Genomic DNA, 41342 nt, shown 5'->3' on the forward strand with positions numbered 1-41342 from the left:
CATGATTACCCTGAAACTCAATGGCCAAGACCATTCACTCGATGTCACCGAAGACATGCCGCTGTTGTGGGCGATTCGTGATGTCGCCGGTTACAACGGCACCAAATTCGGTTGCGGCATGGGCCTTTGCGGCGCTTGCACCATTCATATCGATGGTTTGCCGGCGCGCAGTTGCATCACGCCGATCGGCTCGGTAGTCGGCCAGAACGTCACCACTATCGACAACCTGCACGCCGACCCTGTCGGGCAAGTCGTCCAGCAAGCCTGGCTCGACAGCGCCGTGGCCCAGTGCGGTTTTTGTCAGGGCGGGCAGATCATGTCGGCCACCGCTTTGCTCAAAACCAATCCAAACCCGAGCGACGAGCAGATCGAAGAGGCCATGGTCGGCAACATTTGCCGCTGCGGCACCTATAACCGGATCAAAACCGCGATTCGCCAGGCTTCCACCCACCTGAAGGAGGCCAAGGCATGAGTCGCCTGCCGAATGATTTCGCCCTGAGCAATCTCAGTCGCCGTGGCTTCCTTAAAGGCGCAACCGCCACCGGAGCATTGGTGCTGGCGGCGAGTTGGGGGTGGCAGGATGCGTTGGCCGAAGACAAGCCGAAGCAGTTCGGTGCCGATGGCATGCCCAACGGCTGGATCGACGATCCGAAGGTCTACGTCAGCATCGCCACCGACGGCACGGTGACTGTTGTGTGTAACCGTTCCGAGATGGGCCAGGGCGTACGCACCAGCCTGACCATGGTTGTCGCCGACGAACTGGAAGCTGATTGGGCGCACGTCAAAGTGCAGCAGGCGCCGGGCGATGAAGTGCGTTTCGGCAATCAGGACACTGATGGTTCGCGCAGCATGCGTCACTGGTACGAGCCGATGCGTCGTTGCGGCGCGGCAGCCCGTACGATGCTTGAGCAAGCGGCGGCTGCGCAGTGGAAAGTGCCGGTGGGCGAATGCCATGCGCAATTGCATAAAGTCATTCACAAGCCGTCCGGGCGTGAGCTGGGTTATGGCGAGCTCGCCGCTGCGGCCAGTGCGTTGGCGGTACCGGCGCGCGACAGTCTGCGCCTCAAGCAGCCGTCAGAATTTCGCTACATCGGCAAGGAAGGCACCAAAGCCATCGACGGTGACGACATCGTCAAAGGCCGCGCGGTATACGGCGCAGACGTGCATTTCGACGGCATGCTGTACGCGACCATCGCCCGTCCGGCGGTGTACGGCGGCAAGGTCAAATCCGTGGATGACAGCGCGGCGCTGAAAGTGCCCGGCGTGATAAAAGTCATGCAGATCGAAGGCCGTCCACTGCCTTCGGAGTTTCAACCGTTGGGCGGTGTTGCCGTGGTTGCCAGCAACACCTGGGCGGCAATCAAGGGCCGCGAGGCGCTGAAGATCGAGTGGGACGATGGCCCGAACGCCAGTTACGACTCGATCGCTTATCGCAAGGAACTGGAAGCCGCGTCGCTGAAGCCCGGCAAAGTGGTGCGCAACACCGGCGATATCGACAAGGCGCTGAGCAGTGCTGCCAGCAGCCTGGAAGCTTCTTATTATTTGCCGCATCTGGCGCAGGCGCCGATGGAGCCGATGGTGGCCATCGCCCGTTTCAACGACGGCATTTGCGAGGCATGGGCGCCGAGCCAGGCACCGCAGGTGACGCGTGAACGCATCGCTGAGCGACTGGGGCTGCCATTCGATAACGTCACCGTCAATGTGACGCTGCTGGGTGGCGGTTTCGGGCGCAAATCGAAACCGGACTTCGTCATTGAAGCGGCGATTCTCGCCAAGGAGTTTCCTGGCAAGGCCGTGCGGGTGCAGTGGACGCGCGAGGACGACGTGCACAACTCGTATTTCCATACCGTGTCCGCCGAATACCTGAAGGCGGGCGTGGGCAAGGACGGCATGCCCTCCGGCTGGTTGCATCGCACCGTGGCGCCGAGCATCACCGCGCTGTTTGCGCCGGGCATGAACCACGAAGCCGCGTTCGAACTGGGCATGGGCTTCACCAACATGGCCTACGCCATTCCCAATGTGCGTCTGGAAAACCCGGAAGCGAGGGTGCACACACGGGTCGGCTGGTATCGCTCGGTGTCGAACATTCCTCATGGTTTCGCGATCCAGAGTTTCGTCGATGAACTGGCGCACAAGGCCGGTGTGGATCCGCTCAAATATCAGATCAAGCTGCTTGGCCCGGACCGGCAGATCGATCCACGCACCTTGAGCGAAGAGTGGAACTACGGCGAATCCCCTGAGCGTTATCCGATCGACACCGGTCGTATGCGCGCCGTGCTGGAAACCGCGGCCAAGGCAGCCGGTTGGGGTCGTCAACTGCCAAAGGGTCGTGGCCTGGGGCTGGCGGTGCATTACAGCTTCGTCACTTACGTGGCGGCGGTGATCGAAGTCGAGGTCAAGGACGATGGCACGCTGATCGTGCACAAGGCTGACATCGCCGTGGATTGCGGGCCGCAGATCAATCCTGAACGCATTCGCTCGCAGTTTGAGGGCGCATGCGTGATGGGCCTGGGCAACGCCGTGCTGGGTGAAATCAGTTTCAAGGACGGCAAGGTTCAGCAGGACAATTTCCATATGTACGAAGTGGCGCGCATGTCGCTGGCGCCGAAGGAAGTTGCCGTGCATCTGGTCACGCCACCGGGCGATGTGCCGTTGGGCGGCGTCGGTGAGCCGGGCGTACCGCCGATTGCGCCGGCACTGTGCAATGCGATCTTCGCCGCTACCGGCAAACGCATCCGCAACCTGCCGGTGCGTTATCAGTTGCAGGGCTGGCAGAAGGCAGAGGCCTGATGGACAGCGTGGATCTGAATGTCCTGCGCAGCGTGCTCGAATGGCGCCGCGCCGGCCAGCGGGTGGTGCTGTTCAGTGTGGTGCAGACCTGGGGCACCGCGCCTCGGTCGCCCGGCGCCATGCTCGCCTTGCGTGAGGATGGCGTGGTAATTGGCTCGGTGTCCGGCGGCTGCGTCGAGGATGACTTGATCGCCCGGCTGCACGACGGGCGCATTGCCACTGACGGGCCACCGGTGCAACTGATCACCTATGGCGTCACGCGTGAAGAGGCGGCGCGGTTCGGCTTGCCGTGTGGCGGCACGTTGCGCCTGACAGAAGAGCGGGTCGGCGACCCGGCGTGGGTCGCCGAACTGCTTGCGCGATGTGAAGCCCACGAGATCGTTGCCCGTGAGTTGAACATTGAAACGGGTGAAGTGGTGTTGACGCCCGCGAGCAAATCCGACGCGCTGGCGTTCGATGGCAAGACCCTGCGCGCGATTTACGGCCCGCGCTGGCGTCTGCTGTTGATCGGCGCCGGTCAGTTGTCGCGGTATGTGGCGGACATGGCGCGACTGCTGGATTTCGAGGTGCTGATCTGCGATCCGCGCACCGAGTTCGTCTACGGCTGGGAAGAACAGCATGGTCGTTTCGTTCCGGGTATGCCGGATGATGCGGTGCTGAACATCCAGACCGACGAGCGCACGGCGATTGTCGCGCTGACCCACGATCCGCGGCTGGACGACATGGCGTTGCTCACCGCGCTCGATTCGCCGGCCTTTTATGTCGGAGCACTGGGTTCGAGGGTCAACAGTCAGAAACGCCGGGAGAATCTCGCTCAGCTAGGCTTGTCAGTAGACGCGATCAAGCGTTTGCACGGGCCGATCGGTCTGCACATTGGCAGTCACTCGCCGGCGGAAATTGCCTTGTCCTTGCTCGCGGAGATCGTGGCGATCAAGAACGGGGTGGAGTTGAAACAAAAGAAGTCAGTGGAGGGCGCATGAGTCATTCCATCGCAGTGATCGTGTTGGCAGCAGGCGAGGGCAGCCGCTTTCGCCACGTGGCGGGCGCGGACAAGGACAAGTTGCTGGCCGATTGCGCTGGTCGTGATGGCGCCGTGCGTTCGGTGATCGAGCACGTGCTGGTGAACCTGCCGGCCAGTCTCGACAAGCGCGTGCTGGTGACGACTGAAGCGCGACCGCAGGCGATGCGCATGGCGCAGGCTTATGGCTGTGAAGTGGTCTCGATCGAGTCGACCGGCATGGGCGACAGCATTGCCGCAGGCGTGGCGGCGTGTCCGGATGTTGATGGCTGGCTGATCGTGCTGGGAGATATGCCGTTTATCTTGCCGTCGAGTATCGAGCGGGTGGTGGCGGCGATGGTGGACGATGCGGTGAGTGTGCCGGTGCAGGATGGCGAGTTTGGGCATCCTGTGGGGTTTGGACGTTCGTTTGGCTCGGGATTGCTGGCGTTGAGCGGTGATCGCGGAGCCCGGCCCTTGTTCAAGCAGGGAAGGGTGGTGGAAGTGTTGGTGGATGATCCAGGGGTGTTGTGGGATATCGACGTTCCTGAAGCTCTGGTATTCAAGTAACAGCAAAGTCAAAAGATCGCATAAAAAAGCCCCGCCTGATTGCTCAGGCGGGGCTTTTTAGTGGCTTACGGAATCAGACGAGTGGTTTAGGCTCGTGTTCTTTTTCCTGGGCCTCTTCGTGTTGCTGTGCTGCGTCCTGAACGGAGCGTGGCGCTTCAGCGATCACCGATTCAACCGTAGCTTCTTCGGCAGTCGGGGCAGAAGCTGCCTCAACCACTTCAGCAACCACTGGCTCGGCAACAACCGGAGCAGAAGCTGCTGCCAGCTCGGCTTCCTTCGCCAGACGCTCTTCTTCACGCTTGCGACGACGCACTTCACGCGGGTCGTTCGGCGCGCGGCCGCTTGGCGTCAGCGCGCTGACCGGAGCAGTTTCAACCACTGGGGCTGGTGCTTCGGCAATCACTGGAGCCTCGACGACTGGGGCTTCAACGATTGGCGCTGGAGCCGGTTCGGCAACCTTGGCTTCTTCAACCACTGGCGCTTCGTATGCAGGCGCTGGTGTTTCAGCGGCGGCAGGCTCAGCTACCCAGTTGAATGCAGTCTGCTCTTCGCGAACTTCACGCACGGTTTCGGTCACGGTTTCAGCGACGGTTTCGACAACCGGCTCTGCAGCGACGACTGGCGCCTCGACGACTACCGCAGGTTCGGCGGCAGGTTCAGCAAACGCTTCAAACTGAGCCTGGGTTTCGCGAACCGGTGCTACTTCAACTTCCGGAGCTGCTGTCACTTCCACTGGAGTGGTGGCTTCAACAACCGGTGCTTCTACTGGAGCAGTTTCCAGAGTAGCCGCGGTGGCGCGTTCGGCTTGCTCGTGAGCTTGTGCTTCAGCCGGAGCGCTGATCACGCTGCCGGCAACCGCGGTAGTCACGGCCAGGCCAGCGGCCAGATCGGCAGTGCTTGGGCCTTCAGCGTTTTCGTCGGACTCGGACTCTTCCGAACCTTCGATCACGTTGCCATTGGCATCACGCTGACGCTCACGACGGTTGCTGCGACGACGCTGACCGCGGGAGCGACGACGTGGGCGATCGCCTTCGGCGCTCTCCGAACCGTCTTCCGGCAGTTGCTCTTCGTTACTGATGACTTCTTCTTCATCGGCAACGGCAGCAGCGGCCTGCTCGGCGCGCGGTTGACGTTCTTCACGAGGTGGACGCGGTGCGCGCTCTTCACGTGGCTGGCGGGCCGGACGCTCTTCAGCGGTCACGGCAGCGGCTGCGGCTACAGCTGGAGCGGCATCCAGTGGCTCGCGCAGTTCACGAACACGTTCTTCACGCTCGCCACGTGGCTTGCGATCTTCACGTGGAGCGCGTGGTGCACGCTCTTCACGCGGGGCGCGTGGTGCGCGTTCTTCGCGGGCGGCTGGCGCTTCGGTGCGGGCTTCACGAGGCTCGCGAACTTCACGGGCTTCACGAGGCTGACGCTCTTCACGCGGCTCACGTGGGGCGCGCTCTTCACGCGGTGCACGTTCTTCGCGCGGCTTGCGTTCTTCATCGCGGCGACCGTTACGGTTGCGGCTCTGCTGGCGACCGTTGCGACGCTCTTCGTTACGGGCCGGGCGTTCGGTGGCCGGTTTTTCAACCACCACCGGAGCGGCTGGCTCTTCCTTGGTAGCGAACAGGCTGACCAGCGACTTCACCAGACCTTTGAACAGGCTTGGTTCTGGTATGGCCGCTGGAGCAGGCGCTGGTGCGGCAGGTGCTGCGACTTCGGTCGGAACCGGAGCGTTGGCGCGAGCCGGAGCAGTCTTGACCGCGGCTTCCTGGCGAACCAGGGTGCGGGTCGCAGCGGCTGGCTGGACTTCTTCGACTTCGGCAGCGGCCGCAGCGATTTCGTAGCTGGACTGGTTGGTCGCGGCTTCCGGGCTGTCATCACGCAGACGCTGAACTTCGAAGTGCGGCGTTTCGAGGTGATCGTTCGGCAGAATGATGATGCGGGCACGGGTGCGCAGTTCGATCTTGGTGATCGAGTTGCGTTTTTCGTTGAGCAGGAACGCAGCAACCGGGATCGGCACCTGGGCGCGGACTTCGGCGGTGCGGTCTTTCAGTGCTTCTTCTTCGATCAGGCGCAGGATCGCCAGCGACAGCGATTCAACGTCGCGGATGATGCCGGTGCCGTTGCAACGCGGGCAAACGATGCCGCTGCTTTCGCCCAGCGATGGACGCAGGCGCTGACGGGACATTTCCAGCAGGCCGAAGCGCGAGATACGGCCGATCTGCACGCGAGCGCGGTCGGCTTCCAGGCATTCGCGGACTTTCTCTTCCACGGCGCGCTGGTTCTTGGCTGGGGTCATGTCGATGAAGTCGATGACGATCAGGCCGCCGATGTCGCGCAGGCGCAACTGACGGGCGATTTCTTCAGCCGCTTCAAGGTTGGTCTGCAGGGCGGTTTCTTCGATGTCGCTGCCTTTGGTGGCGCGGGCCGAGTTGATGTCGATGGACACCAGGGCTTCGGTCGGATCGATAACGATGGAGCCGCCGGAAGGCAGTTCGACGACGCGCTGGAAAGCGGTCTCGATCTGGCTTTCGATCTGGAAACGGTTGAACAGCGGAACGCTGTCTTCGTACAGCTTGATCTTGCTGGCGTACTGCGGCATCACCTGGCGGATGAAGGTCAGGGCTTCGTCCTGGGCTTCAACGCTGTCGATCAGCACTTCGCCGATGTCCTGGCGCAAGTAATCGCGGATGGCGCGGATGATCACGTTGCTTTCCTGGTAGATCAGGAATGGCGCGGCGCGATCCAGCGAGGCTTCTTTGATGGCGGTCCAGAGTTGCAGCAGGTAATCGAGGTCCCACTGCATTTCTTCGCTGCTGCGGCCAAGGCCTGCAGTGCGCACGATCAGGCCCATGTCGGCTGGAGCAACCAGACCGTTCAGCGCTTCACGCAGTTCGTTGCGCTCTTCGCCTTCGATGCGACGGGAAATACCGCCGGCACGCGGGTTGTTCGGCATCAGTACGAGGTAACGACCGGCCAGGCTGATGAAGGTGGTCAGGGCTGCGCCCTTGTTGCCACGTTCTTCTTTCTCGACCTGAACGATGACTTCCTGGCCTTCGCTCAGGACGTCCTTGATGTTGACGCGGCCTTCAGGGGCTTTCTTGAAGTATTCGCGGGAGATTTCTTTGAGGGGCAGGAAGCCGTGGCGCTCAGAGCCGAAGTCGACAAAGGCAGCCTCAAGGCTTGGTTCGATGCGAGTGATCTTGCCTTTATAGATATTGGCTTTTTTCTGCTCGCGTGCACCGGATTCGATGTCCAGGTCGTAGAGGCGTTGACCATCTACCAGTGCAACACGCAACTCTTCGGGTTGAGTTGCGTTAATCAGCATTCTTTTCATGTAGTACCGTCGGTTTCCGGGCTGCCGGAAACGGCGTTCGGCACACACGACTTCTCACGGTCGGTGTCAGGTGCGTCGGGAGTGGTTGGCCATTCCCGTGTCTAGCGATTGCGGCCAATTGGGCCGAGACCGCGACGTACGCGTCCTGCTTGCTGTGGCTACTTAAGCACTCAGTCAGGAGGAGGAATCAACCAGCGGCTGTGGACGAGATGAAGCGTCTTGATAAAGCCTAATGCTACACAGTCCAGCGGTTGTGCATCTCCACCCTACACGTATCCCTGATAATTCGGGTGCTGCCGCGCGCAGAATCCGCAACGGGTTGGCATTTACCGTGAGCTCCGAAAGGGGAGGTCACGCATCATGGCTAATTTAGGCGTTGTTTCCGAAGCCTTCGCTCGGGGTCATTCACAGCTGACTGCACTTTGTGAACTGGCCTTGAATGTTTGCCTGCCAGGCGAGTAAAAACTCTGCTCGGCGGTGTGATTCAGGCCTTATGTCACCTGCGCTTGTTACAACTGCAAACTCCACCGTTACGTAGCGAAAGCCCCGTAGGACGGCCTCGCGTCCTGGTGAATTGCGTTGGTCAGGGCCGGTTTTTGACCGTGGTGCCGCTGTCCAGGCCGCTTTTGGCGGCGTTCGCGACTATAGCAGCAATGATTAAGTGCTTCAAATCCATAAAAATTGTTATCATCCGCGCCATGACAACTACTGCCCCTTCGACTCCAGGCGTTCAACTGCTTGAAGTCTCGCCGGAGTATGCCGGCCAACGAATCGACAATTTTCTCCTCGCCAGGCTCAAAGGTGTGCCCAAGACCTTGATTTACCGCATTTTGCGCAAAGGCGAAGTGCGTGTGAACAAAGGTCGGATCAAACCCGAATACAAGCTGCAGGCCGGTGATGTCGTGCGCGTGCCGCCCGTTCGCGTGCCTGAGCGTGACGAGCCGGTGCCTCTGGCCCAGGGCCTGTTGCAGCGCCTGGAAGCCTCGATTGTCTTCGAAGACAAAGCCCTGATCGTGATCAACAAGCCTGCGGGCATTGCGGTTCACGGTGGCAGCGGCTTGAACTTCGGTGTGATCGAAGCCTTTCGTCAGTTGCGTCCGGATACCAAAGAGCTGGAGCTGGTTCACCGTCTCGACCGCGACACTTCCGGCCTGCTGATGATTGCCAAGAAGCGCAGCATGCTCCGTCATTTACACGAGCAGTTGCGCGGTGATGGCATCGACAAGCGCTACATGGCGCTTGTGCGCGGCAATTGGGCGACCTCGATCAAGAAAATCAGCGCACCATTGCTCAAGAGCAACTTGCGTTCCGGCGAGCGCATGGTTGAAGTCAATGACGAGGGCAAAGAAGCCCTGACCCTGTTCAAGGTGCTGCGCCGCTTTGGCGACTTCGCGACCATGGTCGAAGCCAAGCCTGTGACCGGTCGTACTCACCAGATTCGCGTTCACACCCTGCACGCCGGGCATTGCATTGCTGGCGACAGCAAGTATGGCGACGAGGGTTTCACCAAGGAAATCCGCGATCTGGGCGGCAAGCGTCTGTTCCTGCATGCTTACATGCTGACCGTGCCGCTGCCGGATGGCGGCAAGCTGAACTTGCAGGCGCCGGTCGATGAAATGTGGGCCAAGACCGTGGAGCGATTGAGTGCGCCCATCTGATTACAAACTGCTGATTTTCGATTGGGACGGCACGCTGGCCGATTCCATTCATCGGATCGTCGAGGCCATGCATTCGGCGTCCGGGCGCTCCGGTTTCGAATTGCGTGATGATTTTTCCGTCAAAGGCATCATCGGTCTTGGCTTGCCCGAGGCGATCCGCACCTTGTATCCCGAAATCAGCGACGCCGAAATGACCTTGTTTCGTGAGTATTACGCTGATCACTACATTGCGGCAGAGGCTGTGCCTTCGCCGCTGTTTGAGGGGGTCGTTGAATCGATGACGTCCTTTCGTGAGCAGGGTTATCACCTGGCTGTTGCGACCGGCAAGAATCGGCGCGGACTGGATCGGGTGCTCAAGGCTAATGGCTGGGAAGAGTATTTCGACATTACCCGCGCGGCCGATGAAACTGCGAGCAAGCCGCACCCTCTGATGCTGGAGCAGATACTTGCTCATTGCGGTGTGCGTGCCGAACAGGCGCTGATGGTCGGGGATTCATCCTTCGATCTGCTGATGGCGCGTAACGCGGGGATAGATTCGGTAGCGGTCAGTTATGGCGCGCAATCGATCGAATCGTTGCAACAGTTCGAGCCGCGTCTGTCGATAGACCGTTTTTCCGAATTGCATGCCTGGCTGGCGCAGCAGGCTTAATACGTTTTTGCTGGGGTGGATGGCATGACCGACGAATGGAAAGCACCGGCCAAGGCAAGTGCCGACGACGGTGACGAGAAGAGCTGGAAGCTGCTGGAAAAGACCCTTCTGGCGGGTGTGCAGGAACAGCGTCGTTCGCGGCGCTGGGGGATTTTCTTCAAGCTGCTGACATTTGTTTACCTGTTTGTCGCGTTGATCCTGTTCACGCCGCTGATGGACATGGAAAAAAGCGCGACTCGCGGCGAGAACTACACTGCGCTGATCGACGTCACCGGCGTGATCGCCGACAAAGAGCCGGCCAGTGCCGACAACATTGTCGGCAGCCTGCGCGCTGCGTTCGAGGACAAGAAGGTCAAGGGTGTCATCCTGCGGATCAACAGTCCGGGTGGCAGTCCTGTGCAGTCTGGTTATGTGTATGACGAGATCAAGCGTCTGCGTGGCTTGCACCCCGAGATCAAGCTGTATGCGGTGATTTCCGATCTCGGAGCGTCTGGTGCGTATTACATCGCCAGTGCTGCGGATCAGATCTACGCCGACAAGGCGAGTCTGGTGGGTTCCATTGGTGTGACGGCGGCCGGTTACGGCTTTGTCGGCACCATGGAGAAGCTGGGAGTCGAGCGTCGCACGTACACGTCTGGCGAGCACAAATCCTTCCTTGATCCGTTCCAGCCGCAGAAGCCTGAAGAAACGGCGTTCTGGCAAAGTGTGCTGGACACCACGCACAAGCAGTTCATCAACAGCGTCAAGCAGGGTCGTGGCGATCGCCTGAAGGACAAAGAGCATCCGGAGCTGTTCTCCGGGCTGGTCTGGTCTGGCGAGCAGGCTCTGCCGCTGGGCTTGATCGATGGTCTGGGCAGTGCCAGTTCGGTGGCGCGTGATGTGGTCGGCGAGAAAGAGTTGGTGGACTTTACCGTTCAGGAATCGCCGTTTGACCGCTTCTCGAAGAAACTTGGCGCCAGTGTGGCCGAGCAGTTGGCGATGTGGATGGGTTTCCACGGGCCATCGTTGCGTTAATTGGTTGTGGCGATCAAAAGATCGCAGTCTGCGGCAGCGCCTGCAGGTTCGATGTTCATTCGCATTGTTTGCGATGACGCGAACCCTGTAAGAGCTGTCGCTGGCTGCGATCTTTTGCTTTAAGGAATCTGTACGCCTTCAAGTAGCAGCATGTCGATCAGGCGAATCAGCGGCAGGCCGATCAGGCTGGTAGCGTCAGGGCCTTCGGTGGACTGGAACAGGCTCACGCCCAGCCCTTCAGCCTTGAAGCTGCCCGCGCAGTCGTAAGGCTGCTCGATGTGCAAGTAACGCTCGACCCGTGCCTGATCGAGCTGGCGCATGTGTACGGTGAACGGTACGCAGTCGACCTGGCATTGCCCTGTCTGGCTATTAAGCAGCGCAAGGCCGGTGAGAAAAGTCACGCTGGCGCCGCTGGCGGCCATCAGTTGCTCGCGGGCCTTGTCGAAGGTGTGCGGCTTGCCGATGATCCGGTCGCCGAGGACGGCCACCTGGTCGGAGCCAATAATCAGATGAGTGGGGTGGCTGTCGGCCAATGCTCGGGCCTTCTGTTCGGCGAGGCGTTTGACCAGCTCGATTGCCGGTTCGCCAGGACGGTGGCTTTCATCGATATCCGGCGAGCTGCAGACGAACGGCAGGTGCAGGCGGGAGAGCAATTCCCGGCGATAAGTCGAGCTTGAAGCAAGTAATAAAGGCAGCATTTGCGTCTCCTGAGGCAGATGTGAATTCTAGCGGAGGCACGCAAGTGACGGACAGGGCACAATTTCCTTTGACATGGGTGGGGGCATCCCTATAATGCTGCGCCTATGTTGAATGACCCGATTCCACCTCACGTTGACCCGCGCAAATTGGCTGATCGTGGCACCACCATCCAAGGTGAGCTGCTACTGGCCGATTTGAAGAGACTCTGCGACCCGCTTTCCGACACTGTCGGTACGGTGCAGGCGAAATTCGTTTTTGAACGAGATGAACGTAAATCTGTGGTAATCCACAGCTTTATCGACACCGAGGTCAAAATGGTTTGCCAGCGTTGTCTTGAGCTGGTCACCCTGCCGATCCACAGCGAATGCAGTTACGCTGTGGTTAAGGAGGGTGCGAATACCCAGTCGTTACCGAAAGGTTATGACGTGCTGGAACTGGGCGAAGATCCATTGGATCTGCAGTCACTGGTCGAGGAGGAGCTTTTGCTTGCCTTGCCTATCGTGCCTGCTCATCATCCGGAAGAATGCCAGCAGCCGGCGGGGTCAGATGAGCCCGAACCGAGCGAGGACGAGGTAACGCGGTCCAACCCGTTCAGTGTATTGGCGCAGTTAAAGCGTGACCCAAACGTTTAGGAGTTAATCAATTATGGCTGTTCAGCAGAACAAAAAATCCCGCTCTGCCCGTGACATGCGTCGTTCGCACGACGCCCTGACGGCGAGCACTCTGTCTGTAGAAAAAACCACTGGTGAAATTCACCTGCGTCACCACGTATCGCCAGAAGGCGTATACCGTGGCCGTAAAGTGATCGACAAGGGCGCTGACGAGTAATCACTTGTCTGCTCAAGTCATCGCGATTGACGCAATGGGCGGGGACTTCGGTCCCCGCAGCATTGTTCAGGCCAGCCTTGCTTGCCTGTCTGCTACACCCTCGCTGCACCTGACCCTCGTCGGTCAACCCTCCCTTCTTGAAGAATTGATCAACGGCCAATCGGCTGCCGATCGCGCGCGCCTGACGATTGTGGCGGCCAGCGAAGTCATCACCATGGACGAAAAACCGACTCAGGCCCTGCGTGGCAAGCCGGACTCGTCGATGCGTGTTGCCCTTGAACTGGTGCGTGATGGCAAGGCTCAAGCCTGTGTCAGTGCCGGCAATACCGGAGCATTGATGGCGCTGTCGCGCTATGTGCTGAAGACCTTGCCGGGTATCGACCGTCCCGCGATGGTTGCCGCCATTCCGACACAGAAAGGTTATTGCCAGTTGCTTGATCTTGGCGCCAACGTCGATTGCAGTGCGGAGCATCTGTTGCAGTTTGCGGTGATGGGTTCGGTGGCGGCGCAGACGCTGGGTATTGCTCGCCCTCGGGTGGCGTTGCTGAACATCGGCACCGAAGACATCAAGGGTAATCAGCAGGTCAAGTTGGCGGCAACGCTGTTGCAGGCGGCCAGAGGCATCAACTACATCGGTTTCGTCGAAGGTGACGGCCTGTATCGCGGTGAGGCGGATGTGGTGGTGTGCGACGGGTTTGTCGGCAACATTCTGCTCAAGTCCAGCGAAGGCCTGGCGACTATGATTGCTGCGCGCATTGAGGCGCTGTTCAAAAAGAACATGGCTTCGCGCGCAATCGGTGCCTTGGCGCTGCCATTGATGAAACGCTTGCAGGCAGATCTGGCACCGGCGCGACACAATGGCGCAAGCTTCCTCGGCTTGCAGGGCATTGTGGTGAAAAGCCACGGTTCGGCGGGAGTTCAGGGCTTTCAGAGTGCGATTCAGCGTGCGCTGATCGAGATTCAGGAGAACCTGCCCGAGCGCCTTCACGGGCGTCTGGAGGATTTGTTGTCTTAGGCGTTTTCGTCGGACAATGCTTAAATGTGACCGCCCGGTTCAAAGGGCCATCCAACTGTCAGTTTCTTGCGTCCCCCAGTGGGGCGTCATTTTCCGACGACAAGATCATTAGGGGCTTGTTACATGTCTGCTTCCCTCGCATTCGTCTTTCCAGGACAAGGTTCGCAGTCCCTCGGCATGCTGGCCGAGCTGGGCGCGCAACATCCACTGATCCTCGAAACTTTCCAAGAAGCCTCCGCTGCGCTGGGCTATGACCTGTGGGCACTGACCCAGCAGGGGCCGGAAGAGCTGCTTAATCAAACCGACAAAACCCAACCGGCCATTCTGACCGCATCGATCGCCTTGTGGCGTCTGTGGCTGGCTGAGGGTGGTGCGCGTCCGGCATTTGTTGCCGGTCACAGCCTGGGTGAATACAGCGCGCTGGTGGCTGCCGGCAGCCTGAGTCTGGCTGATGCGGTAAAGCTCGTTGAGCGCCGTGGCCAGCTGATGCAGGAAGCGGTTCCGGCCGGGCAGGGCGGCATGGCCGCTATTCTGGGTCTGGAAGACGCTGACGTGCTGGCGGCCTGTGCTGAAGCGGCGCAGGGCGAAGTGGTCAGTGCCGTCAACTTCAACTCCCCGGGTCAGGTTGTAGTGGCCGGTGCCAAGGCTGCCGTCGAGCGCGCCATTGAAGGCTGCAAGGCGCGTGGCGCCAAGCGTGCCATGCCGCTGCCGGTGAGCGTGCCGTCGCACTGCGAGCTGATGCGTCCGGCTGCCGAGCGCTTTGCCGAGTCCATAGCCGCCATTAACTGGCAGGCGCCGCAGATCCCGGTGGTACAGAACGTCAGCGCACAAGTGCCGGCCGATCTGGAAACCCTCAAGCGTGATCTGCTCGAACAACTCTACAAGCCAGTACGCTGGGTCGAGTCCGTACAGACACTGGCCGCCAAGGGCGCGACCAATCTGGTCGAATGTGGCCCGGGCAAAGTACTGGCTGGTCTGAACAAACGTTGCGCCGAAGGCGTTTCGACTTCCAACCTCAATACCCCAGACGCTTTCGCTGCCGCTCGTGCAGCGCAGGCCTGAATCAGGAGAAACTTGCATGAGTCTGCAAGGTAAAGTTGCACTGGTCACCGGTGCAAGCCGCGGTATCGGCCAGGCTATCGCACTGGAACTGGGCCGTCAGGGCGCCATCGTTGTGGGTACCGCAACCTCCGCCAAGGGCGCTGAGGCGATTGCCGCCACGCTCAAAGAGCACGGCATTCAGGGTACCGGTCTGGAACTCAACGTCACCAGCGACGAATCCGTCAGCAAGGTGATCGCGACCATTCAGGAGCAGTTCGGTGCACCGGCGATTTTGGTTAATAATGCCGGCATCACCCGCGATAACCTGATGATGCGCATGAAAGATGACGAATGGTACGACGTGATCGATACCAACCTGAACAGTCTGTATCGCCTGTCCAAGGGCGTTCTGCGCGGCATGACCAAAGCCCGTTGGGGTCGAATTATCAGTATTGGCTCGGTGGTGGGTGCCATGGGCAACGCAGGCCAAGTAAACTATGCAGCCGCCAAGGCCGGTCTGGAAGGTTTCAGCCGTGCAATGGCGCGTGAAGTCGGTTCGCGTTCGATTACGGTCAACTCGGTAACCCCAGGGTTTATCGACACCGATATGACCCGCGAACTGCCTGAAGCACAGCGTGAAGCCTTGCAGACGCAGATTCCGCTGGGTCGTCTGGGACAAGCTCAAGAGATCGCGTCTGTGGTCGCTTTTCTTGCATCCGACGGTGCGGCATACGTTACTGGGGCTACAATCCCGGTGAACGGTGGGATGTACATGTAAGTAAAATGTGACGGATTGCTTCAAAAAAATGTCATACGAGCTGTCTAAAATCCGTTATAAAGCTGCAATCTATTTATAGGCAGAGGGCCGCAGGGTTTGAGGAGTGAAGCTTTCAGTTGAAAAACTGAAAAGTCTTTCTATACACTTACCCACTGGCCAGCTGCCTGAATTTGTCCATTAGGAGTGAAAACAAGGTATGAGCACCATCGAAGAGCGCGTCAAGAAAATCGTTGCCGAGCAACTGGGTGTTAAAGAAGAAGAAGTGGTTAACACCGCTTCCTTCGTAGAAGACCTGGGTGCCGACTCCCTTGACACCGTTGAGCTGGTGATGGCTCTGGAAGAGGAATTCGAGACCGAAATCCCTGACGAAGAAGCTGAGAAGATCACTACTGTACAAGCTGCAATCGATTACGTTACAAACCACCAGGCTTAATAGCTTGTAATCGTTGCTTGCTGTCATGGAAAAACCGCACTGCCATCACGGCGTGCGGTTTTTTCTTTAGGCCTGATGCAAAGTCGTCATTTGAAAAAGGAGAGTGCTGTGTCGCGTAGACGCGTCGTAGTCACCGGTATGGGTATGTTGTCGCCACTGGGCACGGATGTGCCAAGCAGTTGGCAGGGCATTCTGGCTGGCCGCAGTGGCATTGGTCTGATCGAACACACCGACCTTTCTGCCTATTCCACCCGCTTTGGCGGCTCGGTAAAGGGCTTCAATGTCGAGGAATACCTGTCGGTCAAGGAAGCGCGCAAGCTCGACCTGTTCATCCAGTACGGTCTCGCGGCTGGCTTTCAAGCCGTACGCAACGCTGGCCTGGAAGTCACTGACGCCAACCGTGAACGCATTGGCGTGGCCATGGGTTCGGGCATCGGCGGTCTGACCAATATCGAAGAAACCAGCCGCACTTTGCATGAGACGGGCCCGCGTCGAATCTCGCCATTCTTCGTGCCAGGCTCGATCATCAATATGATTTCCGGTTTCCTGTCCATCCATCTGGGCGCACAGGGACCTAACTACGCCATTGCTACAGCGTGTACCACCGGTACGCACTGCATCGGCATGGCGGCGCGCAACATCATGTACGACGAAGCCGACGTGATGATTGCCGGCGGTGCCGAAATGGCCGCATGCGGTCTGGGCATGGGCGGCTTCGGCGCGTCCCGTGCGCTGTCGACCCGCAACGACGAGCCAACTCGCGCCAGCCGTCCCTGGGACAAGGGTCGCGATGGTTTCGTACTGTCCGACGGTGCAGGTGCACTGGTGCTCGAAGAACTCGAACACGCCAAGGCGCGCGGCGCGACCATCTACGCCGAGCTGATCGGTTTTGGCACCAGTGGCGATGCGTTCCACATGACTTCGCCACCTGCCGACGGCGCGGGTGCAGCTCGCTGCATCACCAACGCCTTGCGCGACGCGAAGATCAACGCCGATCAAGTGCAATACATCAATGCCCACGGCACCTCGACCCCGGCCGGCGACCTTGCCGAGGCCAACGCGATCAGGTCGGTGTTCGGTGAGCACGCCTATAAACTGGCGGTCAGCTCCACCAAGTCCATGACGGGCCACCTGCTGGGTGCGGCCGGAGCGGTCGAGGCGATCTTCAGCATCCTGGCGATCAACAGCCAGGTGGCGCCGCCAACCATCAACCTTGATGAGCCGGACGAAGGCTGTGATCTCGATTTCGTGCCGCACACCGCGCGCAACATGGACATCGATGTCGTGCTGTCGAACTCCTTCGGCTTTGGCGGCACCAACGGTACCTTGGCGTTCCGTCGGTTCGCAGGCTGATGGACAGCTGGGTCGACGGTCAACCGGCTGACACTCTGTCGCTGAAAGACCGCGGCCTGGCTTACGGCGATGGTCTGTTCGAGACCATTGCCGTGCATGATGGCCAGCCGGTATTGCTTGATCGACACATGACGCGGCTGGCCGATGGCTGCTCGCGTCTGGCTATCACTGCCGATATCGAACTGATTCGCAACGAACTGCTGAGCTACGCAGCCGCGATGGGCGAGGGTGTGCTTAAGCTCATCCTCACCCGTGGCGACGGTTTGCGCGGTTACGCGCCTGACCCTGCGGCGCCGGGTCGACGCATTCTGCAAGGCAATCCGCCGGCGGCTTATCCTGCTGCGCATGCCGAACATGGCATCCGCCTGTTTCCGTGCACTACGCGTCTGTCCAGGCAGCCATTGCTTGCCGGGCTCAAACACCTCAATCGACTGGAACAAGTACTCGCCCGTGCCGAATGGCAAGACAGCGAGCACGCTGAAGGCTTGATGCTTGATCAGGCCGGTCGAGTGATCGAAGGGGTGTTCAGCAACGTGTTTCTGGTGCGCGATGGTGTGTTGATCACGCCCGATCTGAAACGCTGCGGTGTCGCCGGTGTGATGCGTGCGGAAATATTGTTTCAGGCCGAGTCATTGGCCATCCCCACCCAAACCGTCGATATCGGCCTGGAACAGCTGCAATGGGCCGATGAAGTGTTTGTCTGCAACAGCGTATATGGCGTCTGGCCGGTACGCGCCTACGCCGCACTGAGCTGGCCGGTTGGCCCGCTCACCCGTAAACTGCAAGCCATTGCCCGCGCCCTACTGGATGCCTGATTTGTGAGACGTAAATTATTGCTGCTGCTGGAAACCGGACTGGTTCTGGCGGGGCTGCTGTTGGGCGCCAGCGCCTGGAAGATTCACTCCGCGCTGGAACAGCCCCTGAACATCACGCAGGAAGAACTGCTGGATGTGCCGAAAGGCTCTACACCGACCCGTACCATCCTTGGGCTCGAAAGTGATGGCGTCATCAAAGACGCTTTCTGGCTACGGGTCTATTGGCGTTTCAATCTTGCTGGCACGCCGATCCACACTGGCGAATACCGCATGCAGCCCGGGATGACCGTCAACGGTCTGATCGATTCGTGGAAGCGTGGCGACGTGGTTCAGTACAGCCTGACGCTGGTTGAGGGCTGGAATTTCCACCAGGTGCGTGCTGCGCTGGCGAAAGATGAAAAAATCGAGCAGACCATCAATGGTTTGAGCGACAGCGACGTGATGGCGAAGATTGGCCACAAAGGCCTGTTCCCGGAAGGCCGTTTCTTCCCCGATACCTATCGTTTCGTGCGCGGCGTGTCCGATACGGAGCTGCTGAAAAAGGCTTTTGAGCGTCTCGATGAAGTGCTGGCCAAAGAGTGGGAAAAACGCGCTGCCGATGCACCGTACAAAGAACCTTATCAAGCGCTGATCATGGCGTCCCTGGTCGAGAAGGAAACCGGTGTACCGCAGGAACGCGGCGAGATTGCCGGGGTTTTTGTGCGCCGGATGGCGCTGGGCATGCAGCTGCAGACCGATCCGACAGTGATTTATGGTTTGGGCGATCGCTACACCGGCAAGTTGACCCGCGCTCACCTCAGGGAACCGACGCCGTATAACACTTACGTGATTCCCGGCTTGCCGCCGACGCCGATTGCGATGGTCGGGCGTGAAGCCATTCACGCGGCGCTGAACCCGGTGGGAGGCACCAGCCTTTACTTTGTTGCCCGTGGCGACGGTAGCCATGTGTTTTCCGACGATCTCGATGCGCATAACAATGCGGTGCGTGAATTTCAGCTCAAGCGCCGTGCCGATTACCGCTCCAGCCCGGCCCCGGCAACTACGCCGGAAGCGGCACCGGCCGCCGAGGAGTCGATTCCTGCGGCATCGCCGAATACTGCGCCCGAGTCGCTGCCGCAGGTTCCGACCGAGGAATCCGTGCCGACTCCTGACGCCGACGCACCACAAAACACGCAATGACTTTTATTAAGGACTGCCCGTGACTGGCTTGTTTATCACCCTGGAAGGCCCGGAAGGCGCCGGTAAGAGCACCAATCGCGAATACCTCGCCGAGCGTTTGCGCGCCGCCGGTGTCGAGGTCGTGCTGACCCGCGAGCCGGGTGGCACGCCACTGGCAGAGCGGATTCGCGATGTGCTGCTGGCTCCGGCCGACGAAGTCATGAACCCGGATACCGAACTGCTGCTGGTGTTCGCTGCGCGTGCTCAACATCTGGCCGAGGTGATTCGCCCGGCACTGGCCCGCGGTGCGGTGGTGCTGTGTGATCGCTTCACCGATTCGACGTATGCCTATCAGGGAGGCGGTCGCGGTTTGTCGCTGGAGCGTATCGCGACCCTGGAGGCTTTCGTGCAGGGTGATCTGCGCCCGGACCTGACGCTGATTTTCGACCTGCCGGTAGAAATCGGCCTGGCCCGTGCCAGCGCTCGCGGTCGCCTCGATCGTTTCGAACTGGAAGGCCGGGCATTTTTCGAGGCGGTGCGCAGTGCATTCCTCAAGCGTGCCGAAGCCGATCCTGCGCGCTATGTGCGCATCGATGCCGGTCAGCCGTTGGTCAAGGTTCAGCAATCGCTGGATACCCTGATTCCGAACTTGCTGGAGCTGAGCCGTGGCTGAGGCCTATCCATGGCAGGACAGCCTCTGGCAGCAACTGGCCGGACGTAGCCAGCATGCTCACGCTTACCTGCTGCATGGGCCGGCCGGGATCGGCAAACGCGCACTGGCCGAGCGGTTGATGGCCAGTCTGTTGTGCAAGCACCCGACGCCGGAGGCTTGCGGTGAATGCAAATCCTGCCTGCTGCTCAAGGCCGGCAGCCACCCGGACAATTACATTCTCGAACCGGAAGAAGCCGACAAGGCGATCAAGGTCGATCAGGTGCGCGATCTGGTCAGTTTCGTGGTGCAGACCGCGCAACTGGGCGGGCGCAAGGTGGTGCTGATCGAGCCCACGGAATCGATGAATATCAACGCCGCCAACGCCTTGCTCAAGAGCCTTGAAGAGCCTTCCGGCAATACGGTGTTGTTGCTGGTCAGCCACCAGCCGAGCCGTTTGTTGCCGACGGTCAAGAGTCGCTGTGTGCAACAGGCCTGCCCGCTGCCGGGTGAAGCGATGAGCCTGCAATGGCTGGCTCAGGCCCTTCCGGAGTGTTCCGAAGCGGAGCGTGTCGAACTGCTGACGCTGGCCGCCGGTTCGCCGTTGATGGCGGTCACTCTTCAGTCCCAAGGCGTACGCGAACAGCGCGCACAAGTGGTCGAAGGGGTGAAGAAGTTGCTCAAGCAGCAGCAATCGCCGACGCAATTGGCCGAAGAATGGAAAAACATTCCGATGTTGCGCCTGTTTGACTGGTTCTGTGACTGGTCGAGCCTGATCCTGCGTTATCAACTGACTGAGGATGAAGCCGGCCTCGGCCTGAACGACATGCGCAAAGTGGTGCAGTACCTGGCGCAGAAAAGCGCTCAAGGCAAAGTGCTCGATATTCAGGACTGGATCCTCGCTCAGCGGCAGAAAGTGTTGAGCAAGGCCAATCTCAATCCGGCGCTGTTGCTGGAAGCGCTGTTGGTGCAATGGGCGGGACTGCCAGGCCAGCGGTGATCCCCGCAAAAACGATGGTGTGCGCCTAGACTCTGAACATCAGCAGTGGAGGTCAACATGAATGAACCCGTCAGCCCGGGGCCGCGCAACGGCATTTTGTCCCTGACCATCAAAGACAAGTCGGTGCTTTACGCCGCTTACATGCCGTTCATCAAGAATGGTGGCCTGTTCATCCCGACCAACAAGAGCTACAAGCTGGGCGACGAGGTGTTCATGCTATTGAACTTGATGGATGAACCGGAAAAGATCCCGGTTGCCGGCAAAGTCACCTGGATTACGCCCAAAGGCGCACAAGGCAATCGCGCAGCCGGTGTCGGCGTGCAGTTCAACGACGGCGACAACACCGCGCGCAGTCGCATCGAAACCCATCTGGCCGGAGCCCTCAAGTCCGACCGTCCCACTCATACGATGTAAGTAGCCGTATTTTTATGCTCGTAGATTCCCATTGTCACCTTGATCGCCTCGACCTCACCGCCCATGACGGCTCGCTGGATGCCGCACTCGATGCGGCCCGCGAGCGCGGGGTAGGGCATTTTCTGTGCATCGGCGTGAGCGCCGACAACGCCGCTGACGTCAAAGCCCTCGCCGAGCGTTACGACGATGTCGATTGCTCGGTCGGCGTGCATCCTCTCGATGTGCAACCGGAAGCCGCCCCCGCGCTGGACTGGTTGCTGCACGAGCTCAATCACCCGAAAGTGGTGGCGATCGGTGAAACCGGTCTGGATTACCACTACGAGCCGGAAGCCGCCGAACTGCAGCAGGCGTCGTTCCGCCTGCACCTGCAAGCGGCGCAGCACACCGGCAAACCAGTGATCATCCACACCCGCGGCGCCCGCGCCGACACCCTCGAACTGCTGCGTGAAGCCGCGCTGCCACAGGCCGGGGTGCTGCATTGCTTCACTGAAGACTGGGACATGGCCAAGGCTGCGCTGGACATGGGTTATTACATTTCCCTGTCAGGCATCGTCACGTTCCGCAATGCCGATGCCCTGCGTGATGTCGCGAGCAAAGTCCCGGCGGATCGTCTGCTGGTTGAAACCGATTCACCGTACCTGGCGCCGATCCCTTATCGCGGCAAGCCGAACCTGCCGCAATACGTGCGTGAGGTGGCAGAGTTCCTGGCGATGCTGCGTGGTGAGAATTACGAGCGTTTTGCCGAGCAGACGAGCGAAAACTTCAAGCGGCTGTTTCCGCTGGCTCATGTGAAAGCCTGAATCGCAGGCAAAAAAAACCCGGGTTCTGGGGGGTGAATCCGGGTTAAGACCATTAGGAGTAAAACAAAGGCACGCGGTCCGTTGGTACCTTTATCGGCACGGCACTTGGGGGAGATGCCGTCCGACAGTTGAAGTATTGATCAGTCTGGCGTGCAGTCCAGCTGGCGGGGCGTGGTTTTTAAACAAATTTGGAATACGTTCGCTTCAGTTGAGTTCTCATTGCGCTCAAAACGTTCTCAAAACGAACAAGAAACACAGATATGGTCGGATGATCCGTGCATTTTTGCGCAAGTTAGGCATAATACGCGGCTTCGAATTTTGACCCTTCAGACCTTTTTCTTATGCACAAAGAACCTCGTAAGGTCCGTGAGTTTCGCCGCCGCGAGCAAGAAATTCTCGATACCGCGCTCAAGCTGTTCCTCGACCAAGGTGAAGACAGTGTCACCGTCGAGATGATTGCTGATGCCGTAGGTATCGGCAAAGGCACGATCTATAAACATTTCAAGTCCAAGGCCGAGATCTATCTGCGCCTGATGCTCGATTACGAGCGCGATTTGAACGAGCTGCTGCATTCGGCCGATGTCGACAAGGACAAGGAAGCACTGTCCCGTGCCTACTTCGAATTCCGTATGCGTGATCCGCAGCGCTACCGTCTGTTCGATCGTCTCGAAGAGAAGGTGGTCAAGGGCAACCAGGTGCCGGAAATGGTCGAGGAGCTGCACAAGATCCGTGCCTCGAACTTCGAACGCCTGACCCTGTTGATCAAGGGTCGCATCAGCGAAGGCAAGCTCGAAGACGTTCCGCCGTATTTCCACTACTGCGCGTCCTGGGCATTGGTGCACGGCGCTGTCGCGCTGTATCACTCGCCGTTCTGGAGCAATGTGCTGGAAGATCAGGAAGGTTTCTTCCAGTTCCTGATGGACATCGGCGTGCGCATGGGCAACAAGCGCAAGCGCGACCCCGAAACACCGAGCAGCTGAGCCATTCAGCTGCCTTATTGCGCAATGATTTCGTTACATGGCGCAGTACCGCAGGAATATACTCAGGCATAGGGCTTGCTAAAACTTGATTTGTGAGTCAAGTTTTAGCTGCTCGATTTCCTTTCGCCGGAGTAATCATGATCGTTGACCGTCAAGGCAGGCGTTTTCGCAATTTGCGGATCAGCCTGACTTCAGCCTGCAATTACGCTTGTACCTACTGCGTGCCCAACGGCAAGCGGTTGGTGGCTGCGCAGGATGAGCTGTCGGCCGACGCCATGGCGCGCGGCGTGGCGTATCTGATTGAAGCCGCTGGCATTGAGCGTTTGCGCATTACCGGTGGCGAGCCGCTGGTCAGCCCCAAACTTGAATCGTTCATGACCTCCGTCGGCAAGATGGGGCTGGAAGACATCAGTCTGACCACCAACGGTCAACTCCTCGCCAAGAAACTTCCGCTGCTGGTGGATGCCGGTCTGCGCCGGATCAACGTTTCTCTCGATACCCTCGACGCCGACGCGTTCCGCAGCATTGCCCGCGGCGGCGATCTGGCCACCGTGCTCGACGGCATGGACAAGGCCGCAGCGGCGGGGATGAAAATCAAGGTCAACATGGTGCCGTTGCGTGGCCAGAATCTTGATCAGGTCATGCCGTTGCTCGACTACTGCCTGGAGCGCGGGTATGAGCTGCGCTTTATCGAGCTGATGCGCATGGGCCATCTGGCCAAAGACTCCAATGCCTTCCTGCAACAGTTTGTCAGTCTTCAACAATTGCTGGAGCTGATCGGTGAGCGTTACGAGTACGCACAAGCCGATGCCCCCGTTGACGCTACGGCGGTGCGTTACGCGATTGCCGGGGTGGGCCATTTTGGGGTGATTGCCAATGAAAGCGTGCCTTTCTGCCGAACCTGCTCACGCCTGCGCCTGTCGTCGACCGGGTGGCTGCATGGTTGCCTGTCGTCGAGCAACCGCCATTACGTCGGCGATTTGCTTGACAAACCGCGTCACGAGGCACTGCCTGCGCTACAACGCTTACTGGTGAAGGCCTTGGGCGACAAACAGGAAGTGGCATTTTCCGGCGGCGCAACCATCATGAAAATCATCGGCGGCTGATATTCCCATTCGCGAGCAGGCTCGCTCCCACATCTGGAATGCGTTCCTCTTGTGGGTGCGAGCCTGCTCGCGAAAGCGTCCTGTAGATCGACGAAGTTCCCGAGCTGGCGCAAAAGCTGCATTCAACGCCCATTCGCCGGTTTTCCGTCACCGGCTTCTGGAGGATAAGGATGCGTAGCCTGGTTTTGCTGCTGGCCATTTTGGCGCTTGGCGGCTGTATGACTGTCAGCGATATGGCCGAAGGCACTCGCTATCAGATGAGCGACGCGGGGCTGCTGGGCCACAGCGACAGCCGCCGTGTGAACAACTTCCGTATTCAGCCGGATTCGTTTATCTACATCGCCCAGGGTGCGTTTGCGCCGCCGGGTGGTTCGTATCCGCGGCCGAACGTGGTCGCTGAGGAAGCGTTCAAAGGCTTTATCGAATACTTCCCGATGGTTCGCCGCGCCCGCGCGCCGGAAGGCCTCGATCAGGCAATGGGTGAAGCCCGTGACGCGGGTGCGCATTACCTGCTCTACACCCGTTTCGCCAAGGCTGATGACCGCATCGGCAACTCTGATGAGTGGCTGGATGAGGAGGCTGTGGATCGCCTCGGTATTGACGGCGGCGTGATTCAGATCATGTTGATCGAGACCAGCACCCAGTATTTGATTGATACTGCACGGATCAAGAGTCGTGGCGGTTTACTGACGTTCCACGACAGCAAACCCGAAGACCTGATCGGCCCACCGCTGGCGCAATACGCGCGCAGCCTGTTGGGGATCGGCAACCAGTAATTTCAAGGAGTACGCCATGAGTGGCCCGCAAAAAGCCAATGACCTGTTGGGACAAATCCCCAAAACCAAAGGCCTGCCACCGGTGCACTTGTGGAACCCGGACTTCTGCGGCGACATCGACATGCGCATCGCCCGGGACGGCACCTGGTATTACCTGGGAACGCCGATCGGGCGCAAGCCGATGGTCAAGCTCTTCTCCACGATCATCCGCCGCGACGGTGATGATTATTTTTTGATTACGCCGGTCGAGAAGGTCGGCATCAAAGTCGACGACGCGCCGTTTGTGGCGATTGCCGTCGAGGTTGAAGGCGAGGGTGAGGCGCAGGTGCTGCGCTTTACCACCAATGTCGACGAAACCGCTGAAGCTGGGCCGGAGCATCCGATTCGAGTCGAGATTGATCCGGTCACTCAAGAGCCTGCGCCTTATGTACACATACGCACCAACCTTGAGGCGTTGATTCATCGCAATGTGTTCTACCAATTGGTCGAACTGGCGGTCAGTCGGAAAATCGATGGGCAGAACTGGCTCGGTGTTTGGAGTGGCGGCGAGTTCTTCCGTATCGGCCTCGAACCGTAATTTCAAATCCCTGTGGGAGCGAGCCTGCTCGCGATAGCTGTGTATCAGTCGACGAGAATATTGACTGGCACTCCGCTATCGCGAGCAGGCTCGCTCCCACATTGTTTTTGTTTGATCACAAAAAACTGATTTGACACCCAATCGTATGATCATTAGCTTGATCACCCATCGCGATCCGCTTTGAGGTGTTCATGTCCAGCAGCTTTCATGCATCAACGGTTGACTGGCTGGGCAGTTGGATTGCCGCTGGCCAGATAAAGCCGGGGCAGACCATCAAGGTCGAAGCTGATCTGGGCGAACAGCTCGGCGTCAGCCGCACCGTCATCCGTGAAGCGATCAAAACCCTCGTCGCCAAAGGCATGCTTGAAGTCGGGCCGAAGGTCGGCACCCGCGTGTTGCCGGTGCGCCGCTGGAACCTGTTCGATCCTCAGGTCGTCGGTTGGCTGTCACGCAATGGTCTGCCGGAAAACTTCGTCGATGACTTGCTCGACCTGCGCCGCACCATTGAACCCATGGCCGTGCGCTGGGCCTGCGAGCGGGCGACGCTGGAGCAGATCGACGCCGTGCAACTGGCCTACAACGCCCTCGAGCGCGCGGTAGTCAGCGGCGGCGATTACAACCGTGCCGATCAGGCCTTCCACGAGTGCATTCTTGCCGCCAGCCATAATCAGTTCATTGAACAGATGGTCCCGGCGCTCGGGGCGTTGCTGGCCGTTTCGTTCGAAGTCTCGGCGGCCGATCCGGATGAACTGCGCCGCACCTTGCCAATCCACAAAGACATGGCCGACGCCATTGCCGCTCGCGATTCTGCGCGAGGTGTGTGGGCCTGCATGACCCTGATCGACAACGCAGACCTGGCGATCAAACGGTTTTACCCAAAAGTCATGGCCGACAAAAAAGCCGGCTGACAGTCACGGATTAACATGTGGGAGCGAGCCTGCTCGCGAAGGCGTCATGTCAGATACATCAACGTCGACTGATACACCGCCTTCGCGAGCAAGCTCGATCCCACACGGATACCAACAATATAGGAGTTGATATGACGTTGACCGCACTGACCCAGCACCGCGCCCAACTCGGTGAAGGCCCGTTCTGGGACGCGCCGACCCAGGCGCTGTACTGGGTCGATATCGCCGGCCAACAAGCCCTGCGCCTGATTGGCCAGAACGTGCAGATCTGGCAAATGCCCGAGCACGTTTCCGCGTTCATTCCCTGCGCCAGCGGCGATGCGCTGGTTACGCTGAGCAGCGGCGTCTATCGTCTCGATCTCGACTCCCCGGGGCTGGAACCGCGCCTGACGCTGTTCTGTGTCGCCGACCCGCAACCTGGCAATCGTCCCAACGAAGCCCGCTGTGACGCACAAGGCCGACTGTGGCTCAGCACCATGCAAAACAACATCGACGAGCAGGGCGAAGATCTGCCGATCGTCCGGCGTTCCGGTGCCCTGTTCCGTATCGATCCCGACAAACGCGTCACGCCATTGCTGCGCAATCTGGGGATTCCCAACACGCTGCTGTGGACCGACGACGGCACCAGGCTGTTGTTCGGCGACAGCATGGACGCCACGTTGTACAGCTACTTCATCCACACCGACGGCAACCTCGATGTCGCCAATCTCTGGTACGGCCCGGATGAACAGGGCGGCCCTGACGGTTCGGCGATGGATGTCGAAGGCTATGTGTGGAACGCCCGTTGGGACGGCAGCTGTCTTTTGCGACTGGCGCCTGATGGCAAGGTCGACCGCAAAATCGATCTGCCGATCAGTCGCCCGACCAGTTGCGTGTTCGGCGGCGAAGACCTGAAAACCCTGTACATCACCAGCGCCGAAAGCCCGCACAACCATCCTCTGGACGGCGCAGTGCTGTCGATGCGTGTTGATGTTGCAGGAAAGCTCTGTACGCGTTTCGCTGGCTGAATCCCAAAATATGGGATGCAAAATTATATATTGAGATTATTTGGCGGTCGGGTTTATAGTCGGCCCCAGCAGTAACACGCACTCACACTTAAAAAGAACAAAACAGGTGAAGTGATGCAGCGAATTTCCATCGCACTCCCACGCGGAGTCCGTGCCACGCAACGGTTCAATGCCGTCAGTGGCGCCTGCCTGTTCAGTTCTAAACGCTCTCCAGACCGGACATCGTCAGATGCCCGGTTTTTTTGCGCTTGCGAACAGGAGTCCTTGAACCATGGCTGAACCTCTTTCCCTGCCGCCGGTGCCCGCACCGCCGAAGGGCGAGCGTCTGAAAAACAAGGTCGTGCTGCTCACCGGTGCCGCTCAGGGTATCGGTGAAGCCATCGTCGCAGCCTTCGCTTCGCAGCAAGCCAAACTGCTGATCAGTGATATTCAGGCCGAAAAAGTCGAGAAGGTTGCCGCCCATTGGCGCGAGCAAGGCTTTGACGTTCAGGCGATCAAGGCTGATGTGTCGTGCCAGCCCGATCTGCACGCCATGGCCAGACGCGCTGTTGAACTGCACGGGCGCATCGACGTGCTGGTCAACTGCGCCGGGGTCAATGTGTTCCGCGATCCGCTGGAAATGACCGAAGAAGACTGGCGTCGCTGCTTCGCCATCGACCTCGACGGCGCGTGGCACGGCTGCAAAGCGGTCCTGCCGCAAATGATCGAGCAGGGCATCGGCAGCATCATCAACATTGCCTCGACCCATTCTTCGCACATCATTCCCGGCTGTTTCCCGTACCCGGTGGCCAAACACGGGTTGCTGGGACTGACGCGCGCACTCGGCATCGAATACGCAGCGAAAGGCATCCGCGTCAACGCGATCGCCCCCGGCTACATCGAAACGCAGCTGAACGTCGATTACTGGAACGGTTTCGCCGATCCGCATGCCGAGCGTCAACGCGCCCTCGACCTGCACCCGCCCAAACGCATTGGTCAGCCGATTGAAGTGGCGATGACGGCGGTGTTCCTGGCCAGCGATGAAGCACCATTCATCAATGCTTCGTGCATCACCATCGATGGTGGCCGCTCGGTGATGTACCACGACTGATCGATTGGATTCCACGCGAAGAAATCCGCCTGAAATCCAATCATCATACGATATGACTATTTTCAACAGGCTTTGCAGGACCGTGCTTTACCGCTTTTCAAACATTGCTCAAAAAAAATAACAAGGAGTCAGCTTATGAAACGTCGTTTCGGGATTCGTACCCTGTGCAGTGCCGCGCTCGCGGTCACCGCGTTCAGCCTGAGCAGTTCGCTGCTCGCCGCCGATGCGGTGAAGATCGGTTTCCTGGTCAAGCAGGCCGAGGAGCCGTGGTTCCAGACCGAATGGGCTTTCGCCGAGAAAGCCGCCAAGGACAGGGGTTTTGAACTGATCAAGATCGCCGTCCCGGATGGCGAAAAAACCCTGTCGGCCATCGACAGCCTCGCCGCCAACGGTGCCAAAGGCTTTGTGATATGCCCGCCTGACGTGTCGCTCGGCCCGGCGATCATGGCCAAAGCCAAACTCAATGATCTCAAGGTGATTGCCGTCGACGACCGTTTTGTCGACGCCAACGGCAAGTTCATGGAGGACGTGCCGTACCTTGGCATGGCCGCGTATGAAGTGGGTCAGAAGCAGGGCGCCGCCATGGCTGCCGAAGCGAAAAAACGCAACTGGGACTGGAAGGACACCTACGCGGTCGTCAACACCTACAACGAACTCGACACCGGCAAGAAACGCACGGACGGCTCGGTCAAGTCCCTCGAAGACGCCGGCATGCCGAAGGATCACATCCTCTTCGCCGCACTGAAAACCCTCGATGTGCCAGGCAGCATGGACGCCACCAACTCGGCGTTGGTGAAACTGCCGAGCGCGGCGAAGAACCTGATCATTGGCGGCATGAACGACAACACCGTGCTGGGCGGCGTGCGCGCCACAGAAGCCGCCGGGTTCGCCGCGGCCAATGTGATCGGCATCGGCATCAACGGCACCGACGCCATCGGCGAACTGAAAAAGCCTAACAGCGGCTTCTTCGGTTCGATGCTGCCGAGCCCACACATCGAAGGCTACAAGACCGCCGAGATGATGTACGAGTGGGTCACCACCGGCAAAGAGCCGCCGAAATACACCGCCATGGACGACGTCACCCTGATCACCCGCGAGAACTTCAAGCAAGAGCTGGAAAAAATCGGCTTGTGGAACTGACGTAGCGACGGCCCGGGCAACCGGGCCGTTTGAACGGTGTGAAGAGGTGGCTTAAATGCACGCGCAAGTACAAAGACAAGAAAACAGTGCCGGCGGCAGCCTGCGCTTCAACGGGATCGGCAAAACCTTTCCCGGCGTGAAGGCGCTGGACGGCATCAGCTTCGTCGCCCATCCCGGCCAGGTCCATGCCTTGATGGGCGAGAACGGCGCTGGTAAGTCGACCCTGCTGAAAATCCTCGGCGGCGCTTACATTCCGAGCAGCGGCGAGTTGCAGATTGGCGAGCAGACGATGGCCTTCAAGTCGACCGCCGACAGCATCGGCAGCGGCGTGGCGGTGATCCATCAGGAACTGCATCTGGTGCCGGAAATGACCGTCGCCGAAAACCTGTTCCTCGGCCATTTGCCGGCCAGTTTCGGTTTGATCAATCGCAGCACGCTGCGTCAGCAAGCGCTGGATTGCCTCAAAGGCCTGGCCGATGAAATCGATCCGCAGACCAAAGTCGGGCGTTTGTCGCTGGGCCAACGGCAACTGGTGGAAATCGCCAAAGCCCTGTCGCGTGGCGCCCATGTGATCGCTTTCGACGAGCCAACCAGCAGCCTTTCGGCGCGCGAGATCGACCGCTTGATGGCGATCATCGGGCGCCTGCGGGATGAGGGCAAAGTCGTGCTTTACGTCTCCCATCGCATGGAAGAAGTGTTCCGTATCTGCGACGCGGTGACGGTGTTCAAGGACGGCCGCTACGTGCGCACCTTCGAGGACATGAGCCAGTTGACCCACGATCAACTGGTGACCTGCATGGTCGGGCGCGACATTCAGGATATCTACGATTACCGTAACCGCCCACGCGGCGCAGTGGCGCTGAAAGTCAACGGCCTGCTCGGCCCGGGCCTGCGTGAGCCGATCAGTTTCGAGGCGCACAAAGGCGAGATTCTCGGTTTGTTCGGATTGGTCGGGGCAGGGCGCACCGAGTTGTTTCGCTTGCTCAGTGGCCTGGAACGCAAAACCGCCGGACGCCTCGAACTGCGCGGCCATGAACTGAATCTGCGCTCACCGCGCGATGCCATTGCCGCCGGGATTCTGCTGTGCCCCGAGGATCGCAAGAAAGAAGGGATTATTCCGCTGGCCAGCGTCGCCGAGAACATCAACATCAGTGCGCGTGGCGCGAATTCGGGTCTTGGCTGCCTGATTCGTGGTTTGTGGGAGAAGGGCAACGCCGACAAACAGATCAAGGCGCTGAAAGTCAAAACGCCCCACGCCGGCCAGCAGATCAAGTTCCTTTCCGGCGGCAATCAGCAAAAGGCCATTCTCGGTCGCTGGCTGTCGATGCCGATGAAAGTCCTGCTGCTCGACGAACCGACCCGTGGCATCGACATCGGCGCCAAAGCCGAGATCTACCAGATCATCCATAACCTCGCTGCTGACGGTATTTCGGTGATTGTGGTGTCGAGCGACCTGATGGAAGTGATGGGTATTTCCGACCGCATCCTGGTGCTGTGCGAAGGCGCCCTGCGCGGCGAAGTCAGCCGCGACCAGGCCAATGAATCCAACCTGCTGCAACTGGCTTTGCCGCGCCACCGCGCTGACGGCGTGGCGAACTGAGAGGTGACTATGATGACAACCCAAAACGAAACCCTGGCGAAAGAGCGCAAACCTTTGGACATGCGCCGCTTCCTCGATGACTGGGTCATGCTGTTGGCGGCGGTGGGCATTTTTGTCGCCTGTACTTTGCTGATCGACAACTTCCTTTCGCCGCTGAACATGCGCGGGTTGGGCCTGGCGATTTCCACCACCGGCATTGCCGCCTGCACCATGTTGTATTGCCTGGCGTCGGGGCATTTCGACTTGTCGGTGGGCTCGGTGATTGCCTGCGCCGGGGTGGTGGCAGCGGTGGTGATGCGTGACACCGACAGCGTATTCCTTGGCGTCAGTGCGGCGCTGGTGATGGGCCTGATCGTCGGGCTGATCAACGGGATCGTGATCGCCAAGTTACGCGTCAATGCTCTGATCACGACGCTTGCGACCATGCAGATCGTGCGTGGCCTGGCCTACATTTTTGCCAACGGCAAAGCGGTGGGCGTGTCGCAGGAGTCGTTTTTCGTGTTCGGCAACGGCCAGTTGTTCGGCGTGCCGGTGCCGATCCTGATCACCATCGTCTGCTTCCTGTTTTTCGGCTGGCTGCTGAATTACACCACCTACGGGCGCAACACCATGGCCATCGGTGGCAACCAGGAAGCGGCGTTGCTGGCGGGGGTCAACGTTGATCGCACCAAGATCATCATCTTCGCCGTGCACGGTGTGATCGGTGCGCTGGCCGGTGTGATTCTGGCGTCGCGCATGACCTCCGGGCAGCCGATGATCGGGCAGGGTTTCGAGCTGACAGTGATTTCCGCGTGTGTGCTGGGCGGGGTGTCGCTGAGTGGCGGGATCGGCATGATTCGGCATGTGATTGCCGGGGTGTTGATTCTGGCAATCATTGAGAATGCGATGAACCTGAAGAACATTGATACGTTTTATCAGTACGTGATTCGCGGTTCGATTTTGCTGCTGGCTGTGGTTATTGACCGCCTCAAGCAACGCTAAGATCAGGCGCCCCTCATCGGAACGCCGCCCGCCCAGCCCTCTCCCGGAGGGAGAGGGGGCCGACCGAGGTGTCTGGCATCCTGCATCGACCTGATAAATACAGTCGACTATGGATTCGGCAAGCACTTCCAGGTCGGCAAATCTCCTGAGTATCCCCCATTCAGTCCCCTCTCCCTCCGGGAGAGGGCCAGGGTGAGGGTGCTTGTGATCTTCCCGCCTTCCGTCTGCTCAACTAAAAATCCCTTGCTCGCCACCGACCGTTTCGGTTATCACTTTGTACATGATTAGACAGGTACGATTCGACAAGAAACAACGGGTGGTCGACGAGCTCGTCCGGCGCATCGAAAGCGGCCTCATGGAGGACGGCTTTCTGTTGCCCGGCGAGCATCAGTTGGCTCAAGAATTCAACGTCAGCCGTGGCACGTTGCGCGAAGCGCTGGCCGAACTGAAACGGCGTAAATACATCGCCACGCAAAGCGGGGTCGGTTCCATCGTCACCTTTGACGGTGTGGTCCTCGACCAACGCAGCGGCTGGGCTCAGGCACTGGCAGACACTGGTGCGTTGATCAACACCGAAGTATTGCGCCTCGAAGCCGTGACCCGGACCGATCTTTCGGCTGTGTTCGGCTCCGATCAATTCATTCTGCTCGAGCGCCGTCGCCGCTCCAACGACGGCACATTGGTGTCCCTCGAGCGCTCGCTGATGCCGGCCAACGGCGGCCTGGAAAGCCTGCCGCGTGTCGGCCTGATCGACAATTCCCTGACCATCACCCTGGCCGCCTACGGCTACATCGGCGAGCGCGGCGATCAGTGGCTCGGCGCCGAACCCTTGAATGCCGAAGACGCCCAATTGCTCGGCCGCCCGCCAGGCACGGTATTTCTCAAAGCCTTGCGCACGACCTACGACCGGCAGAACCGTTTCATGGAGCAGGTTGAAAGCCTGCTCGACCCGGTGCATTTCCGTCTGCATCTGCAATTTGGAGAATCGAAGTGACCCCGCTTAACCGTGCCCTCGGTGCGTTTTATGGCCTGGCCCTCGGTGATGCGCTGGGTATGCCAACGCAATCGCTGAACCGCGAAACCATCAAGACGCGCTTCGGCCAGATTACCGATCTGCAAGACGCCGGTCCGCTGCAACCCATCGCCGCGAACATGCCCAAAGGCTCGATTACCGACGACACCGAACAGGCGATTCTGGTTGGCGAGTTGCTGGTCGAAGGCAAGGGCCATGTCGACCCCGCCATCCTTGCGCAACGGCTGATCGAGTGGGAAGCGCAGATGCAGGCCAAAGGCTCGCAGGACCTGCTGGGCCCGTCGACCAAGCGCGCCATCGAAATGATCCTCGCCGGTCATTCGCCGCAAGAAGCCGGGCGCTACGGCACCACCAACGGCGCGGCCATGCGCATTACCCCCGTCGGGATCGCAGCAGATGTTGCGGATCCTCAGCGGTTTATCGCCGCAGTGGTGCAGGCCTGTCAGGTCACGCACAACACCACTCTGGGAATTTCCAGCGCGGCGGCGGTGGCGGCGGTGGTCTCGGCCGGGATCAATGGCATGGATCTGGGCGAGGCGCTCAACCTCGGCCAACAAATCGCGCAACAAGCGCAAGAACACGGTCACTGGGTGGCCGGTGGGCGCATCGCTTCGCGCATCAGTTGGGCGCGCAGCATCAGCGTCGACAGCGACAAGGCATTGCTCGCCGATCTGCTCTACGACGTGATCGGCACTTCCGTGGCGTCGCAGGAATCGGTAGTGGTCTCGTTTGCCCTGGCGCAGCAGGTGGCCATCGGTGAAATGAGCGCGTTCGATGCGTTGTGCATGGCGGCGAGCCTGGGTGGCGACACCGATACCATCGCCGCGATCCTCGGCGCCATGCTTGGGGCCTGCCTGGGTCTTGAGTGTTGGCCGACCGAGATGATCGATACGGTGAAAGCCGTCAATCATCTGCAGCTTGAGCCGTTGGTGCAGGAGCTATTGGCCTTGCGTTGCTTGAACTGACGCCGTCGCTGGCAAGCCAGCTCTCACAGGGAAAGTGCACACCTTAAGGTTCACTCTGTATCTGTGGGAGCTGGCTTGCCAGCGATAGGCGCACCGCATAATCGAATATTCACCCGCAATGGATCGCAAAGACAGGCCCAGGAAGGCCGGGATGTCTTGTTGTTTTGCATCATTGCCACAACCACAAAAAAGGCAAACAGGAGCATTTTCATGAGTTCATCGAACGCCGGGCAGAGCGCCGGGCAGCTGGAAACGCGTGGCATCGAGCCGGTGCCGGAAGCCGAGTGCAACGGTCATCCGCTGCAACTGTTCTGGGTCTGGTTCGCCGCCAACATTTCCATTCTCGGCCTGCCGCTGGGTGCCACGCTGGTCGCGTTTCGCGGTCTGGCGATCTGGCAGGCAATCATCGTCGCGATCATCGGTGCCGCCGGTTCGTTCGCGGTGGTCGGGATCATCTCGATTGCCGGCCGCCGTGGCCGCGCGCCAAGCCTGACCTTGTCGCGGGCGATCTTCGGCGTGCGCGGCAATATCGGCCCGACACTGGTCTCGCTGATGTCGCGTCTGGGCTGGGAAACCGTCAACACCACCACCGCTGCATTCGTGCTGCTGTCGCTGTGCTCGATCCTGTTCGGCTCACCGGTTGAGGCGAAAAGCGCACCCGTGCTGACGCTGCTCTTCATCGCGATTTTCGTGCTGCTGACCCTGGCGGTCTCCGGCCTCGGCCATGCGACTTTGCTGGTGATCCAGAAGTGGGCGACGTACGTGTTCGGCGCGCTGAACATTCTGGTCGGCGGCTTCCTCTGCGCCACCATCGACTGGAGCGCGGTGTTCAACGCCACGCCTGCGCCGGTCAGCGCAATGATCATCGGCATCGGTACCATGGCGGCCGGCACCGGCATAGGTTGGGCCAACGCGGGCGCCGACATGTCGCGCTATCAGCATCGCAGCGTCAAAGCCGTGCGTCTGGTCGCTTCCGCAGCGTTCGGCGCGGGTATCCCACTGGTGCTGCTGATCACTCTCGGCGGTCTGCTGTCGGTGGGTAACAATGATCTCGCCTCGGCGACTGACCCGATCGTGGCGATCCGCGACATGCTGCCGACCTGGATGGCCGTGCCGTACCTGATCACGGCGTTCGGTGGTCTGCTGCTGTCGAACAACCTGTCGGTGTACTCCGCCGGTTTGACCACGTTGACGCTCGGCCTCAAGGTCAAGCGCGTCTACGCCGTGGTGGTCGACATCGTTGCGATCTTCGCCGGTTCGATCTACTTCATGTTGATCGCCGACAGTTTCTACGGCCCGTTCATCACCTTCATTTCCCTGCTGGCAGTGCCGATCACCGCGTGGGTCGGGATCTTCGTGATCGACTTGATTCATCGTCACTACTACAGCCCGCAGGACCTGCTCGACGTCAGCCCAAGCAGCGCCTATTGGTACCACGGCGGTATCGAGTGGCGCGCATTCGGGGCGTGGGCGATTGCCATCGTGCTCGGTTTCAGCTTCACCACCATCGGCACCACCGCTGAGAATGTCTGGTTCAAAGGTTTCCTGTCCGACTCGTGGCTGGGCCACAACGGCCTCGGCTGGATCGTGACGTTCGTGGTCGCCGGTGGCATCTATTTCCTCCTCGGCGGGGCAAAAGATCGCCGTGCCGCACCCGTCGAGAATGCTCATGCCTAAGATGTTGCACACCGGCCAGGTCATCATCGACCTGGTCATGGCCGTGGATAAACTGCCGCAGATTGGCGGCGACGTACTGGCGCAGTCCGCCGGCTTCGAGGCCGGCGGCGGTTTCAACGTGATGGCGGCGGCGGTGCGTAATGGCCTGCCGGTGGTCTACCTCGGCCGCCATGGCACCGGGCGTTTCGGCGATCTGGCGCGGCAGGCGATGCAGGCCGAGGGGATTCACATCGGTATCAGCCAGCCTGCCGAGCGCGACACGGGTTTGTGTGTGGCGCTGACCGATGCGTCGGCCGAGCGCAGTTTCATTTCCTACATCGGTGCCGAGGGCGAGGTGACCATCGATGATTTGAACTGCGTGGCTTTTGAGGCCGGGGACTATGTTTATCTCAGCGGTTACAGCCTGCTGCACGAGGGCAAGGCGCAGGCTCTGCTTGACTGGACGTTGGCATTGCCCGCGACGGTTCACGTGGTGTTCGATCCGGGTCCGTTGGTGGAATCGCCGGATTCACCGCTGATGCAGGTGCTGCTGCCGCGCATTGATGTGTGGACCAGCAACAGTGTCGAGGCGTTGCGTTTTACCGGCGCTCAAGACATCGGTGTAGCACTGGATTGTTTGGCTGAACATCTGCCGCGAGACGTATTGATGGTGGTGCGCGACGGGCCGCAGGGTTGCTGGATTCATCAACGTGACGAGCGTCGGCATGTGCCGGGGTTTGCCGTCAAAGCGGTGGACAGCAATGGTGCCGGTGATGCGCATGCCGGGGTGTTTGTTGCGGGTCTGGCGCAGGGTTTGACTGCATATGAGGCGGCGCAGCGAGCGAACGCGGCGGCGGCATTGGCGGTGACACGCTGGGGGCCGGCGACAGCGCCGGGGACTGCTGAAGTGGATGCGCTGATCCGCGAGTCTTGCGGCGACTGATCTACCGCTATCGCTGGCAAGCCAGCTCCCACAGAGATTGGAGGTGTGCACAAATGTTGCGTCCACCAGAAAAACTGTGGGAGCTGGCTTGCCAGCGATGAGGCCATCAGCCCCAACATAAATTGCAAGCGGCCGCTCACTGCATCGGCAGCGAGCGGCCCCAGGACTATTGCAGATCCAGTTTGCGCGCTGCTTCAACCCCGGCCGCACTGAGCTTGATCGGCAAATTCAGCGAGTGTTCACCGGCCTCGTTGCAGGTGATATGGCCATGGTGAATCAAACCGCGGTCCTGCAATGAGGCGAGGGCGCTGGCGACGACTTTTTCGCCCCGGTAGTTGTCCAGCACCTCCTTGCCCAGTCCACTCGGGTGGGCGTGCAGCAGGCGGGTGAGGACTTCTTTTTCCAGGTTTTTATCGACGTTCATGGTTACCTCTTCATGGGTGTGAATAGGGTCGCTCGCGTCGGCGAACTACTGGCCGGATCCTTCGGAACCGGAGCCACCGGTGGTGGTTTTCGAACCGACGCCCGGGCCCGCGTTGTCTGGCGTTGCCGGGGCATCGGGGGTGTTCATGCCACCCTGGCGACCGGGATCACTGCCTTGCGTGCGCGGGTCAGTACCGGTGGCAGGTGGCTGGTTGATCAATGGCACGCCAGAGCCATCGGTGTTCATGCCGGGGGCACTGTTTATGACGGGGGCTCGGGGTGGGGTCGGATCGGTAGGGCCGGTGTCCGTAGCGGTGGCGGCGAAAACCGCGGGGCAGAGCAGGGCGCTGAATACAAAAGCGGTCAACCTTGACGGGATCATAGGGCTTCTCCAGTGATTGGAATCCATACCCTTTGTTGGTCTGCCCTCGTCATCGATTGGTGCCTGATGAGCGACGAACGGTCTACATCGCTGGCGCGGTGCTGACGTTGAGTCGTCGCCAGAGCAAGCGGCCGATGGTGATCAGCCAGTTGATCAGCGCCACGGCCAATACGGTGTACAGCAGCGCCGCCATTCCGTGTTCGACGATGATTTTTCCGGCCAGCAGCGGAAAGCCGAACACGCCGATAAAGTACGCCAGGCTGAACAGCAACAAGGCCTGCGAAGTGGTACCGACGGGCGCTTCGTTGGCCGCCAATCCGTTGATCACCGAATAGGTCAGGCCGTATCCGACACCGAGCATGACCGCCGCCAGCAGATAACTGAAAGCGCTGTGCACGCCGAAGGCGAACAGCACAATCGAGCCGAGCATCAAGCCCGACAACAGACACGACGCCCGCAACGGATCACGCTTGACCACAAACCCTGCGATCAACAGGCGACTGCTGATCGCCGCGCTCATGAAGCCGAGAAAGAACAGCGAATAGTCCAGCGAATGTGCGGCGGCGTAACTGGTCTGGAAACTCGACAAACCGCCGAATACGCAGCCACCGAGACCGACCATGATGATCGCGAAGACTGCGCGGGAACCGAGCACCTGCGCCGACGTTGACCAAGTGATGCTTGCGGCTGTTGTGGCTTGGGTGCTTTTCAGTCGCGAGCCGAGACGCCAGAACATCAACACGCCGATCAGGCTCGCCAGCGCTGCCAGATAAAACGCCGAGGTCACCGGTAACTCCAGCGCACTGGCCGCACGCCCGAGCAATGGGCCGCTGCCAATCCCGGTCATCATGCTGCCGGACAGCAAGGCAAAGTACTTCGCCCGCTGCGCCGGGGTCACCAGACTCGCCACAATAATCGGCCCCAGCGTGTAAAACACACCCCAGCCCAGGCCGAGCAGCAAGCCGAAAAACAGCAAGAGATGACCAAACCCCGGCGTCATCGCAAAGCCCAGGCTCGCCGCAACAAGCAACAGACCAAACAAGGCAATCGAACGCGCCGCCCCCAGCAGATCCGACAAATGCCCGGACACCAGCACCGCGACAAACGTACTGAGCATCGCCGCAGAAATCACGCTGCCCGCATCGTGTTCATTGCCACCGCGAGAACCGATCAACAGCGCCAGCAAAAACGTCGAGCCGTAGGACAGCGACAGCAGATAACTGGCGAGGCAGAACAGGCCGAACAGCTTGCCCGACACTTGGGATGTTGCTTGCGACATGACGCGGTTCCTTGACCCGAGAAAGTGAACAGCATCTGTTTACCACGCCATGGTCAGGGATTAGGTGCGAGGTTGGCGAAGTCAGGATCGCGGCAGGCCGGAGTATTGCTTCAGACGATGCCGATCTCTTCTTTGAACTGTTCCATGAAACCCTTCAGACGCTGATGGCGAATCTGCGCCAGGCGCTGGCCGGCGACCGTCTGGAAACCGTCGGCGAGGTGCAGCAGTTTGGTCTGGAAGTGGTCGAGGCAAAAACGCGTGTCGTTGTAGTCGCGCTCCCTCGCTTCCGGATCTTGCGGGTCGTAGAGCGCCGCCCCCATGCGTCCGGCCACATAGAACGTGCGAGCGACGCCGAGCATGCCCAGCGAGTCGAGACGATCGGCGTCCTGGACGAGTTTCGCTTCGAGGGTGAGCGGGGTGATATTGGCGGAAAAACTGTGGGCTTGGATGGCGTGGGCGACGGCATCGATTTTAGCGTCGGTCCAGTTCAACTCCGCCAGCACCGCCGACGCTTTTTCCGCTGCCAGACGTGAAGCTTGCGAGCGCAGTGGCGAGTTCTTTTCGACGGCTACGCAATCGTGAAGCAGCACGGCGGCGAGCAGCACTTCCAGATCGCCACCTTCTTCGGCTTGCAAAGTGCGCACGTTGTGCCAGACACGTTGCAGGTGTGCGAGGTCGTGTGCACCGTCATCCGAAGGCTCCAGAGCATGGGGCAGCAGTTCTGCCGCGAGCGCGGGCAGTGGTGCGAAGGCGTAGTTATTCATAAACATCCTTTTAAGCGAATGCAGAACCTGTGGGAGCGAGCCTGCTCGCGAAAGCATACTGTCAGTCACATTGAAGGCGGCTGAAATAATGCATTCGCGAGCAGGCTCGCTCCCACAGGAACGGTGTTGTTTTGCCACATCGAGCAGGATAATGCGTAGTTGCCATATGACGAGCGCTTCAACGCGTTTTACTATGGCGTTTTCCTCCCCCGACAAGGCCCGTCCATGACGATCGAGATCCGCCCGGCGACTCCCAGCGATGCACCACAAATCCTCGCCTTCATCACTGAACTCGCGGATTTCGAAAAGGCTCGCCACGAAGTCATCGCCAGCGTTGCCGATATTGAGCGCAGCCTGTTCGGCGAAGGCGCGACCGCCCATGGTCTGATCTGTCTGCGCGACGGCCTGCCAATCGGTTTCGCGGTGTTCTTCTTCAGTTATTCGACCTGGCTCGGCAGCAACTGCCTGTACCTCGAAGACCTCTACATCACCCCCGAACAACGCGGCGGCGGCGCGGGCAAAACCCTGCTGCGGCAACTGGCGAAAATCGCCTGCGCCAATGACTGCGGACGCTTCGAATGGAGCGTACTCGACTGGAACACCCCGGCTATCGAATTCTACAAATCCCTCGGCGCGCAACCGCAGGAAGAATGGGTGCGCTATCGCATGGACGGCAAAGTGTTACGCGAGTTCGCCGAGGGCCAGTGAACGATGATGGCTATTTAGTGTTTATTCGATTGTCGCCAAGGCTCTAGTCCGGCATTCTGCGCGCGCATTTTTGCGCGCTCACGGACGACACCTGCAATGCCTCTGGCAAAAACTATCCACGCCCGTGGAGCCTTCGCTGCGTCAGCGAGGACCGTGACCCACTCGACGATGCCTGGCAACAACTGCAAACCACTCCATACCCGAACAGTCGTGAGTATCGTCACGCACTGTTCGACCCCGTCGACAATCGCTGGCGCTTCGCCGCGACCGACGTCGACATCTACCAGTCACACCCGGAGCCTCTGAAGCAAGAAGCTTTGAATTGAGTGGAAAACCCGCCGCACGCGTCACCGGCCCGACCGCATGCCCATTGCCAGGCCATGGCACTAACCCGATTGTTTCCGGCTCGCCGAACGTCTTCTTCGACGGCCTCGCCGCTGCGCGCATGACTGATAAATCTGCCTGTGGCAGTCCGATCACCGGCGCCGTCTCCGGCACCGTTTTTATCAACGGCCTCAATGCCGCAACGCTCGATCGGTGGTTCGGGGACGGTGATTATTGGACAGAGTGGCAGAGGGGCGGCGTTTAGTGGGCTGTTGCCGATGCCGGTGCATTTTACGGACAGGTTGCAAGTGGTGAATGACGCGACTGGAGAACCCGTGCCCTACCACCCCTACACGATTCAGCGTGGCAATGGCAGTGAGGAACATGGCATTACGGATGCTTCGGGATATACCCATACCGTTAGTTCGCATTTACCTGAAACTATTAAATTATTTGTTGAGTGACGGACATGGCAGGAGAAAATACGGCGGGCCTGGAACCTTTGGCTAAGGAAACTCTGAAAAAGGCTTCCAGATTTGGTGAAATACCCGCCTCACAGGAATCGAACGGTTGAGTCCCGATGAAAAAGATGTCCTTCGCCGATGCTGAGTACGCCGGCAAACGTAAGCAGACCCGCCGTGAGCGCTTCCTGATCGAGATGGATCAGGTCGTGCCCTGGAAGGGCTTGATTGCCTTGATCGAGCCGCATTATCC

Annotated in this window: 41 protein-coding genes and 2 pseudogenes; 37 read left to right on the forward strand and 6 right to left on the reverse strand. The window is 59.7% G+C overall.

Going from position 1 to position 41342, the window contains the following annotated elements:
* Position 1: 1 nt before the first annotated feature.
* From IEQ42_RS17835 to IEQ42_RS17850, 4 genes are read left to right on the forward strand one after another with little or no spacing between them, the layout of a single operon-like run.
* Positions 2-472: a (2Fe-2S)-binding protein gene (locus tag IEQ42_RS17835; protein ID WP_034155364.1), complete on the forward strand. Its 471-nt coding sequence runs from the start codon at positions 2-4 to the stop codon at positions 470-472.
* Positions 469-2790 carry a xanthine dehydrogenase family protein molybdopterin-binding subunit gene (locus tag IEQ42_RS17840; RefSeq protein ID WP_210704383.1) on the forward strand — a complete coding sequence of 774 codons (2322 nt, stop codon included), beginning with the start codon at positions 469-471 and terminating at the stop codon, positions 2788-2790. Before IEQ42_RS17835 ends, IEQ42_RS17840 begins: the two co-directional genes overlap by 4 nt.
* Positions 2790-3770 (forward strand): XdhC family protein, encoded by a 981-nt coding sequence (locus IEQ42_RS17845; RefSeq protein ID WP_210704384.1) that lies wholly within the window; start codon positions 2790-2792, stop codon positions 3768-3770. Before IEQ42_RS17840 ends, IEQ42_RS17845 begins: the two co-directional genes overlap by 1 nt.
* The gene (locus IEQ42_RS17850) at positions 3767-4357 is read left to right on the forward strand and encodes a nucleotidyltransferase family protein (RefSeq protein ID WP_210704386.1); all 591 of its coding nucleotides are present in this window, start codon (positions 3767-3769) and stop codon (positions 4355-4357) included. The genes IEQ42_RS17845 and IEQ42_RS17850 overlap by 4 nt, the downstream gene beginning before the upstream one ends.
* 73 nt (positions 4358-4430) lie before the next feature.
* Here the strand turns inward: IEQ42_RS17850 and rne are convergent, their stop codons facing one another.
* Positions 4431-7682, reverse strand: coding sequence for a ribonuclease E (gene rne / locus IEQ42_RS17855; RefSeq protein WP_210704388.1), 3252 nt, complete (start codon positions 7680-7682; stop codon positions 4431-4433).
* Positions 7683-8380: 698 nt separating this feature from the next.
* On the opposite strand from rne, the gene rluC reads away from it, so the two are divergent.
* The 3 genes from rluC to sppA are packed head-to-tail and all read left to right on the forward strand — an operon-like array spanning position 8381 to position 11003.
* The gene (gene rluC / locus IEQ42_RS17860; protein WP_210704390.1) at positions 8381-9340 is read left to right on the forward strand and encodes a 23S rRNA pseudouridine(955/2504/2580) synthase RluC; all 960 of its coding nucleotides are present in this window, start codon (positions 8381-8383) and stop codon (positions 9338-9340) included.
* Positions 9327-9989 (forward strand): HAD-IA family hydrolase, encoded by a 663-nt coding sequence (locus IEQ42_RS17865; RefSeq protein WP_210704391.1) that lies wholly within the window; start codon positions 9327-9329, stop codon positions 9987-9989. Before rluC ends, IEQ42_RS17865 begins: the two co-directional genes overlap by 14 nt.
* 24 nt (positions 9990-10013) lie before the next feature.
* Entirely contained in the window at positions 10014-11003 is a 990-nt protein-coding gene (gene sppA, locus IEQ42_RS17870; RefSeq protein WP_210704392.1) for a signal peptide peptidase SppA, read from the forward strand.
* A gap of 119 nt (positions 11004-11122) precedes the next feature.
* On the opposite strand, the gene IEQ42_RS17875 is transcribed toward sppA, so the two are convergent.
* The gene (locus tag IEQ42_RS17875) at positions 11123-11701 is read right to left on the reverse strand and encodes a Maf family protein (RefSeq protein ID WP_210704393.1); all 579 of its coding nucleotides are present in this window, start codon (positions 11699-11701) and stop codon (positions 11123-11125) included.
* 105 nt (positions 11702-11806) lie between these two features.
* On the opposite strand from IEQ42_RS17875, the gene IEQ42_RS17880 reads away from it, so the two are divergent.
* The 27 genes from IEQ42_RS17880 to IEQ42_RS18010 all read left to right on the forward strand — a co-directional run bounded on the left by IEQ42_RS17880 (position 11807) and on the right by IEQ42_RS18010 (position 36748).
* Positions 11807-12334 (forward strand): YceD family protein, encoded by a 528-nt coding sequence (locus IEQ42_RS17880; RefSeq protein ID WP_042560436.1) that lies wholly within the window; start codon positions 11807-11809, stop codon positions 12332-12334.
* Between the two features lie 13 nt (positions 12335-12347).
* The gene (rpmF, locus tag IEQ42_RS17885; protein WP_008152339.1) at positions 12348-12530 is read left to right on the forward strand and encodes a 50S ribosomal protein L32; all 183 of its coding nucleotides are present in this window, start codon (positions 12348-12350) and stop codon (positions 12528-12530) included.
* Positions 12531-12534: 4 nt separating this feature from the next.
* Complete coding sequence (gene plsX / locus IEQ42_RS17890) at positions 12535-13545, forward strand: phosphate acyltransferase PlsX (RefSeq protein WP_080896053.1); 1011 nt, start codon at positions 12535-12537, stop codon at positions 13543-13545.
* A gap of 123 nt (positions 13546-13668) precedes the next feature.
* A complete protein-coding gene (gene fabD, locus IEQ42_RS17895; protein ID WP_210704394.1) occupies positions 13669-14607 on the forward strand; it encodes an ACP S-malonyltransferase in 939 nt (312 codons plus the stop codon).
* Between the two features lie 16 nt (positions 14608-14623).
* The gene (gene fabG, locus IEQ42_RS17900) at positions 14624-15364 is read left to right on the forward strand and encodes a 3-oxoacyl-ACP reductase FabG (protein WP_042560433.1); all 741 of its coding nucleotides are present in this window, start codon (positions 14624-14626) and stop codon (positions 15362-15364) included.
* Between the two features lie 196 nt (positions 15365-15560).
* Positions 15561-15797, forward strand: coding sequence for an acyl carrier protein (acpP, locus tag IEQ42_RS17905; RefSeq protein ID WP_003442511.1), 237 nt, complete (start codon positions 15561-15563; stop codon positions 15795-15797).
* A 108-nt stretch (positions 15798-15905) separates the two neighbouring features.
* Complete coding sequence (gene fabF, locus IEQ42_RS17910; RefSeq protein WP_042560432.1) at positions 15906-17150, forward strand: beta-ketoacyl-ACP synthase II; 1245 nt, start codon at positions 15906-15908, stop codon at positions 17148-17150.
* Positions 17150-17965 (forward strand): aminodeoxychorismate lyase, encoded by an 816-nt coding sequence (gene pabC, locus IEQ42_RS17915; protein ID WP_210704398.1) that lies wholly within the window; start codon positions 17150-17152, stop codon positions 17963-17965. The genes fabF and pabC overlap by 1 nt, the downstream gene beginning before the upstream one ends.
* A gap of 3 nt (positions 17966-17968) precedes the next feature.
* Positions 17969-19144 carry an endolytic transglycosylase MltG gene (gene mltG, locus IEQ42_RS17920; RefSeq protein ID WP_210704400.1) on the forward strand — a complete coding sequence of 392 codons (1176 nt, stop codon included), beginning with the start codon at positions 17969-17971 and terminating at the stop codon, positions 19142-19144.
* Positions 19145-19163: 19 nt separating this feature from the next.
* Complete coding sequence (gene tmk, locus IEQ42_RS17925) at positions 19164-19796, forward strand: dTMP kinase (protein WP_042560429.1); 633 nt, start codon at positions 19164-19166, stop codon at positions 19794-19796.
* Positions 19789-20772: a DNA polymerase III subunit delta' gene (locus tag IEQ42_RS17930; RefSeq protein ID WP_047302577.1), complete on the forward strand. Its 984-nt coding sequence runs from the start codon at positions 19789-19791 to the stop codon at positions 20770-20772. Before tmk ends, IEQ42_RS17930 begins: the two co-directional genes overlap by 8 nt.
* Positions 20773-20829: 57 nt before the next feature.
* On the forward strand, positions 20830-21186 hold the full coding sequence (locus IEQ42_RS17935; RefSeq protein ID WP_042560427.1) for a PilZ domain-containing protein: 357 nt from the start codon (positions 20830-20832) through the stop codon (positions 21184-21186).
* A gap of 14 nt (positions 21187-21200) precedes the next feature.
* Positions 21201-21986 (forward strand): TatD family hydrolase, encoded by a 786-nt coding sequence (locus tag IEQ42_RS17940; protein ID WP_210704401.1) that lies wholly within the window; start codon positions 21201-21203, stop codon positions 21984-21986.
* A 341-nt stretch (positions 21987-22327) separates the two neighbouring features.
* The gene (locus IEQ42_RS17945) at positions 22328-22966 is read left to right on the forward strand and encodes a TetR/AcrR family transcriptional regulator (protein WP_007908276.1); all 639 of its coding nucleotides are present in this window, start codon (positions 22328-22330) and stop codon (positions 22964-22966) included.
* 137 nt (positions 22967-23103) lie between these two features.
* Positions 23104-24072 carry a GTP 3',8-cyclase MoaA gene (locus tag IEQ42_RS17950; RefSeq protein ID WP_210704412.1) on the forward strand — a complete coding sequence of 323 codons (969 nt, stop codon included), beginning with the start codon at positions 23104-23106 and terminating at the stop codon, positions 24070-24072.
* A gap of 170 nt (positions 24073-24242) precedes the next feature.
* Positions 24243-24848, forward strand: coding sequence for a DUF4823 domain-containing protein (locus IEQ42_RS17955; protein WP_210704413.1), 606 nt, complete (start codon positions 24243-24245; stop codon positions 24846-24848).
* A 16-nt stretch (positions 24849-24864) separates the two neighbouring features.
* A complete protein-coding gene (locus IEQ42_RS17960; RefSeq protein WP_210704415.1) occupies positions 24865-25425 on the forward strand; it encodes a DUF1285 domain-containing protein in 561 nt (186 codons plus the stop codon).
* Between the two features lie 191 nt (positions 25426-25616).
* Positions 25617-26333: a FadR/GntR family transcriptional regulator gene (locus tag IEQ42_RS17965; protein ID WP_210704417.1), complete on the forward strand. Its 717-nt coding sequence runs from the start codon at positions 25617-25619 to the stop codon at positions 26331-26333.
* Positions 26334-26464: 131 nt separating this feature from the next.
* Positions 26465-27340 carry an SMP-30/gluconolactonase/LRE family protein gene (locus IEQ42_RS17970; RefSeq protein WP_210704419.1) on the forward strand — a complete coding sequence of 292 codons (876 nt, stop codon included), beginning with the start codon at positions 26465-26467 and terminating at the stop codon, positions 27338-27340.
* 271 nt (positions 27341-27611) lie between these two features.
* Positions 27612-28430, forward strand: a complete 819-nt coding sequence (locus IEQ42_RS17975; RefSeq protein ID WP_210704422.1) for an SDR family oxidoreductase — start codon at positions 27612-27614, stop codon at positions 28428-28430.
* A 135-nt stretch (positions 28431-28565) separates the two neighbouring features.
* Positions 28566-29570 (forward strand): substrate-binding domain-containing protein, encoded by a 1005-nt coding sequence (locus IEQ42_RS17980; RefSeq protein WP_210704424.1) that lies wholly within the window; start codon positions 28566-28568, stop codon positions 29568-29570.
* A gap of 55 nt (positions 29571-29625) precedes the next feature.
* Complete coding sequence (araG, locus tag IEQ42_RS17985; protein ID WP_210704426.1) at positions 29626-31170, forward strand: L-arabinose ABC transporter ATP-binding protein AraG; 1545 nt, start codon at positions 29626-29628, stop codon at positions 31168-31170.
* 12 nt (positions 31171-31182) lie between these two features.
* Positions 31183-32151 carry an L-arabinose ABC transporter permease AraH gene (araH, locus tag IEQ42_RS17990; RefSeq protein ID WP_200617138.1) on the forward strand — a complete coding sequence of 323 codons (969 nt, stop codon included), beginning with the start codon at positions 31183-31185 and terminating at the stop codon, positions 32149-32151.
* Between the two features lie 280 nt (positions 32152-32431).
* On the forward strand, positions 32432-33145 hold the full coding sequence (locus IEQ42_RS17995; protein WP_210704427.1) for a GntR family transcriptional regulator: 714 nt from the start codon (positions 32432-32434) through the stop codon (positions 33143-33145).
* Positions 33142-34149, forward strand: a complete 1008-nt coding sequence (locus tag IEQ42_RS18000) for an ADP-ribosylglycohydrolase family protein (RefSeq protein WP_210704429.1) — start codon at positions 33142-33144, stop codon at positions 34147-34149. Before IEQ42_RS17995 ends, IEQ42_RS18000 begins: the two co-directional genes overlap by 4 nt.
* A gap of 210 nt (positions 34150-34359) precedes the next feature.
* Entirely contained in the window at positions 34360-35826 is a 1467-nt protein-coding gene (locus IEQ42_RS18005; RefSeq protein ID WP_047302562.1) for a purine-cytosine permease family protein, read from the forward strand.
* The gene (locus tag IEQ42_RS18010) at positions 35819-36748 is read left to right on the forward strand and encodes a PfkB family carbohydrate kinase (RefSeq protein ID WP_210704431.1); all 930 of its coding nucleotides are present in this window, start codon (positions 35819-35821) and stop codon (positions 36746-36748) included. The genes IEQ42_RS18005 and IEQ42_RS18010 overlap by 8 nt, the downstream gene beginning before the upstream one ends.
* Positions 36749-36914: 166 nt before the next feature.
* Here the strand turns inward: IEQ42_RS18010 and IEQ42_RS18015 are convergent, their stop codons facing one another.
* From IEQ42_RS18015 to IEQ42_RS18030, 4 genes are all read right to left on the reverse strand, one after another.
* Entirely contained in the window at positions 36915-37172 is a 258-nt protein-coding gene (locus IEQ42_RS18015; protein WP_210622816.1) for a hypothetical protein, read from the reverse strand.
* A 45-nt stretch (positions 37173-37217) separates the two neighbouring features.
* Positions 37218-37553, reverse strand: a complete 336-nt coding sequence (locus tag IEQ42_RS18020) for a hypothetical protein (protein ID WP_210704433.1) — start codon at positions 37551-37553, stop codon at positions 37218-37220.
* A gap of 82 nt (positions 37554-37635) precedes the next feature.
* Positions 37636-38832 (reverse strand): MFS transporter, encoded by a 1197-nt coding sequence (locus tag IEQ42_RS18025; protein WP_210704435.1) that lies wholly within the window; start codon positions 38830-38832, stop codon positions 37636-37638.
* Positions 38833-38942: 110 nt separating this feature from the next.
* Positions 38943-39596, reverse strand: coding sequence for an HD domain-containing protein (locus IEQ42_RS18030; RefSeq protein WP_210704437.1), 654 nt, complete (start codon positions 39594-39596; stop codon positions 38943-38945).
* Between the two features lie 225 nt (positions 39597-39821).
* Here IEQ42_RS18030 and IEQ42_RS18035 point away from each other — a divergent pair, with 225 nt between their 5' ends.
* The 3 genes and pseudogenes from IEQ42_RS18035 to IEQ42_RS18045 all read left to right on the forward strand — a co-directional run.
* Complete coding sequence (locus IEQ42_RS18035; protein ID WP_042562173.1) at positions 39822-40304, forward strand: GNAT family N-acetyltransferase; 483 nt, start codon at positions 39822-39824, stop codon at positions 40302-40304.
* 322 nt (positions 40305-40626) lie between these two features.
* Positions 40627-41092, forward strand: a pseudogene (locus IEQ42_RS18040) (PAAR domain-containing protein).
* Between the two features lie 116 nt (positions 41093-41208).
* Positions 41209-41342, forward strand: a pseudogene (locus IEQ42_RS18045) (IS5/IS1182 family transposase); the annotation flags it as partial.

The sequence above is a fragment of the Pseudomonas iridis genome, assembly GCF_017980685.1.
Taxonomy (GTDB): Bacteria; Pseudomonadota; Gammaproteobacteria; order Pseudomonadales; family Pseudomonadaceae; genus Aquipseudomonas; species Aquipseudomonas iridis.

Coding starts and splice junctions, on each gene's coding strand:
- IEQ42_RS17835 (WP_034155364.1), top strand. CDS start 2: ATGATTACCCTGAAACTCAATGGCCAAGACCATTCACTCGATGTCACC.
- IEQ42_RS17840 (WP_210704383.1), top strand. CDS start 469: ATGAGTCGCCTGCCGAATGATTTCGCCCTGAGCAATCTCAGTCGCCGT.
- IEQ42_RS17845 (WP_210704384.1), top strand. CDS start 2,790: ATGGACAGCGTGGATCTGAATGTCCTGCGCAGCGTGCTCGAATGGCGC.
- IEQ42_RS17850 (WP_210704386.1), top strand. CDS start 3,767: ATGAGTCATTCCATCGCAGTGATCGTGTTGGCAGCAGGCGAGGGCAGC.
- rne (WP_210704388.1), bottom strand. CDS start 7,682: ATGAAAAGAATGCTGATTAACGCAACTCAACCCGAAGAGTTGCGTGTT.
- rluC (WP_210704390.1), top strand. CDS start 8,381: ATGACAACTACTGCCCCTTCGACTCCAGGCGTTCAACTGCTTGAAGTC.
- sppA (WP_210704392.1), top strand. CDS start 10,014: ATGACCGACGAATGGAAAGCACCGGCCAAGGCAAGTGCCGACGACGGT.
- IEQ42_RS17875 (WP_210704393.1), bottom strand. CDS start 11,701: ATGCTGCCTTTATTACTTGCTTCAAGCTCGACTTATCGCCGGGAATTG.
- IEQ42_RS17880 (WP_042560436.1), top strand. CDS start 11,807: ATGTTGAATGACCCGATTCCACCTCACGTTGACCCGCGCAAATTGGCT.
- rpmF (WP_008152339.1), top strand. CDS start 12,348: ATGGCTGTTCAGCAGAACAAAAAATCCCGCTCTGCCCGTGACATGCGT.
- fabD (WP_210704394.1), top strand. CDS start 13,669: ATGTCTGCTTCCCTCGCATTCGTCTTTCCAGGACAAGGTTCGCAGTCC.
- fabG (WP_042560433.1), top strand. CDS start 14,624: ATGAGTCTGCAAGGTAAAGTTGCACTGGTCACCGGTGCAAGCCGCGGT.
- acpP (WP_003442511.1), top strand. CDS start 15,561: ATGAGCACCATCGAAGAGCGCGTCAAGAAAATCGTTGCCGAGCAACTG.
- pabC (WP_210704398.1), top strand. CDS start 17,150: ATGGACAGCTGGGTCGACGGTCAACCGGCTGACACTCTGTCGCTGAAA.
- IEQ42_RS17935 (WP_042560427.1), top strand. CDS start 20,830: ATGAATGAACCCGTCAGCCCGGGGCCGCGCAACGGCATTTTGTCCCTG.
- IEQ42_RS17940 (WP_210704401.1), top strand. CDS start 21,201: ATGCTCGTAGATTCCCATTGTCACCTTGATCGCCTCGACCTCACCGCC.
- IEQ42_RS17945 (WP_007908276.1), top strand. CDS start 22,328: ATGCACAAAGAACCTCGTAAGGTCCGTGAGTTTCGCCGCCGCGAGCAA.
- IEQ42_RS17950 (WP_210704412.1), top strand. CDS start 23,104: ATGATCGTTGACCGTCAAGGCAGGCGTTTTCGCAATTTGCGGATCAGC.
- IEQ42_RS17955 (WP_210704413.1), top strand. CDS start 24,243: ATGCGTAGCCTGGTTTTGCTGCTGGCCATTTTGGCGCTTGGCGGCTGT.
- IEQ42_RS17960 (WP_210704415.1), top strand. CDS start 24,865: ATGAGTGGCCCGCAAAAAGCCAATGACCTGTTGGGACAAATCCCCAAA.
- IEQ42_RS17965 (WP_210704417.1), top strand. CDS start 25,617: ATGTCCAGCAGCTTTCATGCATCAACGGTTGACTGGCTGGGCAGTTGG.
- IEQ42_RS17970 (WP_210704419.1), top strand. CDS start 26,465: ATGACGTTGACCGCACTGACCCAGCACCGCGCCCAACTCGGTGAAGGC.
- IEQ42_RS17975 (WP_210704422.1), top strand. CDS start 27,612: ATGGCTGAACCTCTTTCCCTGCCGCCGGTGCCCGCACCGCCGAAGGGC.
- IEQ42_RS17980 (WP_210704424.1), top strand. CDS start 28,566: ATGAAACGTCGTTTCGGGATTCGTACCCTGTGCAGTGCCGCGCTCGCG.
- araG (WP_210704426.1), top strand. CDS start 29,626: ATGCACGCGCAAGTACAAAGACAAGAAAACAGTGCCGGCGGCAGCCTG.
- araH (WP_200617138.1), top strand. CDS start 31,183: ATGACAACCCAAAACGAAACCCTGGCGAAAGAGCGCAAACCTTTGGAC.
- IEQ42_RS17995 (WP_210704427.1), top strand. CDS start 32,432: ATGATTAGACAGGTACGATTCGACAAGAAACAACGGGTGGTCGACGAG.
- IEQ42_RS18005 (WP_047302562.1), top strand. CDS start 34,360: ATGAGTTCATCGAACGCCGGGCAGAGCGCCGGGCAGCTGGAAACGCGT.
- IEQ42_RS18010 (WP_210704431.1), top strand. CDS start 35,819: ATGCCTAAGATGTTGCACACCGGCCAGGTCATCATCGACCTGGTCATG.
- IEQ42_RS18015 (WP_210622816.1), bottom strand. CDS start 37,172: ATGAACGTCGATAAAAACCTGGAAAAAGAAGTCCTCACCCGCCTGCTG.
- IEQ42_RS18020 (WP_210704433.1), bottom strand. CDS start 37,553: ATGATCCCGTCAAGGTTGACCGCTTTTGTATTCAGCGCCCTGCTCTGC.
- IEQ42_RS18025 (WP_210704435.1), bottom strand. CDS start 38,832: ATGTCGCAAGCAACATCCCAAGTGTCGGGCAAGCTGTTCGGCCTGTTC.
- IEQ42_RS18030 (WP_210704437.1), bottom strand. CDS start 39,596: ATGAATAACTACGCCTTCGCACCACTGCCCGCGCTCGCGGCAGAACTG.
- IEQ42_RS18035 (WP_042562173.1), top strand. CDS start 39,822: ATGACGATCGAGATCCGCCCGGCGACTCCCAGCGATGCACCACAAATC.